The 54,774-nt window shown below is 68.7% G+C and carries 58 protein-coding genes and 2 pseudogenes (1 of these 60 only partly in view); 37 read left to right on the top strand and 23 right to left on the bottom strand.

What is annotated here, in order from left to right:
• Positions 1-1,261 carry the 3' portion of a phosphoenolpyruvate carboxykinase (GTP) gene (locus tag AB0915_RS06780; RefSeq protein WP_366690037.1) on the top strand. Its footprint begins 563 nt before the window's first position, so 1,261 of the gene's 1,824 nt are visible here — the last part of the coding sequence; its start codon lies beyond the left edge, outside the window; it ends in the stop codon at positions 1,259-1,261.
• A gap of 565 nt (positions 1,262-1,826) precedes the next feature.
• Here AB0915_RS06780 and AB0915_RS06775 read toward each other — a convergent pair.
• The 5 genes from AB0915_RS06775 to AB0915_RS06755 form a co-directional block, all read right to left on the bottom strand.
• Positions 1,827-2,447: a hypothetical protein gene (locus tag AB0915_RS06775; protein WP_366690036.1), complete on the bottom strand. Its 621-nt coding sequence runs from the start codon at positions 2,445-2,447 to the stop codon at positions 1,827-1,829.
• Positions 2,434-4,050, bottom strand: a complete 1,617-nt coding sequence (locus AB0915_RS06770) for a substrate-binding and VWA domain-containing protein (RefSeq protein ID WP_366690035.1) — start codon at positions 4,048-4,050, stop codon at positions 2,434-2,436. The genes AB0915_RS06775 and AB0915_RS06770 overlap by 14 nt, the downstream gene beginning before the upstream one ends.
• A complete protein-coding gene (locus AB0915_RS06765; RefSeq protein ID WP_366690034.1) occupies positions 4,047-5,234 on the bottom strand; it encodes a toxic anion resistance protein in 1,188 nt (395 codons plus the stop codon). The genes AB0915_RS06770 and AB0915_RS06765 overlap by 4 nt, the downstream gene beginning before the upstream one ends.
• A gap of 29 nt (positions 5,235-5,263) precedes the next feature.
• Entirely contained in the window at positions 5,264-6,373 is a 1,110-nt protein-coding gene (locus tag AB0915_RS06760; protein ID WP_366690033.1) for a hypothetical protein, read from the bottom strand.
• A 290-nt stretch (positions 6,374-6,663) separates the two neighbouring features.
• Entirely contained in the window at positions 6,664-7,851 is a 1,188-nt protein-coding gene (locus tag AB0915_RS06755; protein WP_366690032.1) for a hypothetical protein, read from the bottom strand.
• Between the two features lie 309 nt (positions 7,852-8,160).
• On the opposite strand from AB0915_RS06755, the gene AB0915_RS06750 reads away from it, so the two are divergent.
• The 3 genes from AB0915_RS06750 (at position 8,161) to AB0915_RS06740 (ending at position 11,644) form a co-directional block, all read left to right on the top strand.
• A complete protein-coding gene (locus AB0915_RS06750) occupies positions 8,161-8,883 on the top strand; it encodes a peptidylprolyl isomerase (protein WP_366690031.1) in 723 nt (240 codons plus the stop codon).
• 308 nt (positions 8,884-9,191) lie between these two features.
• Complete coding sequence (locus AB0915_RS06745; RefSeq protein WP_366690030.1) at positions 9,192-10,484, top strand: DUF2079 domain-containing protein; 1,293 nt, start codon at positions 9,192-9,194, stop codon at positions 10,482-10,484.
• A 44-nt stretch (positions 10,485-10,528) separates the two neighbouring features.
• The gene (locus AB0915_RS06740) at positions 10,529-11,644 is read left to right on the top strand and encodes a glycosyltransferase (RefSeq protein WP_366690029.1); all 1,116 of its coding nucleotides are present in this window, start codon (positions 10,529-10,531) and stop codon (positions 11,642-11,644) included.
• Between the two features lie 135 nt (positions 11,645-11,779).
• Here AB0915_RS06740 and AB0915_RS06735 read toward each other — a convergent pair whose 3' ends face one another.
• From AB0915_RS06735 to AB0915_RS06720, 4 genes are all read right to left on the bottom strand, one after another.
• Positions 11,780-12,166, bottom strand: coding sequence for a hypothetical protein (locus AB0915_RS06735; RefSeq protein WP_366690028.1), 387 nt, complete (start codon positions 12,164-12,166; stop codon positions 11,780-11,782).
• 84 nt (positions 12,167-12,250) lie between these two features.
• Positions 12,251-13,462, bottom strand: coding sequence for a pyridoxal phosphate-dependent aminotransferase (locus AB0915_RS06730; protein WP_366690027.1), 1,212 nt, complete (start codon positions 13,460-13,462; stop codon positions 12,251-12,253).
• A 214-nt stretch (positions 13,463-13,676) separates the two neighbouring features.
• Complete coding sequence (locus AB0915_RS06725) at positions 13,677-14,510, bottom strand: arylamine N-acetyltransferase (RefSeq protein WP_366690026.1); 834 nt, start codon at positions 14,508-14,510, stop codon at positions 13,677-13,679.
• A gap of 372 nt (positions 14,511-14,882) precedes the next feature.
• A complete protein-coding gene (locus tag AB0915_RS06720) occupies positions 14,883-15,770 on the bottom strand; it encodes an NAD(P)-binding domain-containing protein (protein WP_366690025.1) in 888 nt (295 codons plus the stop codon).
• A 96-nt stretch (positions 15,771-15,866) separates the two neighbouring features.
• On the opposite strand from AB0915_RS06720, the gene AB0915_RS06715 reads away from it, so the two are divergent.
• Positions 15,867-16,298, top strand: coding sequence for a helix-turn-helix domain-containing protein (locus AB0915_RS06715; RefSeq protein ID WP_366690024.1), 432 nt, complete (start codon positions 15,867-15,869; stop codon positions 16,296-16,298).
• 222 nt (positions 16,299-16,520) lie between these two features.
• Here AB0915_RS06715 and AB0915_RS06710 read toward each other — a convergent pair whose 3' ends face one another.
• Complete coding sequence (locus AB0915_RS06710; protein ID WP_366690023.1) at positions 16,521-16,886, bottom strand: DUF1801 domain-containing protein; 366 nt, start codon at positions 16,884-16,886, stop codon at positions 16,521-16,523.
• Positions 16,887-17,012: 126 nt separating this feature from the next.
• Here AB0915_RS06710 and AB0915_RS06705 point away from each other — a divergent pair, with 126 nt between their 5' ends.
• The gene (locus AB0915_RS06705) at positions 17,013-17,879 is read left to right on the top strand and encodes a serine protease (protein WP_366690022.1); all 867 of its coding nucleotides are present in this window, start codon (positions 17,013-17,015) and stop codon (positions 17,877-17,879) included.
• 39 nt (positions 17,880-17,918) lie between these two features.
• Here the strand turns inward: AB0915_RS06705 and AB0915_RS06700 are convergent, their stop codons facing one another.
• A complete protein-coding gene (locus AB0915_RS06700) occupies positions 17,919-18,737 on the bottom strand; it encodes a TetR/AcrR family transcriptional regulator C-terminal domain-containing protein (protein ID WP_366690021.1) in 819 nt (272 codons plus the stop codon).
• 86 nt (positions 18,738-18,823) lie between these two features.
• Between AB0915_RS06700 and AB0915_RS06695 the strand changes: the two genes are divergently transcribed.
• Positions 18,824-19,657 (top strand): siderophore-interacting protein, encoded by an 834-nt coding sequence (locus AB0915_RS06695; protein ID WP_366690085.1) that lies wholly within the window; start codon positions 18,824-18,826, stop codon positions 19,655-19,657.
• A 99-nt stretch (positions 19,658-19,756) separates the two neighbouring features.
• Here AB0915_RS06695 and AB0915_RS06690 read toward each other — a convergent pair whose 3' ends face one another.
• Positions 19,757-21,067 carry an alanine racemase gene (locus tag AB0915_RS06690; RefSeq protein ID WP_366690020.1) on the bottom strand — a complete coding sequence of 437 codons (1,311 nt, stop codon included), beginning with the start codon at positions 21,065-21,067 and terminating at the stop codon, positions 19,757-19,759.
• A 137-nt stretch (positions 21,068-21,204) separates the two neighbouring features.
• Here AB0915_RS06690 and AB0915_RS06685 point away from each other — a divergent pair, with 137 nt between their 5' ends.
• The 3 genes from AB0915_RS06685 to AB0915_RS06675 are packed head-to-tail and all read left to right on the top strand — an operon-like array spanning position 21,205 to position 23,486.
• Positions 21,205-22,314 carry a sugar kinase gene (locus AB0915_RS06685; RefSeq protein ID WP_366690019.1) on the top strand — a complete coding sequence of 370 codons (1,110 nt, stop codon included), beginning with the start codon at positions 21,205-21,207 and terminating at the stop codon, positions 22,312-22,314.
• A complete protein-coding gene (locus AB0915_RS06680; protein ID WP_366690018.1) occupies positions 22,311-23,069 on the top strand; it encodes an IclR family transcriptional regulator in 759 nt (252 codons plus the stop codon). The genes AB0915_RS06685 and AB0915_RS06680 overlap by 4 nt, the downstream gene beginning before the upstream one ends.
• 6 nt (positions 23,070-23,075) lie before the next feature.
• Positions 23,076-23,486 (top strand): RidA family protein, encoded by a 411-nt coding sequence (locus AB0915_RS06675; RefSeq protein ID WP_366690017.1) that lies wholly within the window; start codon positions 23,076-23,078, stop codon positions 23,484-23,486.
• A gap of 100 nt (positions 23,487-23,586) precedes the next feature.
• Here the strand turns inward: AB0915_RS06675 and AB0915_RS06670 are convergent, their stop codons facing one another.
• Both AB0915_RS06670 and AB0915_RS06665 read right to left on the bottom strand, forming a co-directional pair.
• Positions 23,587-23,961, bottom strand: coding sequence for a type II toxin-antitoxin system VapC family toxin (locus AB0915_RS06670; RefSeq protein ID WP_366690016.1), 375 nt, complete (start codon positions 23,959-23,961; stop codon positions 23,587-23,589).
• Positions 23,961-24,203 (bottom strand): type II toxin-antitoxin system prevent-host-death family antitoxin, encoded by a 243-nt coding sequence (locus tag AB0915_RS06665; protein ID WP_366690015.1) that lies wholly within the window; start codon positions 24,201-24,203, stop codon positions 23,961-23,963. The genes AB0915_RS06670 and AB0915_RS06665 overlap by 1 nt, the downstream gene beginning before the upstream one ends.
• Before the next feature lie 857 nt (positions 24,204-25,060).
• Between AB0915_RS06665 and AB0915_RS06660 the strand changes: the two genes are divergently transcribed.
• The 14 genes from AB0915_RS06660 (at position 25,061) to AB0915_RS06595 (ending at position 37,150) form a co-directional block, all read left to right on the top strand.
• Positions 25,061-25,927 (top strand): hypothetical protein, encoded by an 867-nt coding sequence (locus AB0915_RS06660; protein ID WP_366690014.1) that lies wholly within the window; start codon positions 25,061-25,063, stop codon positions 25,925-25,927.
• Between the two features lie 222 nt (positions 25,928-26,149).
• On the top strand, positions 26,150-26,857 hold the full coding sequence (gene cpaB / locus AB0915_RS06655) for a Flp pilus assembly protein CpaB (protein ID WP_366690013.1): 708 nt from the start codon (positions 26,150-26,152) through the stop codon (positions 26,855-26,857).
• Between the two features lie 7 nt (positions 26,858-26,864).
• A complete protein-coding gene (locus AB0915_RS06650; RefSeq protein WP_366690012.1) occupies positions 26,865-28,151 on the top strand; it encodes an AAA family ATPase in 1,287 nt (428 codons plus the stop codon).
• Positions 28,152-28,154: 3 nt separating this feature from the next.
• On the top strand, positions 28,155-28,625 hold the full coding sequence (locus AB0915_RS06645; RefSeq protein ID WP_366690011.1) for a TadE family protein: 471 nt from the start codon (positions 28,155-28,157) through the stop codon (positions 28,623-28,625).
• A 3-nt stretch (positions 28,626-28,628) separates the two neighbouring features.
• Positions 28,629-29,015, top strand: coding sequence for a TadE/TadG family type IV pilus assembly protein (locus tag AB0915_RS06640; protein WP_366690010.1), 387 nt, complete (start codon positions 28,629-28,631; stop codon positions 29,013-29,015).
• Between the two features lie 64 nt (positions 29,016-29,079).
• Complete coding sequence (locus AB0915_RS06635; protein WP_366690009.1) at positions 29,080-30,417, top strand: CpaF family protein; 1,338 nt, start codon at positions 29,080-29,082, stop codon at positions 30,415-30,417.
• 11 nt (positions 30,418-30,428) lie between these two features.
• Positions 30,429-31,367, top strand: a complete 939-nt coding sequence (locus AB0915_RS06630; RefSeq protein ID WP_366690008.1) for a type II secretion system F family protein — start codon at positions 30,429-30,431, stop codon at positions 31,365-31,367.
• Between the two features lie 14 nt (positions 31,368-31,381).
• Positions 31,382-32,269, top strand: coding sequence for a DUF5936 domain-containing protein (locus AB0915_RS06625; protein WP_366690084.1), 888 nt, complete (start codon positions 31,382-31,384; stop codon positions 32,267-32,269).
• 50 nt (positions 32,270-32,319) lie between these two features.
• Positions 32,320-33,636 carry a histidine kinase gene (locus AB0915_RS06620; protein ID WP_366690007.1) on the top strand — a complete coding sequence of 439 codons (1,317 nt, stop codon included), beginning with the start codon at positions 32,320-32,322 and terminating at the stop codon, positions 33,634-33,636.
• 51 nt (positions 33,637-33,687) lie between these two features.
• Positions 33,688-34,782, top strand: coding sequence for a response regulator transcription factor (locus AB0915_RS06615; protein WP_366690006.1), 1,095 nt, complete (start codon positions 33,688-33,690; stop codon positions 34,780-34,782).
• 221 nt (positions 34,783-35,003) lie between these two features.
• Positions 35,004-35,234 (top strand): hypothetical protein, encoded by a 231-nt coding sequence (locus tag AB0915_RS06610; protein WP_366690005.1) that lies wholly within the window; start codon positions 35,004-35,006, stop codon positions 35,232-35,234.
• Positions 35,234-35,845, top strand: coding sequence for a pilus assembly protein TadG-related protein (locus AB0915_RS06605; RefSeq protein WP_366690083.1), 612 nt, complete (start codon positions 35,234-35,236; stop codon positions 35,843-35,845). Before AB0915_RS06610 ends, AB0915_RS06605 begins: the two co-directional genes overlap by 1 nt.
• A gap of 31 nt (positions 35,846-35,876) precedes the next feature.
• Positions 35,877-36,491: a hypothetical protein gene (locus tag AB0915_RS06600; protein ID WP_366690004.1), complete on the top strand. Its 615-nt coding sequence runs from the start codon at positions 35,877-35,879 to the stop codon at positions 36,489-36,491.
• An 8-nt stretch (positions 36,492-36,499) separates the two neighbouring features.
• The gene (locus AB0915_RS06595) at positions 36,500-37,150 is read left to right on the top strand and encodes an OmpA family protein (RefSeq protein ID WP_366690003.1); all 651 of its coding nucleotides are present in this window, start codon (positions 36,500-36,502) and stop codon (positions 37,148-37,150) included.
• Positions 37,151-37,497: 347 nt separating this feature from the next.
• Here AB0915_RS06595 and AB0915_RS06590 read toward each other — a convergent pair whose 3' ends face one another.
• Positions 37,498-39,549 carry a PA14 domain-containing protein gene (locus AB0915_RS06590; RefSeq protein ID WP_366690002.1) on the bottom strand — a complete coding sequence of 684 codons (2,052 nt, stop codon included), beginning with the start codon at positions 39,547-39,549 and terminating at the stop codon, positions 37,498-37,500.
• 143 nt (positions 39,550-39,692) lie between these two features.
• A complete protein-coding gene (locus tag AB0915_RS06585) occupies positions 39,693-39,839 on the bottom strand; it encodes a hypothetical protein (protein WP_366690089.1) in 147 nt (48 codons plus the stop codon).
• A 5-nt stretch (positions 39,840-39,844) separates the two neighbouring features.
• Here AB0915_RS06585 and AB0915_RS06580 point away from each other — a divergent pair, with 5 nt between their 5' ends.
• The 3 genes from AB0915_RS06580 to AB0915_RS06570 all read left to right on the top strand — a co-directional run bounded on the left by AB0915_RS06580 (position 39,845) and on the right by AB0915_RS06570 (position 41,287).
• Entirely contained in the window at positions 39,845-40,156 is a 312-nt protein-coding gene (locus AB0915_RS06580) for a type II toxin-antitoxin system RelE/ParE family toxin (protein ID WP_366690082.1), read from the top strand.
• Complete coding sequence (locus AB0915_RS06575) at positions 40,153-40,491, top strand: XRE family transcriptional regulator (RefSeq protein WP_366690001.1); 339 nt, start codon at positions 40,153-40,155, stop codon at positions 40,489-40,491. The genes AB0915_RS06580 and AB0915_RS06575 overlap by 4 nt, the downstream gene beginning before the upstream one ends.
• 136 nt (positions 40,492-40,627) lie before the next feature.
• Positions 40,628-41,287, top strand: coding sequence for an MSMEG_1061 family FMN-dependent PPOX-type flavoprotein (locus AB0915_RS06570; protein ID WP_366690000.1), 660 nt, complete (start codon positions 40,628-40,630; stop codon positions 41,285-41,287).
• A gap of 151 nt (positions 41,288-41,438) precedes the next feature.
• On the opposite strand, the gene AB0915_RS06565 is transcribed toward AB0915_RS06570, so the two are convergent.
• A complete protein-coding gene (locus AB0915_RS06565; protein ID WP_366689999.1) occupies positions 41,439-41,630 on the bottom strand; it encodes a hypothetical protein in 192 nt (63 codons plus the stop codon).
• Positions 41,631-41,641: 11 nt separating this feature from the next.
• Positions 41,642-42,493: a helix-turn-helix transcriptional regulator gene (locus AB0915_RS06560; protein WP_366689998.1), complete on the bottom strand. Its 852-nt coding sequence runs from the start codon at positions 42,491-42,493 to the stop codon at positions 41,642-41,644.
• Between the two features lie 306 nt (positions 42,494-42,799).
• Here AB0915_RS06560 and AB0915_RS06555 point away from each other — a divergent pair, with 306 nt between their 5' ends.
• Entirely contained in the window at positions 42,800-43,297 is a 498-nt protein-coding gene (locus AB0915_RS06555; RefSeq protein ID WP_366689997.1) for an ATP-binding protein, read from the top strand.
• Here AB0915_RS06555 and AB0915_RS06550 read toward each other — a convergent pair.
• Together AB0915_RS06550 and AB0915_RS06545 are read right to left on the bottom strand one after the other, a co-directional pair.
• On the bottom strand, positions 43,269-44,099 hold the full coding sequence (locus AB0915_RS06550) for an alpha-L-glutamate ligase (protein WP_366689996.1): 831 nt from the start codon (positions 44,097-44,099) through the stop codon (positions 43,269-43,271). The two genes, AB0915_RS06555 and AB0915_RS06550, sit on opposite strands and share 29 nt — an antisense overlap.
• Complete coding sequence (locus AB0915_RS06545; protein ID WP_366690081.1) at positions 44,096-45,034, bottom strand: hypothetical protein; 939 nt, start codon at positions 45,032-45,034, stop codon at positions 44,096-44,098. The genes AB0915_RS06550 and AB0915_RS06545 overlap by 4 nt, the downstream gene beginning before the upstream one ends.
• A gap of 273 nt (positions 45,035-45,307) precedes the next feature.
• Between AB0915_RS06545 and AB0915_RS06540 the strand changes: the two genes are divergently transcribed.
• The 3 genes from AB0915_RS06540 to AB0915_RS06530 are packed head-to-tail and all read left to right on the top strand — an operon-like array spanning position 45,308 to position 47,780.
• On the top strand, positions 45,308-45,757 hold the full coding sequence (locus AB0915_RS06540) for a hypothetical protein (RefSeq protein WP_366690080.1): 450 nt from the start codon (positions 45,308-45,310) through the stop codon (positions 45,755-45,757).
• A gap of 59 nt (positions 45,758-45,816) precedes the next feature.
• Entirely contained in the window at positions 45,817-47,274 is a 1,458-nt protein-coding gene (locus AB0915_RS06535) for a hypothetical protein (protein ID WP_366689995.1), read from the top strand.
• A complete protein-coding gene (locus AB0915_RS06530; RefSeq protein ID WP_366689994.1) occupies positions 47,271-47,780 on the top strand; it encodes a hypothetical protein in 510 nt (169 codons plus the stop codon). The genes AB0915_RS06535 and AB0915_RS06530 overlap by 4 nt, the downstream gene beginning before the upstream one ends.
• A 267-nt stretch (positions 47,781-48,047) precedes the next feature.
• Here the strand turns inward: AB0915_RS06530 and AB0915_RS06525 are convergent, their stop codons facing one another.
• The gene (locus tag AB0915_RS06525) at positions 48,048-48,218 is read right to left on the bottom strand and encodes a hypothetical protein (protein ID WP_366689993.1); all 171 of its coding nucleotides are present in this window, start codon (positions 48,216-48,218) and stop codon (positions 48,048-48,050) included.
• 327 nt (positions 48,219-48,545) lie between these two features.
• On the opposite strand from AB0915_RS06525, the gene AB0915_RS06520 reads away from it, so the two are divergent.
• The gene (locus AB0915_RS06520; protein WP_366689992.1) at positions 48,546-49,127 is read left to right on the top strand and encodes a hypothetical protein; all 582 of its coding nucleotides are present in this window, start codon (positions 48,546-48,548) and stop codon (positions 49,125-49,127) included.
• Positions 49,114-49,212: pseudogene (locus AB0915_RS06515) on the top strand (IS5/IS1182 family transposase); the annotation flags it as partial. The gene AB0915_RS06520 and the pseudogene AB0915_RS06515, both read left to right, overlap by 14 nt.
• Here the strand turns inward: AB0915_RS06515 and AB0915_RS06510 are convergent.
• Positions 49,197-49,727, bottom strand: a complete 531-nt coding sequence (locus tag AB0915_RS06510) for a DUF6069 family protein (protein WP_366689991.1) — start codon at positions 49,725-49,727, stop codon at positions 49,197-49,199. The pseudogene AB0915_RS06515 and the gene AB0915_RS06510 sit on opposite strands and share 16 nt — an antisense overlap.
• Positions 49,728-49,918: 191 nt before the next feature.
• Between AB0915_RS06510 and AB0915_RS06505 the strand changes: the two genes are divergently transcribed.
• Positions 49,919-50,281 carry a YciI family protein gene (locus AB0915_RS06505; RefSeq protein ID WP_366689990.1) on the top strand — a complete coding sequence of 121 codons (363 nt, stop codon included), beginning with the start codon at positions 49,919-49,921 and terminating at the stop codon, positions 50,279-50,281.
• A 10-nt stretch (positions 50,282-50,291) separates the two neighbouring features.
• A complete protein-coding gene (locus AB0915_RS06500; protein WP_366689989.1) occupies positions 50,292-51,530 on the top strand; it encodes a sigma-70 family RNA polymerase sigma factor in 1,239 nt (412 codons plus the stop codon).
• A gap of 159 nt (positions 51,531-51,689) precedes the next feature.
• Here AB0915_RS06500 and AB0915_RS06495 read toward each other — a convergent pair whose 3' ends face one another.
• Complete coding sequence (locus tag AB0915_RS06495; RefSeq protein ID WP_366689988.1) at positions 51,690-52,709, bottom strand: LacI family DNA-binding transcriptional regulator; 1,020 nt, start codon at positions 52,707-52,709, stop codon at positions 51,690-51,692.
• A 102-nt stretch (positions 52,710-52,811) separates the two neighbouring features.
• On the opposite strand from AB0915_RS06495, the gene AB0915_RS06490 reads away from it, so the two are divergent.
• Both AB0915_RS06490 and AB0915_RS06485 read left to right on the top strand, forming a co-directional pair.
• Positions 52,812-54,689, top strand: coding sequence for an amidohydrolase (locus AB0915_RS06490; RefSeq protein WP_366689987.1), 1,878 nt, complete (start codon positions 52,812-52,814; stop codon positions 54,687-54,689).
• Positions 54,689-54,774, top strand: a pseudogene (locus tag AB0915_RS06485) (toxic cation resistance protein); the annotation flags it as partial. The gene AB0915_RS06490 and the pseudogene AB0915_RS06485, both read left to right, overlap by 1 nt.

Here is a 54,774-nt window from a genome sequence, read left to right as displayed (position 1 = left end):
CCTGGAGGAGGGCCAGGAGGACGTTCCGTGGCCGTGCAACTCCACCAAGTACATCTCGCACTTCCCCGAGGACCGCGAGATCTGGTCGTACGGCTCGGGCTACGGCGGCAACGCCCTGCTCGGCAAGAAGTGCTACGCGCTCCGCATCGCCTCGGTCATGGCCCGTGACGAGGGCTGGCTCGCCGAGCACATGCTGATCCTCAAGCTCACGCCGCCGCAGGGTGAGGCGAAGTACGTCGCCGCCGCGTTCCCGAGCGCCTGCGGCAAGACCAACCTCGCCATGCTGGAGCCCACGATCTCCGGCTGGACCGTCGAGACCATCGGCGACGACATCGCCTGGATGCGGTTCGGCGAGGACGGCCGTCTCTACGCGATCAACCCCGAGGCCGGATTCTTCGGAGTCGCGCCCGGCACCGGCGAGCACACCAACGCCAACGCCATGAAGACCATGTGGGGCAACTCCGTCTTCACGAACGTCGCGCTCACCGACGACGGCGACGTGTGGTGGGAGGGCATGACCGAGGAGATCCCCGCGCACCTCACGGACTGGAAGGGCAACGACTGGACCCCCGAGTCCGGCACGCCCGCCGCCCACCCCAACGCCCGCTTCACCGTCCCGGCCGGCCAGTGCCCGATCATCGCGCCCGAGTGGGAGGACCCGAAGGGTGTGCCGATCTCGGCCATCCTCTTCGGTGGCCGCCGCGCCTCGGCCGTGCCGCTGGTCACCGAGTCCTTCGACTGGCAGCACGGTGTCTTCCTCGGTGCCAACGTGGCCTCCGAGAAGACCGCCGCCGCCGAGGGCAAGGTCGGCGAGCTGCGCCGCGACCCGTTCGCCATGCTGCCGTTCTGCGGCTACAACATGGGCGACTACATGAACCACTGGGTCAAGGTCGGCGCCGACAAGGACCAGGCGAAGCTCCCGAAGATCTACTACGTGAACTGGTTCCGCAAGAACGACGCGGGCAAGTTCGTGTGGCCGGGCTTCGGCGAGAACAGCCGTGTTCTGAAGTGGATCGTCGAGCGCCTGGACGGCAAGGCCGAGGGTGTCGAGACGCCGATCGGCATCCTGCCCGCCAAGGGTGCCCTGGACACCGAGGGCCTGGACCTCTCCGAGTCCGACCTGGAGTTCCTGCTCACGGTCGACAAGGAGGTCTGGCGCGAGGAGGCGGCGTTGGTCCCCGAGCACCTCAACACCTTCGGTGACCACACGCCGAAGGAGCTGTGGGACGAGTACCGCGCGCTGGTCCAGCGCCTGGGCTGACGCCCCCGGGGCGGCGCCTTCGAGGCGTCGCCCTCCCGGGCGCACTCCTGAAGCGCGCCCCGCGATCCCCGCGGCCGGGCCTTTCGACATCCGCCCTGACCTGTGGGGTCAACAGTCCGCCGCGGAACGGCCCCCGGAATCCCCTTACGGTTCCGGGGGCCGCCCTTTCCCGCCCCTTTTATAGAGAACGTCCGCGCATCGCCGTAAGCGTGCGCACGAGACCTTCACATTGCCTCGATGATCCTTCACATGGCCTTCGGTCGAGCCGTCCGGAGGCCAACTGAGGCTGTGGGGGACTCCGCGCAGCAGGCGGGCGGCATTCCGCCGGGCGGGCCGGGCTCCCGGCCCGCCCGGCGAGGCTCAGAGCCTGTCGGGCGACCTCTGATCGGGCGGCCACGCCCTGGCACGCACGCTTCCGGCGTTGCCGAAATGCCCTGGTAGCTCCTTCCCCAAGCTCTCAACTTCGTTCGAGCAGGGGAGACCCCACCCAAGGCCATCCCGGCGCCTTGGAATCGCACGCACCATGCCGCGTCCGCTCTCCGATCGAAGGCCACCCGACAGGCTCTCAGTCGGACCGGCCCCGGTCCTCCAGGTACCGCGTGTGCGTCTGCTGCCGACGCGCCTCGGCCTCCCGCAACCCCGCGACCAGCGACTCCGCCTCCCGGTGCAGCAGCGACAGCTGCTGCTCGAGATGGCGCTCGGGCGGCTCGGTGCCCGGTGCGATCCGGGTCCACCAGCGTGTCCGCAGATACGTGTCGACGGACTCCGGGATGTCCTGGTGCACGGCGCGCGACAGGGCGTGAATGCCTTCCGGATCGATGGCGAGGGCCTCGGAGACCCAGCCGGGTGCGAGCAGCCCTGCCAGCAGCTCCGTCAGCTCGACGAGCCGCCCGGACGCGGCGGGCGGCAGCTCCACCTCGTCCAGATATGCCCGCAGGGTCACGAAGTCGGCCCGCAACGACTCCAGTTGGGACGACGGGTCGGGGAAGTCCGGGGCGGGAGGCCGCTCCGGCGGGGCGATCAGCGCACCCGCGCCGTACAGCCCGACGATCACCACCGGCCAGTACGCGCCCGCGAGCCCGGTGAAGGTGAGGACGAGCCCGACGATCCCGCAGGCGCTTCCGGTGAGGTTCTTGCGCGACTCGATGTACGCCAGGAACCGGCCCGGCGCTCTACTGGTAGCCACGGATCTCCTCGAAGGCACCGTCCAGGGAGCCCGGCCCCTGATCCTTCGTCGCGTCGAAGAGCCGGCCGCCGGTCAGGGAGGCGATCGCGTCCAGCTCCGCACGGTCCGAGTCGCCGAAGACGACCGGGAAGACGGGGGTGACGCGACGCGCGGCCGGGAGCGAACGGTAGAAGCCGGCGAAGTCGTCGGCCGAGTCGCCCGTCGTGTTCTCGCCATCCGTCATCAGGACGATCGAGGTGAATGCGGACTCGGTGTCCGGACCCAGCCGGTCGTAGGCGGACTCCAGGCTCGAAAAGATCGCCGTCTCGCCGCTCGCGGTCAGGGCGGCGGTGTCCGCCTTGATCGCCGCAAGCCCCGCCTGTGGATCGGCGGGATCGACCGTATGCGTGCGCGCCCGCTTCACCGACGACCCGAACGGCAGCAGCGTGACCTCCTCACGCTCCCGGAAGCCTCCGATCAGCCCGGTCAGCGCCGCCTTCAGCCTCCGCAGCCGCTCGCCCTTCATCGACCCGGACGTGTCCAGGACGTACACGGTGCGCGAGGGCCGCCGGAGCTTGTTCTCGTATTGGTCGAGCAGCCCGTCCGCGACGGATCGCGAGCCGGGGAAGGGCAGTTCACGGCGCGCCTCGGCGGCCAGCGGCGCCGCGGGCCGTACGGAAGCGACGACCGGGCGGCGGAACGTCTCCCGGGTCAGCTGCCGCTGCACGGCGGGGGAGCGGAGGTACGAGGTCAGGGCGCGCACCGAGTCCTTCGCGTCCGGCGAGGCGGCGGAGAGCAGGCTCAGCGGGTAGTCGGCCGTCACCACACCGTCGCGCGGGCGGATCACCGTCAGCCCGGTGTGACTGTCCCGGTTGAGGGAGAGCAGCACGGACTCGTAGTTGATCAGCGCGTCGACCGTGCCCCGCCGGGCGTACGCGGTGGCCAGCCAGCCGGACGAGCCGGAGGTCAGCCGCTGCCCGCCGAAGAACTCCGCCATCGTCCCGCTCGCCTTGCGGACATCGGCGTCGGTCAGTGCGGACTGGGCGCCCGACAGCGCCGAAGCGACCGAAACCAAGCCGGCGAAACCGGAGTTGGAGCGCGCCGGATCCGTCATCCCGTACGTCAGCTCCCCGTCGGCCACCGCCCGGTGCACCTGCGACCAGGTGACGCGCGACGGGTCCCAGCCCAGCCGCTTCACCACCGTCGGCTTGACGCCGAGGGCGACCGGCGACGTCATCAGCGGTGTCTCGGAAGTGATCCGCTTCGCCGCCTCCGGGTGGAGCCGCAGATAGTCGTCGGACGACAGCCACACCGCGTCGTACGCCCCGTCCGCCTTCCCGGAGCCGAGCTGCTGGACGGCGTCGAGCGTCCCGGTCCAGGTGGGCCGCACCGTGATTCCAGTCGCCTGCCGCGCCTGCTCCAACAGCGGCTTCATGTCGGCGAGTTCACTGGACGCCAGCACGCGCAGCGTTCCGGCCCGCGGAGCGCCGCCGTCCTTCTTCCCGGACGCCGCGGAGTCGTCCGCCGCCGAACACGCGGCGATCGGCGCGAGCGCCGCGGCGGCCAGCAGTGCGGCGAGCGTGCGCGACACCCGACGGCGCGGTCTTCTGAGCCGGCCCGTCATCCGAGACCGCCGCCCTCAAGGGCCCCCGCGGATCGGCTGCGCTCCAAGTGGGTGCCGGCCTGCTGGAGTTCGGCCGTCAACGACTCGACCGTCGCCGCCATGGACTCGGTCGCCTGCACCTTGTACGTGTCGATCGCGTCCAGCGTCCGGTAGATCTGCTGGAACGCCGTCCGCAGTGTCTCCGCGCCCACCGCCGGGTCGGCGGCGATCCGCTGGATCTCCCCGCTCTGCGTGGCGAGCATCTCCGCATTGCCGCGGATCAGATCCTCCGTCGTGGAGCGCAGCACCTGCACCTGCTCGGTCACCTTGCGCTGGCTCTCCAGCGCCGATGCCAGCATCACGGCGATCCGCAGCGCGGAGACGGTCGTGGTCGCGGCGCGGTCGACGCCCCTGATCAGCTCCTCGTTGTTGCGGCGTACGACATCCATCGCCAGGTACCCTTGCGCGCAGACCGCGAGCTGGGTCAGCAGATCCTGGTGCTTCTGACGCACGGGGAACAGCACATCGGCCCGCAGGGCGTCCGCCTGCACGGGGTCGGCGGCCTCCGTCGCCCGGATGCGCTGCTCGACGGCGCCGTCCAGGGCCTCGGTGAGGACCACGTACTCCTGGAGCTTGCCCATCGTCTCCCAGAGCCGGGTGCGCTCGGTGTGCAGGGCGGCGTTGTCGCGGCGCAGTTCGTCCTGGCCGCCGCGGAGCGAGCCCACGATCCTGTTGAGGGTGGACTGCGCGGAGGCGTACTTCGCGACATGATCGCGCAGCCTGTTGCCGCCGGGCAGCTTCGCCAGCAGCCGGCGGGCGCCGCGGGCGGGGGAGTCGCGCGGGTCGAGGTCCTCGACGGTGCGGCGCAGCTCGACGAGCGAGGCACCGACCCTCGACTGGGCGTCCCCGTCCCCCGACCCGGCCGAGAGCTCACGGACCGTACGGTCCAGCATCCGGTTGGACTGCTGGGCGGCGCTGCGGATGTCGCCCTGCCCGAGGGCGGCGATCTCCCCGATCCTGGTGGCGAACTCGGGCGAGCGGGCGTCGAGCCCGGCGAGGCTGCCGACGTACTCGGTGGCGCGTCGCGTCATCTCCGTGCGCACGGAGTCGTCGACCGGTACGAGACCCGCGGCCTGCTCGGTGCGGACAGGGGCGACGGGCTCGGGCGGGGTGAGGACGAGCGGCTGCGGCTCGGCTTCGGTCATGGGTGAGGTCTCCCGGAAGGCGTGTGTCATCAGCCGCGGGTCCGGCGGGCCATCGCGCGCATCACCGTCGCGGTGGGCACGGGCGCCTGGCGGATCCCGGTCAGCTGTTGGTCGATGTAGTCGGTGTGACCGGCGGTCGCGGCGGTGAACTCGGCCGCCGCGCCCTGGGGGCGGAAGCCGTGGCGCACGGCCAGCTTGCGCAACCCGGGGTCGGTGGAGAGCAGCTCGCCGAGCTGCCGGCCCGGGGCGGTCAGCGGTACGAGGGTGTGATCGCTGGAGACGGTGGTGTCCGGGTAGAGGACGACCAGGTCCCCGAGCTCCTGCTGCTGTTTCTGCAACAGCAGCGAGGCGACCTGCGACTCGTACACCAGGACCAGCGGATTGCCGACTCCGCTGATGAAGTCCCGGAACGGCGCGTCACTGCTGGTCTGCTGCGCACCCTGTACCTGGATCAGCTTCTTCAGCAGCGGCGCGGTGCGGTCGATCGCGGCGTCGTCGGCGGCCACCCGGCCGCCGTCGGCGACGTACGAGGCGGCGGCGAGGTAGAGCGCGCCGGAGTTGGATGCGACGGGATCGGTGCTCGCGATGAACAGCGTCCCGGTCAACTCGGCATGCTTGCCCGCGCCCTTGAGCTGCTGCCAGGTCCGGTCTGCCTCCGCGGCCTTCAGATATGGGGCCATGCGCAGCTTTCCGCTGGACTTGCCGTCCAGCGTCGCCAGCCCGTTGTCCGCCAGCACCTGCGCGGCGCCGCGGTGCGCGACGACGACGAGCGGCGAGTAGAAGGGCCTGAGCGGGCCGCCCTTGACAGGGAACTTGCGCTGCAGCTCATCGGCCGGAGCCTTCGAGCCGGGGAAGGCGAAGTCGTACCCCTTCAGTGGAAGTTGGTCCATGGCCCAGGACCCGGACGTCTCCGCCTTCACGGTGAACCCCTTGGCAGCGAGGGCCTTCACCACATCGGGATCGGCGAAGAACTCCGCCTTCTCCGACCCGATCACTCCACGCACGGTCTTCGTTGCCGTGCTCGTGTCCTTGCTGTCGCGGCCTGCTACGACGGCTACTGCCACTCCGCCGATCAGCAGCACCGCCAGGACGATTCCCACGATGCGTCTCACGGATGCAGACTGCTCGCGGAAACCCACATTCCGGGCGGAGTTGAGTGGACGGCAGGTGAAGTGCCTATCCCAGTACGCAACGGGAGCGCCCGATTCTCTCCGGCGACCCGAGGGGCCACCGCAGGAACGACGAGAAAACGCGCCTCGCGTCCGACGACCTGTCGGTGGCCGGTTGCGGGGCGTGGGAGTTGGCGGCGACGGGACCGGTGCTCGCGAACCACCCGTCGCAAGACATGGACTGCGCCGCAGGGCGCACGCACGTGCGCCGTGCCCGGACGACCCCGGGCACGGCACACTTCAGAGGGATCCCAACGAGGTCAGGACCGCGACCAGCTCTTCGAGAGCCCCTTGTCGGCCGCCCTGTTGATGGCCATGCTGTTCAGCAGCTGCTCCAACGGGCTCGCGCTGTTGGACTCCTGGCTACCGGTCGGCGGCTCGCCGACCACGAACGGCCCGGAGGGTACATCCGCGAACACGACTTGCTGCCAAGGCTTCTGGTCCCCGACAGCGGTGCTACCACAGTCGATGAGATTCATCATGGTGTTGGTGCACTGCAGCTCAAACACGTCTCCCGCTGTGGTGATCACCTTGAAGTTCACCTCCCCGTCCTGGGACGAAAGGGTGGCGGCGCAGACATTGGCGGGGTTGGGATAGCCGGGGTTTTGCGCCGGGTTGGTGAGGTCCTCGCGGACGTAGGCCCCCGACGTGGGGTTGTGCCGGTGACCCCCGAACGCCCTCCCGTTGATCAGGAAGACGCTGAATTCCTGAGTGTTGTTGGGGAGGAGGGAGTCGATGTCGGTGCCGCACCCGTTGGCTCCGGTGGCTCCTGTGGCGCCGGTGGATCCCGTGGCGCCGGTGGCTCCCGTGGCTCCTGTGGCTCCTGTGGCGCCGGTGGCTCCCGTGGGTCCGGTCGGGCCCGTGGCTCCGGTCCGTCCCGTGGCGCCGGTGGCTCCCGTGGCTCCGGTCCGTCCCGTGGCTCCCGTGGCTCCGGTCCGTCCCGTGGCGCCGGTGGCTCCCGTGGCGCCGGTCCGACCCGTGGCGCCGGTGGCTCCGCTGGGTCCGGTCGGTCCCGTAGGTCCGGTCGGTCCCGTGGCTCCCGTGTCGCCGGTCGGGCCCGTGGCTCCCGTGTCGCCGGTCGGGCCCGTGGCTCCCGTGGCGCCGGTGGCTCCCGTGGCGCCGCGCGGACCCGTCGGCCCGGTGGGTCCGGTGGGCCCGCGCTTACCCTTCTCCTTCTCCTTGCACTTGTCCCTGTCGTGCTTGTTCTTGTGGTGGTCGCAGCACTCGTCCCTGTCGTGCTTGTTCTTCTGCTTCTCGCACTTGTCACCGCCCATAAGCACAGGCCGGTTCATCCCGCCCGGAGAGAAGGCGCTCTGGGCGGCCGCCATCGCAGGGCTGGAGAAGCCCAGCACGACAAGGCTCAGCGTTGCCATCGCACCGCCGGCCAGCCACTTGCGACCTCGGGGCACCGGGCCCAGACGTGAGGGGGTCCTGTTCTCAGGACTCATGAATTTGCTCCTTGTGGAACCGAATGGAGTGGTCTCGAGAGGCACGCAGAGCCTCTGACGCAACATTCGGGTGCGTATGCAAGAAAGTGGGTGAGACACACCAGACGTTCAGGCGATCGGCAGAGTGAGGAAGGGGGCTGAAAGGTGATGGACCCCGAAGAGTTGGGCCACGCAGCCCAGTAGTGGTTTCAAACCCGAGTGTGTGTCGGTGTAGCCGACACACAGGCGGATGGATACGCTCTGCATGCTTCAGCAGCTCCCACTCGCCAAATCGAGGCTCGAATGTCCGTCAGAGATTTTCAAGGAAAGATGAATTTCTACACCAGGGCCAGAAAACGTGTGGTCAGGGTGGCGACGGTCGCACTCGCCGTGACCGCGACGTGTTCAGGGCTGACATGGGCGGCGGTCTCTTTGACGGAAGACAGCGTCGATGCGAAGCCGCCGGTCACGTGCTCATACAAACTCACCAATGGTGCAAAGTCTGTGGGAATTCCCACCTTCGACGCCTCCGCCGCAGCCCGGCCGTACACGGCAGAACTCGTGACCAATCGGGGAACCATCACCTTTGAGGCCTTGACCGACAAGGCGCCCTGCGCCACCAACTCCTTCTCCTTCCTGGCACGGAAGGGGTACTACGACGGCAGCAAGTGCCACCGTGTCACGACCCGAGGGATTTTCGTATTGGACTGCGGTGACCCCAAAGGGGAAGGCGCAGCAGATCCGGGCTATTTCTTCGATGACGAGAATCTGGACGGAGCCGAATATTCGGCCGGCACCGTGGCGATGTCCAAGGCGGCGCCCGGCAGGAATGGCAGTCAGTTCTTCATCAGTTATGCCGATCCTGATGTTCCCATGTCGTCCGAGTGGACTCCCTTCGCGAAAGTCGTGAGCGGATTGGACGTACTGAAGGCGATCGCCAGGAACGGGACGCAGGACGGATCCTCCGACGGAAAGCCGAAGAAGGCCGTCATCATCAAGTCGGTAACGGTGCGGCAGGCATCGGTCAATGCCTCTCGCGTGAAGCGCGGGTGACTCCACCACGCCCCAGGTGTGCCGCTGTTCGGAGTATTCCGCGCGCGCACATGGTGGCTCAGAGCCAAGCCGTGAAGGCTGCTGGCGTCTTGAGGTCCTCAGGGTCAGCTTTCCGGAAGGAATAAGTCATGCATGCCCCACCCACTGACAGTGCCACGCTTCCGGCGCAACAGAAATCAACTGTGGATGAAGGGCCGGTAGCCGGACCGTCTCGCGGGAGCCGCTCCGGCATCCCGTGGTGGATCTGGGCCCTGGCGGGAACGCTGTTCTTCACCTACGCGACGTTGTCCTTGCGTATCCATCAGCGCATGCTCTCCCACAGCTTCGACCTGGGAATCTTCGAGCAGATCGTCCGGTCCTACGCGCATGGGCACCTGCCCGTCTCCGAAGTCAAGGGACCGGACTTTCCCATCCTGGGGGACCACTTCTCTCCCATTCTGGCCCTGGTGGCACCTGTCTACCGGCTGTGGCCTTCGGCGATGGCCCTGCTCGTGGTGCAGGCGGCGCTGATCGCCGCGAGTGTTCTGCCCCTGACTCTCTGGGCGCGCCGAACACTGGGATCCCCTGCCGCCGCGGTCATCGGGGCCTGCTACGGCCTCTCCTGGGGTCTCGCGAGCGGCGTCGGCTCCGACTTCCATGAATGGGCCTTCGCCGTTCCTCTCCTCGCGTACTCACTCACCGCTCTCGCGACGGGCCGGATGCGTGCCGCGGTCTACTGGGCCCTGCCCCTGCTGCTGGTGAAGGAGGACCTCGGGCTCACCGTGGTCGTGATCGGCCTCGTCGTCGCCCGGCGTGGCGACCGCAGGCTCGGGATCATCACCGCCGCGGTCGGTCTGGCCGGGGCGCTGCTGGCGACGATGGTCATCCTGCCGGCCTTCAGTCCGAGCGGGTCCTACGACTACTGGCACTGGCTGGATGGCTCGGAAGGCAGTGGGGGTGGGCTGACGGATCTGCTGTACAAGAGCACGATCGGTCTCATCACCCCCGAGGCCAAGATCTCGACGCTCCTGCTCGTGCTGGCCCCGACCTTGTTCCTGGCCCTGCGGTCCCCGTTGATGTGGATCGCAGTGCCGACCCTGTTGTGGCGGGCTGCCTCAGAGCTCAGCACCCACTGGGGCACCGCCTACCACTATTCGCTCGTGCTGATGCCGATCGTCTTCGCGGCCTTCATCGACGCCTTGGTCCGGCGGAACCCGAGCAGGAGCAGCCTGCGTCGATACCTCGCCGGCTGCGCTGCGATCACACTCCTGATCCTTCCGCAGTATCCGTTCTGGCAGCTGGTCCAGCCGGCCACCTGGCGGGACGATCCCCGCATCGCTGTCGCCCACCGTCTGATGGACCGGATCCCTGACGGCGCCACGGTCCAGGCATCCAACCTTCTCGTGCCCCAGCTCACGAACCGTACGAGCGCCAGCCTCTACGGCTGGCCCGACAGCCGCCCCAATCCTCAGTGGATCATGGTGGACACCTGGGTGCCGTTCAATCAGCGGTGGCCGCTGAACGTCCTTCAGGAAGAGCAGGCCCTGGGCATTGCCCGCGCACAGGGGTATCTCACCGTGGCCAAGGAACAGGGCTTCGTCCTGCTCAGGCGCCCGAGCTGACGTCGTGGCATCGGTCTTCTACCTCACCGAGTTGGAGGTGACCCGTGAAATCAACGGTCTGCCTGAACATGATCGTCAAGAACGAGGCCCCGGTCATCAGACGCTGCCTCGAGTCCGTGCGCCCTTTGATCGACAGGTGGGTCATCCTGGACACCGGCTCGACCGACGGCACCCAGGACGTCATCCGTGACGTCTTCAGTGATCTGCCCGGTGCCCTGCACGAAAGTCCCTGGAAGGGATACGACGGGAGCCGCAGCGAGGCGATCGACCTGGCGCGCGCCGAAGCGGACTATCTGTTGTTCATCGACGCCGATGACGAGATGGAGGTGGAGCCCGGCTTTCGCATGCCGGAGCTGACCCACGACGCCTACCAAGTCGCGCTGCACGACGGACCCATCACCCACTGGCGCCCCGCTCTGGTCTCAACCCGACTGCCCTGGCGCTACGTCGGCGTCCTGCACGAGTACATCGACTGCGGAACGCCGTACACCCTCGGGACGTTCAAAGGCGCCAACATCCTCTCGGTGGGGGGCGGCGCACGCCTGAGGGGAGAAGGGGTGCGGAAGAAGTACCTGCGCGACGCCAAGGTCCTTCAGCAAGGTCTGATCAAGGAACCCGACAACTCCCGCTACGTCTTCTACCTCGCCCAGAGCTGGCGCGATGCCGGAGAGCCGAAGAAGTCACTTGCCGCCTACGACCGCCGGGCGGGCATGGGCGGGTACGCCGAGGAAGTCTTCTGTGCCCACCTCTATGCCGCACGGCTCGCGGAAGAGCTCGGCCGTCCGGCCGCCGAGGTGATCAACCGCTACCTCCGCGCGCACGAAAGCCGTCCCTCGCGCGCCGAAGCCCTCGGTGAACTCGCACGCTACTGCCGCCTGAACGGCCCGCGCTGGCCACTTGCCCACATGTTCGCGCAGCAAGCGGCGCAGATCCCGTACCCGGAAGACATTCTGTTCGTCGAGTTCGAATGGTACGACTGGCGCGTACTCGACGAACTCGCCGTGGCCGCTTACTGGACCGGAAACTACGAGGAGTCGGAGCAATGCGGCCAACGCCTCCTCGAGGGCGGCAAGGTGCCGCCCTATGACCACGACCGCGTGACCGGCAACCTCGAATTCGCCCGGCAGAAGCTGGGCTCGAGGGAACTCGTGAACGCCTGACCGGGGGTCGGCGGGGCCGCGGTGGCCCGGCCGACCAGTCTTCGCGGCGCAGGCCGCTGCCCGCTCGGAACGGCCGGGCGCGGCACATGAATGGCACCCGGTCCGCGCGCCTCCCCGGCCCGCGGACCGGGGCCGTCAGGGGGCGCCGATCAGCTCGGCGTCACGCAGGGCGGCGGTGTGTGCGTCCATGCGCTCGGCGGCGAGAATCGCGGCGGCGGTGTCCGCGCGGGACGCGGCGACGACGAGCGCGCGGCCGGCAAGGGCGAGCGCCCGGTGGTGCAATGCGGCGGGGTCGGCCCGGGTCAGCGCGGCATGCCGCGCCGGTGGCGCCCCGCGCAGCCGGGCCACCTGCTCGGCGATGCGATCGCCCTGCCGCCCGAGCCCCAGCTCGTCGGTGACGGCGAGCAGCGCGGCCAGATGCCCGGCGAGCTGGATGTCCAGCTCCTCCTCGCGGGTGCGGTGGGGGTACTGCGCTGCGTCGGCCATCGAGTGGACCGACTTGGTGCGGATCGGCTCGTACATGGGGATGGCCTCCTGCTCACGGTCAGGAGGCCAATCCTACATTGGATTCAGTCTAAAGTTGAGCGGTGTCGGGATCCCGCTGCCTCACGGCTGCCCGTACCCGTCCAGGAACGCGCCGATCCTGGTCACCGCGTCCGTCAGATCCTTGGCCGACGGCAGCGTCACGATCCGGAAGTGATCGGGTTCCGGCCAGTTGAACCCCGTGCCCTGCACGACCATGATCTTCTCGGCCCGCAGCAGGTCGAGGACCATCTGCCGGTCGTCCTTGATCTTGTAGACCGCGGGGTCGAGCCGCGGGAAGAGGTACAGCGCCCCCTTCGGCTTCACGCAGGTGACGCCCGGGATCTGCGTCAGCAGGTCGTACGCGACGTCCCGCTGCTCCAGGATCCGCCCGCCCGGCAGCACCAGGTCGTCGATCGACTGCCGCCCGCCGAGCGCCGCGGCCACCGCGTGCTGCGACGGCATATTGGCGCACAGCCGCATGTTGGCGAGGATCGTCAGCCCTTCGATGTACGAGGCGGCGTGCCCCTTCGGGCCGCAGACGGCCAGCCACCCGGACCGGTAACCCGCAACCCGGTAGTTCTTGGAGAGCCCGTTGAACGTGAGCACCAGCAGATCGGGCGCGATGGCCGCCGTCGGGGTGTGTGTCGCTCCGTCGTACAGGATCCGGTCGTAGATCTCGTCGGAGCAGACCACCAGGTTGTGGCGGCGGGCGATCTCCGTCAGCCCGCGCAGCATCTCGTCGTCGTAGACCGCGCCGGTCGGATTGTTCGGGTTGATGATCACGATCGCCTTGGTGCGGTCCGTGATCTTCCGCTCGATGTCGGCGAGGTCCGGCATCCAGTCGGCCTGCTCGTCGCACCGGTAGTGCACGGCCGTACCGCCGGCCAGCGACACGGATGCGGTCCACAGCGGATAGTCCGGTGCGGGTACGAGCACCTCGTCGCCGTCGTCGAGCAGCGCCTGCATCGACATCTGGATCAGCTCGGAGACGCCGTTGCCCAGGTAGATGTCCTCGACGTCGAGGGGGATCCCCTTGGTCTGGTAGTGCTGCATCACCCCGCGGCGCGCGGACAGCAGCCCCTTCGCATCGCCGTAACCGTGCGCCCCGGAGAGGTTGCGCAGTATGTCCTCGAGAATCTCGGGCGGGCACTCGAACCCGAACGCCGCGGGGTTGCCCGTGTTCAGCTTGAGGATGCGGTGACCAGCTGTTTCCAGCCGCATCGCCTCCTCGAGCACGGGGCCCCGGATCTCGTAACAGACATTGGCGAGCTTCGTCGACTGGATGACCTGCATGCCAGTGAGGATACGGTGGTGTTTCACAGGGTGCGCGGGGTTTGCCCGCCGGTTGACCCGCCCGGGGAACCCGGTTCGCCCGCCCGGTCTTCCATCGCCATGTACCCGCCGTCCCCGGCCGTGGGAACCCTGGCCGGGGACGGTGACGCGGCTTGGAATGGATGTGTGACGGGCCGGGGCGGGTGAGATGCGCCACGCGAACGGGGCGCCGCCGTCACTCGGGCAGGCGCGTGCCGTCCGGGAGACGGATGCCGAAGTCGTCCGCCAGGACCCGCAGGAGTTCGTCGCCGTCCGCCAGCTCCCGTTCCTTCCGCGTGCCGTCGGGCGCCGTCTCCGTGAGCTTCCGGCCGGACAGTGCCAGGTGGCCGTCCGCAGTGGTGCGCTGGACGTACACCAGGTGCTGGAACGGGGAGCGCGGATTGGTCGCGATGTGCCAGTTGATGACCTCGTAGTCCGGCGCCTCGAACGGCTCCAGCGTGAACGTGTACTGGTCCTCCCACTCCCCGCCCGTGGACAGTGTCTGCAGCTTCCACAGTGGCAGCGGGCCGCCGTGCGGTGCGTGGACGAGCCGGTGACGGCGCGGTGCGTCGTGCAGCTCCGCGTCCGCCACCAGCGCGATCGGCTCCAGCAGCGAGCTGCCCGCTCCGAAGCCGACATCGGCGAGATACGGGGTCGGCTCGCCCGGCACCTCGGCCAGCATCAGCATGTGGGTGCGCGGCCGTACGTCCCCGGGCGCGGCCCCCAGTACCACGCGCGCGCAGAGCAGCGTCACCGTGAATCCGAGCTCGGCCAGCACGGCGGCGAAGAGGGTGTTGTGCTCGTAGCAGTACCCGCCGCGCTCACTGCGTACGAGCTTCGCCTGCAGATCCGCGAGCGCGAGCGAGGGCGCGCTGCCGAGCACGGGGTCCAGATTCTCGAACGGGATGCCCAGCGCATGGGCGCGGTGCACGGAACGCAGTACCTCCACGGTGGGGAGGCGCTCCCCGGTCCAGCCGATACGGGCGAAGTACGCGTCGAGGTCGAGAGTGCGGTCGTGGTCGGTCGTCATGATCCGACCGTACGCAACCGGGGTGGCGGGTGCCTCCGACCAGGGGCTGATCCCCCTGGTACACGGGTCCTGGTACGCGGGTCCGACGCGCCCCGGGCCTCGGAGGTACCTCAACTCCGGCGAGGCGAGCGGTGATACGGGGAACGATCGCCGCGCGATCGCTTTCGGTGAGCCGGACATGGCCGTACGCGTATTGCGCGACGCGGACGACATCACCACGGCACTCCGGCAGGCCTGGAGAACGCTCCCGCAGACGAACGCCCCGGCCCGGAACGGGCCCTGGCCCCCACCGCGGCGGCCGCTGAGGCGGAGGCGGCGGACCCGCGTGACCGGTAGGGCACGGACACGCGGGACCGACACTGTCGGCGGCGCTCAGCGCGCCAGCAGGTCGATGACGCCCGTGGTGCCTTCCTCGCCGCCCCGCTCCGCTTCCATGAGGCGCCGCTCCATCAGCGCAAGGTACGGGGCCAGCAGTTCGGCGCTGACACCCTGTTCCTCGGCCGTGCGCAGCAGCGTCGCGTTGCCCGCGACCTGCATGGCGAGGTTGGAGGTCACGCCCGCGCGGTAGTCGCCGCTCTCCAGTTGAGCGGCAGTCGCGTGCACCGCGGGTGCCATCGCGGTGAGCCAGTCGGCCAGCAGCGGGGCGAGCGCCCGAGGGTCGATGTTCTCCTTGCGGATCAGCGCGAAGGCGTGCGCGACCCCCGCGAACATCCCCGTCATCGCGCTCAGCAGCGCCACGTCGTGCAGGCCGGCGAAGCCGGGATCCTCGCCGACATAGGTGGTGCCGGCCGGCACGGCGAGCGTCTCCCTGTGCGCGTCGAACAGGGCGCGGGACCCGCTGTAGAAGATGTAACCGCCGGAGTCCGCGGCGCCGATCATCGGCGGGACCGCCATGATCCCGCCGTCCAGGAACCGGGCGCCGCGCTCCCGGGCCCATGCGGCGAGGGCGCGCGCCTGGCCCGGGGTGGAGGTGGTGAGGTTGACCAGGTCCTTGCCGGTGAGGTCGGCGCCGGCCAAGGTCTGCCCGACGGAGGCGTCGTCCAGCAGGCAGAGGACGACGAGCCGGTTCGCAGCCACCGCCTCCGCGACCGTCCCGGCCGCGCTCGCCCCCTCGGAGGCGAGCGCGTCGGCGCGGGTGGGGCTGCGGTTCCAGACGGTCAGGGGATGCCCGGCGGCGAGCCAGGTCCGGGCGAGCGCGGTGCCCATGGCGCCGAGCCCGAGGAGGGTGAGCGGCTGCTTCTCAGGGGTGTTGTCAGTCATGGAGATTAGGCTGGTCGCAGGCCTCGGAGCGATCAAGTACCCACTTCGGAGTGGGTGGTTACCGCGGGGTGAGTGACCAGGTGGGAGGGGTGGACCATGGGGACCGTGCGGAGGCCCGGGGCGTTCGTCTGCGGGATCGACGCGGCGATGGATGTCATCGGCGGCAAGTGGAAAGTGCTGATCCTCTGGGCGCTGAACGAGCAGACGTGCCGCTTCGGCGAGCTGCGCAGACTGGTGCCGGGGATCACCGAGAAGGTGCTCACCTCGCATCTGCGGGAGCTGGAGGACGACGGCATTGTGCACCGTGAGGTGCATGCCGAGATACCACCCCGCGTCGAGTACTCGCTGACCCCGCTCGGGTTCGCGCTCAACGAGGCGCTCGGGCCGCTCGGCGCGTGGGGACGGGAGCATGTGCTCGGCCAGGGCGCCCCGGAGGGTGTTCAGGGCGGCCCCGAGGGCACGCCGCATGCGCGCAATCCCCATGTGACGGCGGACCGTGTTCCGGCAGACTGCGCCGGTGACAGCTGATCCCTCATCCGCCTCCGCCTCGGCGGCCCGCTTCGGCGTACCGGCCGAGCCCTGGTTGCCGGCGCAGGCACCCGCGCCGGCCCGCTGAGAGATGGCGCACCGTCAGGACGGCCGGCATCTCTTCGTTTCTGCCGTCGGTGGTCGGGGGCCGGCCCCGCCGGGTCCTGCCGGGGCCGCGCGGCGGCGGAACCCGAACTGGCGCGCGGCTGACCGGTCACCCCGTCAACAGACCGTGCCCGGCCGGGCCGCCGTGGCCCTCAACAGGTCGCGCACCAGGTCGAAGTCGATGTTCTCCGGCTTGCGGAAGCGCAGGCAGCCCTTGCCCATGTCCTGTCCAGCCAGCCGCTTCTCGAATGCCGCGCGGACATCGGTGCGCAGCAGGTAGAAGGAGACGTAGTTCTTCTGGCTCGCGAAGGCGATCTCGGTGACCCCGTCCCGTTCGTAGGCGGGCATTCCGTAGGCCATGACCTCGTCGAAGCCCTTGAGTTCCTGGCGGCACATCAACCGCATTCTGACCAGGGCGTCCCGGCGCTCCTCCGGCAGCTCGGCCAGGTATCCGTCGACGTCCTCCGCCTTGCTCTGCACCATGCCCACAGCCTAACGACCGTCCCGAGGTCGGGAAGGCGGTCTTGCCCCGGACCCGCGCACCCCCAACAATGCCCATGACAAAACCGAAGGACCTTCGGTCACAGAGGTCATAAAGGGGACCCCCACATGAAGAAGCCTCTCCTCGGCGCGCTTTTCGCTGTTCTGCTCCTCGGAGCGGGAACGGCACCCGCTGTCGCGGCCACAAGCCACGACGCGGCCGCGCCGCAGAAGACGACGCAGGTTCAGCAGGTCACGGCCAAGGCGGTCGACTTCGCCGGTACGGTCGCGCTCAGCAACTGCTCCGGCTCCGTGGTCCGCACGGCCGCTTCGCTCCCGAGCGACCCGGCGCTCGTGCTCTCCAACGGGCACTGCCTGGAGACCGGCTTCCCCGGTCCGGGTGAGGTTGTCCTCGGCCGGAAGTCCACCCGCAGCTTCACCCTGCTGAACTCCGCGGGCAGCGGAGTCGGCACCCTGCGCGCCAGCAAGATCGCGTACGGGACGATGACCGACACCGACGTATCGCTGTACCAACTCACCCGTACCTACGCCCAGATCGAGAGCACCTACGGCATCAAGGCGCTGGAGCTCAACGCCGCGCACCCGGTCCAGGGCACCGCGATCACGGTCGTCTCCGGCTACTGGAAGCGCACGTACAGCTGCAACATCGACGGCTTCGTCTACCGCATGAAGGAGGGGTCGTGGACATGGAAGGACTCGGTCCGCTACACCTCCGCCTGCCAGACCATCGGCGGCACGTCCGGCTCCCCGGTGATCGACAACGCGACCGGCAAGGTCGTCGCCGTCAACAACACCGGTAACGAGGACGGGCAGCAGTGCACGGTCAACAATCCGTGCGAGGTCGACGAGAGCGGCAATGTGACGGTCCGTCAGGGAATCAACTACGCCCAGGAGACGTACGGCATCGTGCCGTGCATCGGCGCCGGCAGCCAGATCGACCTCAACCGGACCGGGTGCACCCTGCCCAAGCCGTAGCCGGAAGTCGTCCGCGCGCGCCGTGAGACCCCGCAGGTCTCACGGCGCGCTCGCGCGTCGCACCGCCGTCTCGATTCCGTCCAGCAGCACGCCGAGCCCGGCGGTGAACGTCTCGCGCGCCTGACGCTCCAGGTAGGGCACCGGGTCGTCGGCCGGTGGCGGCTCGGGTGCGCTCTCGCTCTCCAGGCGGCCGACGTCCGGGAAGCGGTCCGCGAAGTCCGGGGCCACCTCGCCGAGCAGCGCCGAGCGGGCGAACCACCACTCCTCGTCGGACTGGCCGGTCACCGCAGCGGCCAGCCGGGACTCGGCGACCGTCTGCGCCGAGCCGCGGACGAAGTGGAACAGCGTGCCGATCAGCCGCCGCAGGAGATGCGCGTCGAGCCCGGTCCCGTACAGGAGACGTACGAGGGTGTTGAGAGCGGCGTACTCGTGCGGGCCCAGCACCGGCCGGGCCTGGGAGACCTGGAGCACCCACGGGTGGCGGAGGTGGAAGGCAAGGGTGTCCTCCGCCCAGCGCGTGAGGGAAGCGCGCCAGTCGACCGTGTCCGGGTAGTCGGACGGGAGTTCGGCATGCACCGCGTCATACATCAGGTCCAGGAGCTCGTTCTTGCCGGGGACGTACGTGTAGAGGGCCATGGCCGTCCGGCCCAGTCGCTCGCCCACCGCGCGCATCGAGAGCGCCGCCATGCCGTCCTCGTCGGCGACGGCGACAGCGGCGCTCACGATCGCGTCCACGGTCAGTCCGGGCTTGGGTCCCGACCGGGCCGGTCCCGTTCCGCCCGGTGCCGGAGCGCTCTCCGTGCGCCACAGCAGGGCCATCGAACGGCGGGCGTCGCCCTGTCCCGCATAGACCACCACTTGCGACTCCTTACGCCATAAAGTAACTTCGCCCAGGCGACTCTTTACGGCATAAGTTATCAGGGAGAAAGTGGGTGGCCGATCCGATGAGTCAGTCGCTTGCGGTGTCGTACGTCCAGGTTGTGGGCGTGGAACGGATCACGCCGCGGATGGCGCGCGTCACCTTTACCGGAGATGCGCTGGCCGGCCTGATCGAGGACCGGCCGGATCAGCAGATGAAGCTCTGCTTCCCGAAGGGGCAGGGCGCGCCCGTCCTGCCGGAGCAGGACCCCGACGACACGTACGGGATGCGGTGGTACGAGGCGTACCTCGCGATCCCGGAGGCCGACCGGCCGTGGATGCGGAGCTTCACCGTCCGGGCGTACGACCGTGAGCGCAATGAGATGACCGTCGACTTCGTGCTTCACGGCGACACCGGTCCCGCCTCCCGCTGGGGGCGGACCGCGCGGCCCGGGGACGTACTCGGCATGGTCGGCCCGTCCTCGGCGTACGCCCGGCCGCTTCCTGCCTCCGACTGGCTGCTGCTGGCCGGGGACGCGACGGCGCTCCCCGCGATCGGCACGCTGCTCGAAGCGCTGCCGGCCGGGATGCGCGCGGTGGCGTATGTGGCGGTCGTCGACGCGGGGGAGGAGCAGCGGCTCTCGTCCGCCGCCGAGGTGACCGTGCGCTGGGTGCACGCGGGGGACGAGCTGACGGACGTGGTCCGCGCGGCGGAGCTGCCGGGCGAGGCGGGGGCGGGGGCCGCATGGCTCGCGGGGGAGTCGGGGACCGTACGGACGCTCCGCCGCCACCTGGTCGAGGAGCGCGGGATGCCCAGGCAGGCGGTGGAGTTCAGTGGCTACTGGCGGCGCAGGCTGACCCAGGACGACGCCCCGACCGAGGAGGACCTGGCCTGGGCGAAGGAGCGGGCGGAGGGATGAGGAGGGTTCACCGTGAGCCTCGTACCGACCGGGCCGCCGGGCCCGCTCCTCAATCGCCGGAGGGGCTGGAGCGGAAATCGAGGGCAACGCCCGCAGGGATCAGAAGAACGTGCGGATGTAGTCCGTGACCGTGCCGTCCGCCTCGACAAGCGGAATCAACTGCCACTTGTCGAACGACGTGCACGGGTGCGACAGCCCCATGCCGACCCAGTCCCCGACCTCCAGCTCCGCGCCGGCCTCGGTGCGCAGCCACGCGTGCTGGTCGGACAGCTTGGTGACGGTGATGCCGGTGGCGGCCCGCACCGAGCCGTCCCGCCCGGACCGCACGACCTGCGCCTGCGGAAGATCGAGGTCGTACGCCGCGTCCCGCTTCCCCGCGTTCACGAACGCCTGCTCGTCGGACGGCCGCGAGACGACCTGGGCCCAGAGCCGGAACGCGGGCTGCAGGGCGCCCTCCTCCGGGACCCGGTTGAACGGGGTGAGGTGCAGGTAGTGCCCGTCGTCGTGCGAGACGTACGCCCCCGAACGCAGCAACTTGCAGACGGGACGAGTGAGTTCGGGGATCTCCGCGAAGACGTCCGCGACCGTGTCGAACCAGGCGCTGCCGCCCGCGCTGATCACGATCCGGTCGTCGGCAGCCAGTGCGGCGAACCGGTCCGCCTTGTCGAAGTCGGCGGCCACCCGGACGAGCCGGTCCAGCCAGTCCCGTACCCGCTCCGTGGACGCGTCCGGCACCTCGCCCTCGTAACCGGCGACCCCGACCAGACGCAGCGTCCCCACCGCGGCCACCGCGTCGGCGACCGCCGCGCAGTCGGCCTCGGTACGGGCACCCGTGCGGGCCCCCTCGCCGGCGCCGAGTTCCACGACCACGTCCACCGGACGGACCGCACCCGCGGCGCGCAGTGCTTCGTCCATCAGCTCGACGCCGCGCACCGAGTCGACGTAGCAGATGAAGTGGAATTCGGGGGCGGAGTCCAGCTCGCCGGCGAGCCAGCGCAGTGCGACCGCGTCCACGAGCTCGTTGGCGAGGAAGATCCGCTCGATCCCGTACGCGCGGTACACCCGGACCTGGTGCGGAACGGCGGCGGTGATGCCCCACGCGCCGTGCTCCAGCTGCCGGGCGAAGAGCTGCGGCGCCATGGACGTCTTGCCGTGCGGCGCGAACGCGAGCCCGTGACGTTCGGCGTACGTCTCCAGCAGCGCGAGGTTGTGCGCGACGGACTCGGCGGAGAGGGCGAGGACGGGCGTCGTGAAGCCACCGGTGAAGAGGTTGCGGCGCTCGGCGGCGAGGGCGCCGACCGTGAGCCCGTCGGCGTCGGGCGGGAGCGACTTGAAACGGTGGTCGACCCGCTCGGCGGCGAGTTCACCAAGCGTGTGGGGAGCTGTTGCGACGTCCTCGTCGGCGGCCATGGACCCTCCTCGAAATCTGTTCGTTGCACCATATGCAACACCCGTTGCGCATATCGCTTGACGCTGTCTAACATCCGAGCCGACGCCGGGTCAATGGTGAGGGCCGGTGCGGAGCGCTGACCAGCGAGGAGCCCAGATTGTCCGGACCCGCAGCCGCGGGACGTGGAGCCGCCACCGCCGATGTCGTCTGCCTCGGTGAGTCCATGGTGACGTTCCTGCCCTCGCAGCCCGGCCGCCTCGCCGACGTCCCGTCCTTCGGGCGCGCGATCGGGGGCGCCGAGTCCAACGTCGCCTGCGCACTCGCGGCGGCGGGACACCGCGCGAAGTGGGTCGGCCGGGTCGGTGCGGACGGGTTCGGCGACCATCTCGTCGACGCGATCGCGGCCTACGGGGTCGACACATCGGCAGTCCGGCGCGACCCCGACCGTCCCACCGGCATCTACTTCCGTACGGCGACGGACCGGGCGACGAGCACCCATGAAGCCGCTTACTACCGGGCCGGGTCGGCGGCCTCCGCGATGTCGCCGGCGAACGTTCCGTACGAGGACCTGTTCGACGCGCGCATCCTGCACCTGACCGGTATCACGGCGGCCCTCTCCGCGGACTGCCTGTCCCTGCTCCGCTCCCTCACCGAGCCCCGCCCGGACCGACCGTTGATCTCCTTCGACGTGAACCACCGCCCGCACCTGTGGCGCGCCGGCGACGAGGGACCGGGCGTGCTGCTCGACCTCGCGCGCCGCGCCGATCTCGTCTTCGTCGGCGAGGACGAGGCGGCGGAGGCCTGGGGGTTGCGGGGCGCCGACGCCATCCGTGAGGCGCTGCCGGAACCGGCGGTGCTCGTGGTCAAGCGGGGGCAGGAGGGGGCGACGGTCTTCTCGGGGCGCACCCCCGAACCCCGCGCCTCGATCGCCGGACGGGCTGATTCTTCCGTCACCACTGTCCCCGCCCTCCGCGTGGACGTCGTCGCCGCCGTCGGCGCGGGCGACGCCTTCGCCGCCGGTTTCCTCTCCGCCACCCTCCGCGAGCTCCCCGTCCGCGACCGCGTCCGCCACGGCCACCTCATGGCCGCCGCCGCCCTCACCGTCCCCGGCGACCTCACCGACCCGCCGGCCCGTGCCCACGCCGACGAACTCGTCGCTCTCGACGACGCCGCCTGGGGAAAACTTCGTCTCGGTCCCGGCTGGACGGCAGCCGGCCGCGCCGGCATCGACCGGAGCCCGGCCCCGCAGGAGGTACACCCGACATGAGCCAGACCGTCGACCGCGCACTGGGCATCCTCCCGCTCCTCGCCGAGGGCCCCGCCGACCTCGGCCAGGTCGCCGACCGCCTCGGCGTCCACAAGTCCACCGCGCTCCGCCTGCTCCGTACGCTGCACGAACACGGTCTCGTCTACCGTCAGCAGGACCAGCGCTACCGCCTCGGAGCCCGTCTCTTCGCCCTCGCGCAGGAGGCCGTCGAGAACCTCGACGTACGCGAGATCGCCCACCCCCACCTCGTCGAGCTCAACGCGCAGTGCGGGCACACCGTCCATCTTGCGGTGTACGAGGAGGGAGAAGTCCTCTACATCGACAAGGTCGAGAGCCGCTACCCGGTCCGGATGTACTCGCGGATCGGCAAGCCCGTCGCGATCACCGTCGCCGCCGTCGCCAAGCTGCTGCTCGCGGATCTGTCCGAGCCCGAACGGCGGGCGATCGCCGAGGAGCTCGACTACCCCATGTACACGTCCCGTTCGGTCCCGGACGCCGGCGCCTTCCTCAAGGAGCTCGCCGTCGTCAGCGAACAGGGCTGGGCCACCGACCTCGGCGGCCACGAGGAGTCCATCAACTGCGTCGGAGCCCCGATCCGCGGCGCGGACGGCCGTGTCGTCGCCGCCATGTCGGTCTCCGCACCCAATGTGGTGGTCACGGCCGAGGAACTCCTCACCCTGCTCCCGCTGGTGCGCCGCACCGCCGACGCCATCAGCCGGGAGTACTCCGGCACTCCCCAACCCAAGAAGGCCTGAACCGCGATGACCGAGAAGACCGCCCTCACCCCCAGCACCCACACCACGCCGCCCGCCAAGTTCTCGCACGGCGTGAAGAAGGGGAACATCCTCCAGGTCGCCGGCCAGGTCGGCTTCCTGCCCGCCGTCGAGGGCCAGACCCCCACCCCGGCCGGCCCGACGCTGCGCGAGCAGACCCTCCAGACGTTCGCCAACGTCAAGGCGATCCTGGAGGAGGGCGGCGCGAGCTGGGACGACGTGATGATGATGCGCGTCTACCTCACGGACGTGGACCACTTCGCGGAGATGAACGAGATCTACAACAGCTACTTCGGCGAGCAGAACCTCAAGGAGGCCCCTGCCGCGCGTACGACGGTGTACGTCGGTCTCCCCAAGGGCCTGCTGATCGAGATCGACGCGCTCGCCGTCCTGAGCTGAGCGATCCCCGGCTGATCCGCTTGCCTCACCGCACCACCACGCCACACGGCACGGCGCCCCGCATCGAGGGGGCGCCGTGCCGCGCCCACCAGTGCAGTGGTCAGACGATCATGACCGGGACGTCGTAGTGGGGGATCCACTTGTCGCGGGTGACGATCGTCATTCCCTCGGTCTGGGCCTGTGCGACCAGTATCCGGTCGAAAGGATCGCGGTGATGGGCGGGCAGCCTGCCGGCCCGTACGCCGTGTCCCGCGGTGATCGGCAGCGAAGTGAACTGGCTGTCCCGGACCCGTTCCGCCAGGTCCTTCGGCCCTTCCAGCTTGCCGAGTGACTGCTTGATCGCGATCTCCCAGGCAGAGGCCGCGCTGATGTACACGGAAGGTTCCGTGTCGAGCAGGTCCTTGATCTCCCCGGAGAGTTCCGAGGAATCGTCGAGCCACCAGAGGATCACATGTGTATCGAGCAGTAGGCGCATCAGTGCATCCCGAAGGCGTCGGCGATCTCGTCGGGCAGCTCGTCGAAGTCGGCGGCGAGGTGGATCTGGCCCTTCAAGGATCCGCGTCCCGTCCGCCTGACCTTGGGGTGCAGCGGAACGACCTTGGCCACCGGCTCACCGGCCTTGCTGATCACGACTTCCTCGCCGGTGGCGACCTGTTCGAGGATGCGAGAGAAGTGGGTCTTGGCCTCGTGCACGTTGTACTGGCGGGCTGCTTCCATGGCTGCCTCACACGTGGGATCGAGAGGTGGACTAAGTGCTGGACTAAGCACAGGATCACCATAGCGCACATGCGGCAGCGCCACCGGGGGAGCGGTGGCGCTGCTGGTCAAGGACTGGTGCTCAAGGATGCCGGGTCAGGGGTGACGACAGGCCGTGGGCGCGCGGGGTCAACGCGTTCGACCAGGCATTGCCCGACTTGGCGTCCCAGTCGGGGTGCCGGTGAGTGTCGGGGGTAGGGCAAAGGGGTGTCGCGGAGGCGGGACGAGGAGGGGCGACCACCGCTGGGCGATAATCTGGTCCAGACCAATGGGGTTGTCAAGACCTCTGACAGCAGCGGCTGTGGTCGGCGGGCTCGGCGGCCGTGGTGGGCGGGACGGAATCGCGAGGTCCATTGGTCCGGACTGCTGTCGGCCGAAGTCACCCGGAGGCAGCCTCCGTTGACACTTTCCGGTGATCTTTTCGCGCGGTTCGAGCTCTCTCGCGGGTGGGCGGGCCGAGAGCGCCGGACAGTGACCGAGCCCCACCTCCGGAGCCTGCCGTCGATCCACGGAGATCCATTCTGACGTGCGTGAATGAATTCTGAGCATGGGGAATCGGAACGGAGTCCGGTAACCCTCCGCAGTGGTACGGAAATTAACGAGTCTCGGTTTCGTCCGATTTCGCACCGGTGTGATGCGCGCGAGTCGCCCCCGCGCCGCGTACACCTTGTCGTACTGGCCTCCGAAAAGTGTTCACTGGCTGGTAGGACGTGGATAAAGTGCTGACGCAGAAGCACGGAGCAGGAGCGATTGCGGCCGTTGTCGTCACGACAACGGCCGGAGCCGAACGGGGAACCAGCGTGCCGACCGCAATAACAGTGACCAGTGCTGATCTCGTGCTGCCGCCGACCGACCAGCAGACACCGACAGCCGCTTTACTCCGGGCTCCGGAAGACCAGACCATGGACCAGGCGATCGGCGACATGCATGTGCTGCTGGAGCAGCACGGGTATGTCGTCGCCATCTATGCGGCCAATCTGCCGATCGCCCACGAGCGCAGGATGCACTCCGTCAGATCTGTCCTGGAAAGTGACCGGATCGCCCTGCTGAAGGTGGATCTGCCACCGTTGGGCATCGCCGTACTGGTGCGTCAGCTGCGTCAGTTGTCGATCTGCGACTTCAGTCCGGGAGTGGTGGCATCCGCCGCCCGGCTGCTGCCCCACTACATCCACGCCGGCGCCCTGCTGAACTCCGTCACCAAACTGGACCGGGTTCCGGTCAGCCTGAAGACGCACGCCAGGTCCTGGGTCCCGGGCTCCCAGTTCGCCGTCCTTGCGGGCCCGAACCCGCAGCTCATCAAGGTCGGTCCGACCGTCAAACCTCTGGACGGCCCCGAATTCGCCACGGATCTGCTGGTCGCCAAGGGGCAGTCGCAGTCCGAATGGGTGCAACAGACCTTGGCCCCTGCATGGAAGGTCCAGGCCATTCACGAGGCCGCCCTGCCTTCCGATTCTTCCGGCTGGTGGGGAACCGGAAAGCTGGTGGAATTTGCCGCTTACCTTCCGGACATCTCCGTGCTGTACCAACTCGTCGCATCGGTAAGGCGGGAGATCTGCCGCTGGTGCGGAATGGAGCTCATCGGGGACCGTTGCGGATTCTGTACGTCGCCGCTTCACGCTCCCGAGAACCGAATGCCTTCCAGCGGTGTCCTCAGCCAGGGGGCACCTGCACCACCGGGTTCCTAGCGCCCCCGGATTCCTCCACAGCCGCATATATGCACGTACCGCTCCCCGACCACCGCTCCTGCGCCCCACTCCCTGTCATATGCCGTCCCCCTCAAGCTGAACACAAGGCCCATAGACAGGTCTACGCGCAGATACAGACGCAGATTCGGACATAAACCGAGTCACCGCACATCCCTCTGTCCGCTGCCCCACGCATCCGATACGAACGAGGTTGTCCGGCCCATGAACTCCCGCCAGCGCCGCGGCGTGATACTCCTGCTCCTGTCGGTCCTGTGCGCCTTCGGCGCCTTCGCCGGGGTGCTCTCGGTGATCAGCGACGTCAATTCGAAGGTCGGGCCCGAGGTCTCCGCCTACCAGGTGAAGTCCAACGTCGCCCCCTACACGCCGCTGTCCGCCGGGCAGTTCAAAAAGATCACGATGCCGAAGCGCTGGCTCTCGACCAACGCCGTGACCGACCTCGCCGAGATCAACGGCAAGATAGCCGTCACCCAGCTGCGCGAGGGCTCGCTGCTCCAGTCGGACATGATGCAGAAGCGTCCCGAACTGCAGCCCGGTGAGCAGGAGATCGCCATCATGATCGACGCCGCTACCGGTGTCGCGGGCAAGATCACCCCCGGTGCGACGGTCAACGTCTATGCCACCTTCGCCGGGGAACGGGACGGCGCAAAGTCCACGTCGAAGGTCATCGTCTCCAACGCCAAGGTCCTGGAAGTCGGCAAGCTGACCGCCCTGGAGCCGAACCGCGACGGCAAGTCGAACATGGGCACCGAGGCCGTCCCGATCACCTTCGCGCTCAACACGCTCGACACCCAGCGCATCGCCTATGCCGAGTCCTTCGCGGAGCACGTACGCCTCGCGCTCGTCGCCTCCGGCAGCGACAGCACCATCCGCCCGGGCGACCGCACCTACACGCTCGACAAGGACAAGTGAGGATCGAATGACCACGAGGATCCTCCCGGCAGTCGGCGACCCCGACGCGGCCAGGTCCGTCACCACCCTGCTCAGCCAGCTCCCCGACGCTGAGCCAGGGGCTCCCGTCGGCGACTCGACGCAGCTGATCGACACCCTCGCCCGGCTCGCGGGCGAGTCGATCGACGAACTGCCCGAGGTCGTGCTGGTCCATGAGCGGATCGGCCCGGTGCCGGCTCTGGAACTGATCCGGGAGGTCTCGCTGCGCTTCCCCGCCATCGGGGTCGTGCTGATCACCGCCGACGCCAGCCCCGGCCTGTTCGCCGCGGCAATGGAGTCCGGCGCCCGCGGCCTGGTCACCCTGCCGCTGAGTTACGAGGAACTGGTCAACCGGGTCCAGTCCGCCGCCCAGTGGTCGGTCGGAGTACGCCGCCACCTGGGCACCGGAGGCGATGTCTTCACCGGCCCCGGCGGCACGGTCGTCACGGTCAGCGGCGCCAAGGGCGGCGTGGGCGCCACCGTCACCGCGGTTCAGCTCGCCCTGGCCTCCCAGGCGTCGGGCCGTACGGTCGCTCTCGTCGACATGGACCTCCAGGCCGGTGACATCGCCTCGTACCTCGATGTGCAGTTCCGGCGCTCCGTCGTCGACCTGGCGGCGATCACCGATATTTCTCCCCGCGTCCTGTCCGACGCCGTGTTCAGCCACAGCTCCGGCCTCGCCCTGCTGCTGGCGCCCGGCGAGGGCGAACGCGGCGAGGAGGTCAGCGACCGGTCGGCCCGCCAGATCGTCAGCGCCCTGCGGTCGCGGTACGAGGTCGTGGTCATCGACTGCGGCAGCCAGCTCCAGGGCGCGAGCGCGGCGGCCATCGAAATGGCGGACACGGCGCTGCTGGTCACCACCCCGGACGTGATCGCGGTGCGCGGCGCGAAGCGCACGGTACGGATGTGGGACCGACTGCAGATCCGCAAGGCGGAGGAGACGCTCACCCTCGTCAACCGGTTCATTCGCAACACAGAGATCCAGCCCCCGCTGATCGAGAAGATCACCGGGACCCGGATGGCGAACACGGCCGTCCCCGCGAACTTCAAGGAGCTCCAGGGCGCCGTCGACGCGGGGCGGATGCATGAACTCGATGCCAAGAGCACGGTGAAGCAGGCGCTGTGGGGCCTGGCCGGAGAGCTGGGGATCGTGAAGGTCCCCGAAAACGCGGACAAGCGCGGCAAGTTCAAGAACGACCGAGGCTCGATCGGACGCCCGCGCAGACGGCGCGACGGTGACACCGGGGGCCGGGCGACGACCGAGGAGGCACGTTGAGCCATGGCGACCACCGAGATGAACGGCCCGGAGATACGGGAAACACAGGGAGTACGGGGACGGCGTTACCGCACAGCCGACCGTGAGCACGACGGCTGCCGGGTGACGGGGCGGGATCGTGACCGCGGTCAGACCGCCATCGAGTTCCTGGGCGTCACACCGCTGATCATCCTGCTGATGATTGCACTGTGGCAGTGCGCGCTGATCGGCTACACGTTCTCTCTGGCGGGGAACGCGGCGGACGAGGCCGCCCACAAGGGCGCCATCTCCGGCGGTCTGCGCGCACAGGCATGCAGGCAGGTCGCCACCGAGCACCTTCCGAAGGCATGGCGGGAGAAGTCCAGGACGACGTGCCGCTCCTCGTCCGACATGTACAAGGCCGAGGTCAGGCTCAAGGTGCCGGTCCTGGTGCCCGGCGTTCTGAACTGGCCCTTCCACGTCACCGGCAACGCCGCCGCACCGCTGGAGGGCTGAGCGATGAACACACGCACGCACACACCCACACGCACCACCCGAAGGCGCGACCGGGGTCAGGTCGCCATCGAGTACATGGGCTTCATCCCGCTGCTGCTCCTGGTCGGTCTCCTCGCGATCCAGATGGGCCTTGCCGCGTACGCCGCCAACCAGGCGGGCACCGGCGCCCGTGCGGGAGCCCGCCTGTCCAGCATGTCCGCCAGCGGGTCCGACTGCGCGGGGGCGGGCAGGGACGCGATGAGCGACTGGACCGCGAACAGGGCCCGCTTCAGGGCGAAGCCTTCCTTCGACGAGGTCACCTGCACCGTCCGCGTCAAGGTGCCCCGCATCATTCCCGGCGTCGACATCTGGGGCTGGGCCGAACGGAGCTCCACGATGCCCCGCACCTGACCCCACAGCGCCCCGCACGTACGGCTGAGGCCCCACCGGTAAGCCAGAACGAGGAGTTACGGACATGAGTCTGCGGGCACGCGTCACCGCCCCCGAGAAGCACAGCGGGGCGCGGGAGGACGGCCACATGGTCGCCACCTACCGCGCCAAGCTGCTCGAAGAGATCGACCTGGCGGAGATGTCCTCGCTCGCCGCGGCCGACCGGCGGGCCCGGCTGGAGCGCGTCCTCAGCCACATCATCAGCCGTGAGGGACCGGTCCTCTCGACCGTCGAACGCACCCAGCTGATCCGCCGGGTCGTCGACGAGGCCCTCGGCCTCGGCATTCTGGAACCGCTCCTCGAAGACGCGTCCATCACGGAAATCATGGTGAACGGCCCTGACCAGATCTTCGTCGAGCGCAGCGGCAAGGTCGAGCAGCTCCCGATGCGCTTCGGTTCGCACGAGCAGTTGATGCAGACCATCGAGCGCATCGTGTCGACCGTCAACCGCCGGGTGGACGAGTCGAATCCGATGGTCGACGCCCGCCTTCCCAGTGGTGAGCGTGTCAATGTGATCATCCCGCCGCTCTCGCTGTCCGGTGCGACGCTCACCATCCGACGGTTCCCGCGGGCCTTCACGCTCCAGGAGATGATCAACATCGGCTCGCTCGACGAGCAGATGCTGATCCTGCTCTCCGGGCTCGTCCAGGCCAAGCTCAACGTCATCGTCTCCGGCGCCACCGGCACGGGCAAGACGACCCTGCTCAACGCGCTCTCCGGGCTCATCCCGGACAGCGAGCGCATCGTCACCATCGAGGACTCCGCCGAGCTCCAGCTCCAGCAGAGCCATGTGATCCGGCTCGAGTCCCGCCCGGCGAACGTCGAGGGGAAGGGCCAGATCACCATCCGTGACCTGGTCCGCAACTCCCTGCGTATGCGACCCGACCGGATCGTCGTCGGTGAGGTCCGTGGCGGCGAATCGCTCGACATGCTCCAGGCGATGTCGACCGGTCACGACGGCTCGCTCGCCACCGTCCACGCCAACAACGCCGAGGACGCGCTCATGCGTCTGCAGACCCTGGCGTCGATGTCCGAGATCAAGATCCCGTTCGAGGCACTGCACGACCAGATCAACAGCGCCGTCGATGTCATCGTCCAGCTCACCCGGCACGCCGACGGCTCCCGCAAGGTCACCGAGATCGCCGTCCTCGACTCGCACGGCCGCGATCCCTACCGCATCGTGACCGTCGCGCGGTTCAACGCCCAGCCGATGGCCGCCGACGGGCGGATCTACGGGGAGTTCCAGTACCTCCCGATCCCGCGCAAGATCGCCGACCGTCTCTACATGGCCAGCCAGCCTATCCCGCAGGCCTTCGGAGTCGCCGCGTCCGCCGAACAGCTCGCCACCCGAGAGGCCAACTAGGTACCTGTGCCATGACAAATCTTCCTCTTCTCACGATCGGCGTCACGCTGCTCTGTGGCGTGACGGGCGTCATGGGCCTGCACGCCTACTCCGGCGGGAAGGCCGACCAGGAAGCGCTGGTCGACCGGCTGTCGCACACCGGGCAGATCCCGGAGGCCGGGCGTCACCGCCGCTTCCGGGGCATCGACCGCAGGCTGCGCAAGACCGGTCTGGGCCGCAAGCTCGAACTGAAGCTGGCGGCCACCGGACTCGAGATCACGCCCGGCGAGTTCTTCGTCTACGCGCTCGCTGCCATGGCCGGACTGTGGATGATCGCCTCGTCGATCCTCGCCAGCTTCTTCGGCCCGGTCGCCGCCCTCATCGGCCTCTGGGGCACCAACGCTTTCTTGAACTGGCAGCGGACCAAACGCACGGAACGCTTCATCAACCAGCTCCCCGAACTCGCCCGCATTCTCGCCAACGCCACTCAGGCCGGACTCGCACTCCGTACGTCCATCAGCATGGCGGCGGACGAGATGGAGGACCCGGCGGGCGAGGAACTGGCCCGGGTCGCCCGCCGCCTCGCCGTCGGCGAATCCCTCGACGACGCGCTGAGCGAACTGACCGACCGGCTGCCGTCGCGCGAACTCGTCGTCCTCGTGACGACCCTTGTGCTGTCCAACCGGGCCGGCGGTACGGTCGTCAGCTCGCTGCGCAACCTCACCGAGACGCTGGAGGAGCGCAAGGAGACCCGGCGCGAGGTCAAGACCCAGCTGTCCCAGGTGACGGTCACCGCCTACGCGGTCCCCGTCTTCGGCCTGGGCGCCATGCTTCTGATGAACGCGGTGATGCCCGGCGCGCTCGACCGCATGACCGGTGCCTTCATCGGTCAGGTCGCGGTGGTCATCTCCATCGCCCTGTACGCGATCGGATTCATCGTGATCCGCCGCCTGTCCCGGATCGACGTCTGATGAGCGGGGCGAACATGGACCTGCTCCTCGCAGGCGTCATAGGCCTCGCGGTGTTCGGAGCCATTGCCGGTATCCGCATGTACCGGGCCGACGCCAAACTCCCCGGTGACCTCGCGATCGCCCTGGAGGTAGGCGCCACCCGTACCAACGCGGTGGGTTCCGGCATCGACCGGATGGGCATGCGCTGGGCCCCCATGGTGCTGCGGATGATGGGCCCCAAGGCGGTCAACAAGAAGCGCCGCCAGATCGACATGGCGGGCAACCCTGGCGGTCTGACCATCGACCGCTACGCCGCCCGCCGCTTCGTCTACGGCGCCCTCGGCGCGTTCGGCGCGCTCACGATGCTGATGCGCGGCCAGCTCTTCCTCGCCATTCTGCTGGTCGCCTTCGGCCTGTTCTGGGTCGAGGTCGGCATCTGGGCGGCGGTCCGCGTCCGCAGGGACCACATCGACCGGACGCTGCCCGACTTCCTCGACGTCCTGGCCGTCGTCGTCTCCGCAGGCCTCGGCTTCCGCCAGGCGCTCGGCCGCGTCGCGGAGAAGTACGAGGGCCCCTGGGCCGACGAGCTCCGCATCACCCTGCGTCAGATGGACATGGGTGTCAGCCGCCGCGAGGCGTTCGACCAGCTGCGCAAGCGCAACGACTCGGAACAGGTCGCCATGTTCGTGACCACGCTTCAGCAGGGCGAGGAGCTCGGCGCGCCGATCGTCGAGACGCTGATCCAGATCGCCAACGACATGCGGCGTACGGACGCCCAGAACGCTCGCAGGAAGGCGGCCAGGGCCGTCCCCAAGGCGACCTTCGCGGTCACCACGTTCCTTCTCCCCGGGACGCTCGTGCTGCTGACGGTCGGCTTCGTCTACGGAGCCAACGTCGACTTCAGCTTCATCTCGGGCGGATGACATGGACGGCGGAGTCGATGACCACGATCCACGGAGGAGGTGACAGGCACATGTCGTTCCCACTCGGCAGCGCGCAGACGGGACTGGCGTCGGACGTACGCCAGGCGATCGCCGACCCCGGGCCGCGCCCGGCGTTCGCGATCCAGCTCAACGCGCTCCAGGCGATGTGCCGGCAGGTCTTCGGGTTCCGGCTCGCGATGATCGCCATGGCCACACCGTTTGCGATCAGCCATACCGCAGAAGGTCCGGCCACCTGGTTGATCGGCTCGGCGATCCTTGTCACCTTCATGGGCTCGTACGTCCTGTTCCGCGACTGGGAACGTTTCGGCCCCGTCCTGCTCCGCCACCCGTGGCTGCTCGGCATCGACGCGTTCTTCGGCGCCCTGCTGCTGATCACGGCCACGCCCGAATCCACGCTCGCGTACGTCACCGTCTGCACCCCGCTCCTGGCCGGACTCGTCTACGGCTGGCGGGGCGCGGCGGTCTTCGCGGCGCTCCAGACGGTGATCGTCTTCGGCGTGTACGCCACCGACCCGAAGCTGGAGTCCGCCGACGCGACGGCATTACTCCTCCCCGGCTTCTGCGTGATCGCGGGCGCCGTCGGGGTCACCCTGCGCAATCTGCTCCTCCGCTTCGGCACGGCCAGCCAGGCGCTCACCGAGACCAAGGCCCGGCTCGCGGTGAACGAGGCGGTGGAGAGCGAGCGCACCCGGCTCGCCCGGGAGATGCACGACTCGGTGGCCAAGACCCTGCACGGTCTGGCGCTGGCCGCCGACGGTCTGGCCGGCTCCTCCGACCGGATGGATCCGCTCACCGTCAAGCACCAGGCCGAACTGGTCGCCCGGTCCGCCCGCCGGGCGGCGGCGGAATCGCGGGAACTCCTCTCCGACCTGCGCCGCGAGTCCGGACTCGACGGGGGAGTGGACGTCGTCAGCGAGCTCCGCGCCCGCGCCGATGACTTCACCCGCCGCCACGGACTCACGGCCACCTTCCGAATGCTCAACGAGGCCCCGGTCCCGCCCGTGCCGCAGGTGGTCGCCCGCCAACTGCTCACGGTCGCCTCCGAAGCGATGGAGAACGCCCATCGCCATGCCCACCCCACCTATCTCGTCGTGCTCGCAGGCGTGAAGGGCGATGTCCTACGCGTCAGCGTGTACGACGACGGGCGCGGCCTGCCCCCAGGCACGACGCTCGACGACCTCAGACGCGCCGGTCACTTCGGCCTCGTCGGCATGGTCGAACGCGCCGCGTCCATCGGCGCCCGTATCCGCATCGGCAAGGGCAAGGCGGCCAAGGGCACCGAAGTACGCCTGGAACTCCCGGTGGCCGCTCTCGTCGCCGGTTCGGAAACACAGCAAGTGAACTGACCCGCTCCACCCCACCCCCACCCCCCATAGATCCTGAGAGGAGGTCGCAGAATGCCGGACGATGTCTCCCGTGCTTCGGGCCAGAACTGGGCGGCACAGAACCACACCTCCCAGCACACGTCCTCGCACCTCACCCCGCTCAACTCGGAGCTCAGCTCCTCCGGGTTCCCCATCCCCCAGCAGCCCGCGGCATCCGAGGTCACACCTCCCTTCCCCGCAGCCCCGCCCCTGGCACTCCCCAGCCCCCTGCGGGTCGTCGTCGCCGACGACAACCCCGTGGTCCGGGCCGGCCTGGGCGTCCTGCTCTCCGGCCGCGAGGACATCGAAGTCGTGGCGGAGGCCGCGGACGGCCGCCAGGCCTACGACATGGCCGTGCAGCACCGTCCGGACGTTGTCCTGCTCGACGTCCGCATGCCAGGCGTCGACGGCATCTCGGCCCTGCCCCACCTCGTACGGGTGGCCCCGGTCATGATGCTGACCTACAGCCGCGAGAGCGAGATCGTCCACGAGGCGCTGCGGCTGGGCGCCGGTGGCTATCTGGTGCACGGCGAGTTCACGGCGGACCAACTGGTGCAGGCGGTACGGGACACCAAGAACGGCCGCGCCCACTTCACCGCGACCGCGGCGAACGCGCTCCTGGCCCATATGCGGCAGGGAGCAGGGCCACAGGGGCAACCTCTACCGGAGGGGCTGGGAACGGCGCTGAACGCAGGCGTTCCCCAGCCGAGGCCCGGACACGACGGGCACCCCGCGGGCGTGATGCAGCAGAACGGTGCGCATGCACATGGCTCTGGTCCCGAAATGGTTCCACCTGCGCCGCAACAGGGCCGATCCGTTCAGGGTCTTTCGCATCTGCAACCGATTGTGGCACAGTCGTCACTGACCGGGAAGCCGGGATCGGCACCCAACAAGCAGCAGTACGGGCTGAGTTCGCGGGAGGTGGAGGTCATGGAGCTGATCGCATCCGGCATGAGCAATCAGCAGATCGCCGCCACCTGCTTCATCAGCGAGAAGACGGTCAAGAACCACATCAACCGCATCTTCACCAAGCTCCACAGCGGCAGCCGCAGCGAGGCGATCGCCCGCTGGCTCGGCACGGCCCCGGCAGGTGGGCCCGGCGCGCGGGGGACTGGTGGCCGTGGCTGAGACGGAGATCCGGGCATCGGACAGCGGTACGGAAAGCGGGGCCCAACTCCCCCTTTGGGCCCGGGAATGGGCCCTGGGACCCTCTGGCGGGCAGGGTGTGCGCCCGTATGTTTCTCATGCCGCCAGCGGGACCGGCCAGGAGGAAGCCGGTACCGCGGGTGGCACCAGAGAAACGTGCGAGTCGGCCGGCTACCGGTCGGCCGAACCTGGAGGGGAACACCATGTCGAACATCACCCTGAAGACCGCCGTCCGCGTCAACGGCTGGGCCAACACCGCCGTCAGCAAGATCCAGAAGCGTTACGAGGCCAAGGACCGCGGCCAGACGGCCTTCGAGTACCTGGGCATCATCCTGGTGGTCGTGGCGATCATCGGTGCGATCGTGGCTACGGGTATCGGTGGCGCGATCAGCCAGAGGATCCGGACCCTGGTGGACAGCATCACCGCTCAGTGATGATTGGTCGTTCGCGCAACGATGTAGGGCAGGCCTTCCCCATCTACGTAGTAATGGTGGCGGGTCTGCTCTTCCTCGCGTTCGCATTCTTTGCCGTCGGCAAGGCTGCTGCCTTGCGCAATGGGGCCCAGGGCGCGGCGGACGCCGCCGCGCTGGCTGCTGCCCAAAAGACTCGTGAGGATTTTGAGGCTCCATTCCTCGCCTCGCTTCCCGAGGACACGCTGGAACTGTTTCTACAGGGCCACGCGGTTACCGGGTGCCCTGCGGCTCAGGCACTTGCCGCAGCGAATCAGGCTGACGTCTTCGGCACCGGCTGCCAGTGGATACCTGGCGGCTATCGAGACCGGATTAAGGTTGAGGTCAAGGGCCGCAAACCGGTCAACTCGTCGGTGATTCCCGGTTCGGAGAAGACGTTCGCCAAGGCCAAGGCCACTGCCGTTGTCGAGTTCCGTTGTCCCGGTTGGAAGTCCGTGGACCTCAACCACGACAGCGTCCGGGACGTGTTCTTCTTCCATTGCGACGGCAAGCTGCTCGAAATCAGGCCGAGCAGCCCCCCGCCCTGGTCCGAGGTGAGCAAGATTCTCTACGACGTGCACCTGGTCGACAACTGATAGCGAACGACGAGTAAAGGAATCAGAACCCATGAGCATTCGGCGCTTCGCCAAGTCCCGAAGGGCAGTGGCCGCCGTCTCGCTGACGGCGGTCTTGACTCTGGCCGTCACAGGTTGCGGCACTGACGGTGGTGGCAAGAAGGCGGACGATGCTGGTTCGTCGCCGTCCTCTGAGCCTTCCAAGTCTTCGGACGGGGACAAGGAGGCGAAGCAGGAAGACACTGCTGCCGGGGACAACGTGGACCCGAATGTGAAGCTCGCCGAGGTCAAGGGAGACGGGCTGACGCTTGTCATCAATCAAGTGAAGCGGGACTCCGGAGGGTTCATCACCGTTCAGGGGCAGATCAACAACGAGAGTGATCAGACGCGCAATACCAGTTCATGGGCAGGTTTGGAGAGCGCGATCTCCTCCAAGAATCCGAACTCTGTCGCTGGCGCCACGCTGGTGGATAAAGCCGGGAAGAAGCGCTACTACGTACTGCGTGACACGGAGAATCGGTGCCTTTGCACCACAAGCATCCCTCCTTTGCTGGCAGGCAAGACGATTCCAGTTTTCATGCAGTTCCCGGCGCCACCGAGTACGACAACCGAGGTTGACTTCACCCTGCCGACCTTCGCCACCACCTCGCTGAAGATCTCCGGGTGAGGGCCGACATGACCCACACCCGTACCTGCCGCAGGCCACCACGTCTCGCGGGACACGTCATTGCGGCCACTTTGCTGATGGCAAGCATCACTGTCCTGGGGGCGGCACAGGCTGTCGCCGACGACGGCCCCAGCGTGCCGCCCGGCACCGAGGCGTCATCGGTGCCGCCCGTCCAGGTGGACGGCAACGACCCCGACCTCAAGATGGCCGAGGGGGCCACACTCGCCCCCGCCAAGGTCCTCGACATCGTCCAGGTGGTCGAGGACCAGGGCGGCGAGGAGCGCCGCGAGGACAGCAACGCCAGCATCAAGTTCGCGCTCCAGGCCGAGGTCCTCTTCGGCAAGGACAGCGCGAAGCTGAGCGCCGCGGCCAAGTCCCGTATCGCGGCGGTCGCAGCCGAGATCAAGAAACAGAACGCCACCAAGGTGCGCGTCTTCGGCTTCACCGACAACCTCGGGTCCTCGGCGCACGGCGACGTGCTGTCCAAGCAGCGTGCTGATGCGGTGCACGGCGTGCTGGTCCAGTCGCTCGGATCGACGATCACCTTCGAGATCCGTGGTTACGGCGAGCAGTACCCGATCGCCGACAACAGCACGGAAGAGGGCCGGAAGAAGAACCGGCGCGTGGAGGTCTCCTTCCCGCGCGGCAGCGCTTCCTGACCCATCCCCGCAGGCAAAGGGCCCTGTAGGGTCTCAGATTTCGCTTCACAACCTCGAAGCTGACTGCATGTCAGTTGAACTTGTGTAGCAGCTCTGAGGCGCAATGTTCAGCGCGCTCGCTCTTTCGGGTTAACCAAGCTGGTAGTTGCCCACCTCCTGACTGGGGGTGGGCAACTTGGTGCACGGGGGTGTCGCCGGGGTTGGCGGTAGGTCATAGACGATCCAGCTGTCACGGTCAGTGTTCGCCGCCGCGATGATGGGGTGACCGAAGACCTCTCGTGGAACACCGTCTCGGCCGGCCCTCTGGGTTGCCAGAGATCTGAACGAGCTACCCGCGAAGAACGCAGCTAGACACGGTCCCGGAAGACGCAGTTCCACACGTGCGTGCCCACGACGCTGCCGTCGGCGCGCACCGCCTCCAGCGTGTAGAAGTGCGTGGTCCCCCGCGCGGCCGTGGTGTCCGTGTAGGCGCGAGTGTCCGCCGGCAGCAGTCCGGTGTGCAGCGGCTCGTACGCCTTCGTGGCCGCGTTCCACCGGCTGACCCGGTAGCCCGCGACGGTGTCGCACTCAGCCGTCTTTTCGCACCGCCAATTGATGGACGGCCCAGCTATGTTGGGTCCGCCGATCAGGGTGACGTAGCCCATGCTGCCGAGGTGCCAGTCCCCGGTGACCGTCACGGACGGCCGGACGTCCAGCTCGGTGGCCTCGACGACGGTGACCTTCGGGTCGCTCGGGGGCAGCGCGTTGTCCCAGCGGTCCCTGGCGACGACCGCGTACACATACGTTTCGCCGTCCGGCAGGTCGCCGCAGAGGACGGCGAGCGGGTCGCTCGTGCCCTCCGCGCAGGAGGTGGAGCTGAGCCACTTGACCGTGCCGTCGGCCTGCCGGGCGCCGTTCCAGACCACGTAGCGTTCGACGTCGTCCTCGGTCGAGGGCGCCCAGCTCAGCAGCACGCCGTCGGCGCGCGGGGTGGCCTTCACGCCGGTGACGGGGCCGGGCGCGACGCGGTCGCCGGTGCGGACGACGAGCGGGGCGGACAGCGCCGACTCGTTGCCGGCCGGGTCCACCGCCACGACCGCGTACGTCACGTACGTGCCCGCGGGCATGCCCAGGTCGTAGCACTCCCCGCCGGTGCTGGTCTCGTCGCTCTCCTCGGCGCAGGTCACGCGGGTGAGTGCGGCCGGGTCGAGGGTCTTGCCGGGCGAGCGGTAGACGCGGTAGGTCCCGCCGTTGTCGAAGTCCTCGTAGAACCCGTCGGGCTGCTTCCAGTACACCTCGGTGTAGCCGACGCGGACGACGGAGCCGAGGGAGGTCGGGGACTTCGGCGGCGTCCGGTCGACGCCGTCGCCGGTGACGGCGACGTACGCCGACGGGTTGCCGAGCGCGTCGAGGGCGCGGACCCGGTAGTACCGGACGGTGTTCACGGGTGCGTCGGTGCGGTACGACGTCGTGGTCGTCGTGCCCAGCAGCGTGAACGGGCCGGTGGCCGCGGAGGCGGCGTACACCTCGTACTTCGCGGCGTCGGCGACCCCCTGCCAGGTCAGGGTGGCCCACCACGCGTCGCCGGCGACCGTGAGACCGGTCGGCGCCGCCGGGCCCGTGCGGTCCACGGTCGCAGCGGTGACGTCGAGGCTGCCGGCGGACTCGCGGCCCGCCTTGTCGACGGCGCGGACCTCGTACAGGAAGGTCTGGCCCGTAGCGGGCGTCGCGTCCACGAAGGACGGGGAGGTGAGCAGCGACGAGCCGCTGGCCTTCGCCCACTGGGTGGTGCTCAGCCGGCGGTACACGCGGTAACCGGCGAGGTCCATCTCCTTGTTCGCGGCCCAGCGCAGGGTGGTCTTCGTGGTGTCCCGGTTGTACGCGGCGGTGAGGCCCGTCGGGGCGAGCGGCTTGACCGTGTCGACGGCGGCCTCGGTGCGCGGGGCGTACGTGAACGCGGCCTGGGCGAAGCCGGTCCAGGCAACGTAGTCCACGCGGATCGTGTGCTTGCCGGCCGGGACGGTGAGGTCGACGGTCTTGCGGGCGGTGGTGGAGACGTTCTTCCACAGGTCGATCTTCCGCACGCCGTCGACGTAGACGCGTATGCCGTCCTGCGTGGCGGCGGAGAGCCGGAAGGGGCCGCCGGAGCCGAAGTCCCGGGTGAGGGACCAGCGGACGGAGAAGTTGTCCTTGGGCAGCGTGACGCCGGGCGGGTCGCCGTACCCGTAGTTCTCGTTGATGGCGGAGTCGCAGGCGGTCAGCTTCGGCGTGCCGCTGAAGGTGGAGTTGCCGAAGTACTGCGCCCTCCAGACGGGAGAGGTGCAGGTGACGGCCGCGGATGCCGGGGCGGCGGTGATCAGGCCGCCGGTCGCGGCGAGGGCGGCTATCGCGGCCAGCGCGGTCAGCCGGGTACTAGTCATCACAGAGAGTGGGGCCCTTTCCGGACCAATGGGAAACATGTGAAACAGGTGACGCCTGTGTGACCCATGAGGAGAGGGCAGGGTTGCCCCGCCCCCGCACTTTTTCACGGACGTTCGCCACGCGTCGGCCGTACCGGTGGACGTCAGCCGTAGCGGCGCGGTGTCCAGGTGATCGTCCGGCCGCCGCCCCGCTCGACGGCCCGCGTCTGCGAAGAGCCGATCAGCAGCAGGGTGCGCATGTTCCCCTCCGGCAACCGCTCGGCCATCGGCTGGATCGGCTTGTGTCGCATCGGCCATCCGAGGCCCCTGCCATCATCTGGAAGATGCGATCGACGTGCTGGCTGCGACCGGGCCGACACTCGGGCGGCCGCTGGTCGATCGGATCAAGGGTGCCGAACAGCACCATATGAAGGAGCTGCGGCCCGGGTCGTCCGGGAGCGGGGAGATCCGCATCCTCTTTGCCTTCGACCCGATACGTCGCGCGGTGCTCCTCGTGGCTGGTGACAAGGCAGGCGACTGGCAGGGCTGGTACGACGCCAATATCCCGCTGGCCGAAAAGCGCTATCAAAGCCATCTCGCCGAACTCGACTTCAGGGAGTACGAATGAGCAGCGTCAGCTGGGAGGAGACCAAGCGCAAGGCGCGGGAGCGTCGTATCGCGGCGGGCCTGCCCGTGCGTACGGCCGAGGAGAAGCAGGCGGCCATGGACCGGCTGGCCGCCGAGGTGCGGGCGTATCAGCTGGCCGAGGTGCGGCGCGACCAGGCGCTCACGCAGCGTGAGGTTGCCGCGGTGATGGGAGTTTCGGCGCCGCGCGTTTCCTCGATCGAGCACGGTGAGGTCGACCGTACCGAGGTTGCGACCCTCCGGTCCTACGTGGAAGCGCTCGGCGGCAGGCTCCGGGTCGTCGCCGACTTCGGCGACACCGAGTACACCGTGGCGTGAACGAAGAGGCTCTTGGCCGACTGCAGAGTGTGGTCCGCCTTGTCGGCCGTCCAGCTCCGTCTCCGCGGCCGCAAGGCCTGACTCCCGCACTCACCGGCCAAGATCAATCGCAGGTCGGCCCATTAGGGTCAGGGGCATGACAGCATCCCTTGCCGGCAGTGCCTTCGACTCGCTCCGCCTCGACGCCGTGCCCGACCAGGAGGCGCTGCGCCGGGTCTACCAACACCCCAGCGACGCGGCCGTGCGCAAGCAGATGACCGAACTCACCGATCAGACGCGACGGTTGATCAAATGCTCATCGCTGGTCCTGGTCGCCAGCGCGGACGCCGAGGGCAACTGCGACGTTTCCCCGCGCGGCGGCCCTGCCGGGTTCGTCGCCGTCCTGGACGCACGCACGGTGGCGATACCGGACGCTACCGGCAACAAGCGTCTGGACACCTTGCAGAACGTCGTCGCTACCGGACGGGCCGGGCTGCTGTTCGTCATCCCGGGGCGCACCACGACGCTCAGGGTGAACGGCCGGGCCTGCGTCTCCACCCGACCGGAGCTGCTGTCCCAGCTGACCGCCGTGGGCAAGCCGCCGGCCAGTGCGCTGGTGCTGGGGATTGAGGAGGTCTACCCGCACTGCCCCAAGTCGCTCCTGCGCAGCGCGGCCTGGAAGCCGGAGCAGTGGCTGCCGGCGGACGCCCAGCCAGCCTCGGCCGAGGTGACGCTGGCCCAGCTGCGAATGCCGGAGCTGACGATCGCTGACATCGAGCAGGCGGAGGCGGATTCGCTGAAGTACCGGTACGAGTAACGGGCGAACCCGCGATTGCGGAACCACCAGCCAGCCGAACCCCCCAGGTCGGCACGTTTAAAGATCAACCGTGGGGCAAAACCGCGCTCACTGGAAGCGGGAAACTGCAGCCCGGCACTGCGACCACCTCGCGGTGCCGGGCCCTGACGCGTTACAGCAGGTGGTCCGCCTTGCCGGCCTTGATGTCGCGGATCATCTGCTGAAGCGCCTCGCGGCTGTCGGTGAGGTACTGGGCCTCCGCGCCGGCGACAGCGATGTAGCCGTTGCCCTGATCGTCCGTCCCGAGCCGGTAGCAACTGGCTCCCTCGCCGCAGAACGGTTCTTCCCATGTGATGCCGTGCACGAAGACTCCCCTCAGAGGTGGCGTGCGATGTCATGGATGAAATCCCGTGACTGCTCGGCAGGCAGCGCGATCCGTTCCATCCAGTCAAAATGTGAACGGTACTTGCTCAGTTGTGCGTACCCAAAGAGGAATTCGGGCCCATGGGTGCTGTCCACCTGCACCGTATCCAGCTGTGGCACAGGGCCTTCGGCGTAGTTCACGGTCTGTCCGGCACCAGGAAAGGCACCCGCCTCGAACGGGGTGACGCGCAGGGTGATGTTGCGGCGTTCCGACATGGCGAGGAGATGTTCGAGCTGGGCGCGAGCTACCTTCCGCCCGCCGAACTGCATGCGTAGTGCAGCCTCATGGATGACACCGACGTACTCCGGCGCCGATACGCCCTCCAAGACCTGCTGGCGCTCCATTCGGTGGGCCAGGCGCAACGCGACCTCGTGATCCTGAAGCGCAGGAACAACGACGCGGAAGACAGCGAGGGCGTGGTCGCTGGTCTGGAGGATCCCCGGGATGTGGACCGAGTGTGCTGTCCGCATGCGCAGCGCGTGGGCTTCCAACTCGGCGATGTCCAGGAGCCCATTGGGGAGCGTGGACCGGTACTGATCCCACCAGCCGCGCTGTGCAGGACGTGCTATGTCGGCCAGAGCGTTCACGTATGCCTCGTCCGGGCAGCCGCATGCTTCGGCGAGCGTGCGCAGCCGGTCCTCACTGATGGCCCGAAGCCCCTGTTCGATGTTGGAGAGCCTGGAGCGGTCGACACCGAGCAGTCTGGCCGCTGTCGCGGCGGAGACGTCGGCGGTGATGCGCATCTTCCGGAGCTCGCTCCCCAGACGTCGCTGGCGTTCGGTCGGTGACGTTCGCGATGCCATGTCAGTCCTTCCGTGAACTTCGGTGCGAAGTCTGCCGTGCAAACGGCTCCTTGAGCCACGTCAGGGGTCAAATTTACGAGAATGGGTGGCCAATATGACCCTGAATTCTCTACAGTCAGTAACGCACTGCTCACGCTGCGATGAGCTGGAAGTGCATCGCGCGGTCCCGCCCGCAACCTCCTGCCCTGGGAGGGGCAGCCCGTGCCAGGGAGACAAGCCACTGCTCATCCCGCAGCGCTGGAGCCATCTGTGCGCATCGACGCGAAAGAGACCGCCAACTCGTCACCCATACAAGGGGAGTCAGTCATGCAATCTCCGCGCGCCGCGCTCTGCCCGGTAGCGATCGAGGAACCTTCGCCCGACCCGTACCCGCTCTCGCCCCCGTATCCGAAGCGCCGCTCCGAGCGGGGGCTCGCGCTCAGCCTCACTCTTCCCGGTGATCCGCGGAGCGCGGCGATCGGGCGCAACGCGGTCACCGCCTCGCTGCGGGCCTACGGGCTCACTGCCTACATCTGGCCGGCCGCGCTCGTGCTGGGCGAACTGGTCGGTGTCACCTCGACCATGACCCCGGGCCGGGAGCTCTACGTCTCCGTACGGCACCGGGACAACGCGCTCCGGGTCGTCGTCTGGGACCAGCACCCGCGCCACTGCGACCCGGACGCTGTCACGCTCTGCGAGGCGCAACGCAGACGGGCGCTGTGGCTGCTGGCGGCGGCCGTGGACGACTGGGGCGGGGAGTGGGACGTCAGCGACGCGCTGCCACCGCACGCAGGCATCAAATCCTGGGTGGTGCTGCCGCGCTGACAGGCCCGTTCTGACAGACCCGTTCCGACAGGGCCAGTGCCGCCAGGGCCTCCGGGGCGCCGGACTGACCCCGGACTCCGGGGAAGGCGTTGATGTCCACGATCAGCGGGGCGCCGTCGCCCGTGTCGATGATGTCCACGCCGTAGACGTCCAGTGCGAAGACCTCGCCGACCCGGCGTACCAGGGCGGGCCAGCCGGGCGGCAGGTCATCGAGGGCGAGCGGCAGTGTGGGGCCCCGTCCCTCGGGCGAGAGTTCGGAACGGCGCAGGGCGGCGAAGAGCTGGTCTCCGATCGCCCACAGTTTGTGGTCCCAGCCGCTGTTCGGAGCGAACTCCTGGGCCACGACCGGCTCCTGTGGGTACGTGGCGGCGAGCTCCCGCAGTTGTGTGTCGCTGTCGAGGCGGGCCACCAGGTCGTGCCTACGGCTGTGTCGGCTCTTGACCACCACTGGGCCGGGGAACGCTGGGCCGGACGCCAGTTGCGCGAGTGTGGTGAAGGTGCGGGTGGCCGCGAACGGGAGGCCGGCCCGCCGGGCATGTTCCGCCATCGCTGTGCGGTCCTGGCACAGCGCGGTCGCCGCAGCCGAGTTCAGCACGCGGGCGCCGCGCTGCTCCAGGGCGCGCGCGAGAACCAGGGCACGCGGCGTACGCGACTTCAGCAGGTAGACGCCGGCGAGCGGCTCGGGGACTTCTGTCACCGTTCTCGGGTCCAGCGTCTCCACCTGATGCTCGGGGGTGAGCAGGGCGGCGGTGTCGACCAGCAGCGGATGACCGGGATCGGGCGTGATCAGGACGATTCTCATACGCTCTTGCCCGCCGCCACGGGAACCTGCACCGGGTGGGGGCGCAGTGGCAACGGCGTCCCGCCGGCCGCGTCGCGCTGCTCCGACGGACGGGCGGAGACCGGCTCGGCCGCGCCGGACGCCTGGCCTGTGCGGGCCAGCTCGAGCACGGCCCGTGCCACCCGCGCCGCCGCGTCAGGGACCTGACGGAAGCTGGGGAAGTCGTTCACATCGACGACCACGGGGCCATCCGGCCCCAGCACTACGTCCACGCCATACAGATCGAGGCCGTAGACCACCCCGACCTGGGCAGCTATCACGGCCACCTCGGCCGACAGCGGCACGCGTCGTTCCCGCACCGAGTGGTCCGGGTTGAGCGGGGAACGGCGTTCGGTCGCGTACAGTTCGCCGCCGACGCTGTACACCTTGACGTCGATGCCCGAGTTGGTCACATACGGCTGGGCGATGAGCATTCCCTCTCCCGCCAGTTCGGGGATCACCGTGGCGAGCCGGTCCGGCGACGACACCAGGTGCACGGCCCGCCCCGAGCTGCCATCGGCGGGCTTGACCACCAGCGGGTACTCCGACGCCGGAATCTCGGCCAGCAGCTCAGGCCGCGCCGCCGCGTAGGTCGGCGGCAGAGGAAGCCCACGGCTGCGACCAATAGCCGCTGCCAGCGCCTTGTCCCGTACACCACGTATCGACCGGGCGTCGTTGACCGTCGTCATCCCGGCCGAGGCCGCGGCTTCGAGCAAGGTGAGCCCTGGGCCGCCGGAGACCGTCTTGAGAACCCACGCGTCATGGGTGCTCGCCTGCACGGCCTCAGTCATGCGCAGCAGGGAGCCGCCCGGCCGCAGCACGTCCACCTCGTGTCCCCAGGAGGTCAGCTGACGAATCACCTCAACGGGCATGCCGTCGTGGCGGTATTGCTCCTCCACCAGAAAGCAGAGCTTCATCGATCTTCCCCGCAACGCCCGGACGCCCGCCATTACCGTTCGGCGTCCTGTGACGTCACAGGATGTCATGAACCGTTCTGCGGCCAGGGAGACCGGGCTATTGATCACCAGGGCTTCCACCCGGAGGAGGCCGCTGACGGCACCCGGTTCGGCAAGGCCGCCGTCGGCTTGGGCCTCGTGAATGAGGCGGTATTGAGCCAACGGAACCCCATCCGCCGCAGAGAACCTTTACTGCCGCAGACGTGTCTCTCATAAGGTTGCCAGGTGGCAATCATGCTCGGGGGAGGAATCGTGAACGAAGGTGATGCGCCGTCGGGGACCGTACCGACACAGATGCGCCTGAACCATGTGGCCCCGCTCGATGGCGGCGGCGGTGGAAGCGCGGCGGGCGGCAAGGATCTCGTGTCGACTCCGGCGCAGAAGAAGAAGGCGGCCGAGGCGATCGAGAAGCGTCTGGAGCCGGACACGAACAAGGCCGGGAATCAGGCTCGGGAGAGCTCCGCTGCCGCTGCCAAAGAGTTCGGGCCACACGACGGCGAAGGATGGCTCACGGGATCGTCTTTGAAGGCGGCGCGCAAGACGTGGGGCGAGTCGCTGACGACGCTGATGAACCGTCTCGGGGCGGAGAAGGCGGCGCTGCAAGCCACGAACACGCTGTTGCAGGGCACCGACGCAGGTGTGGGGCTGGGTGTCCGGAAGTCCTCCGCGCTGGATTCGTTCTGACTGCCCCACCCGCAGAGCCACACCTTCCGAACTGCAAGTTCGCCGACAGGAGTTCAGCTTTGGCGACGTACTACGAGATCATGCTCACTGACATGTCGAAGCTCACCACGGCAGCTGGTGACTGGGACGCCATGGCCAAGGACTTCGACAAGCTCGCAAGGATCTATAAGGAGGAAGTGCACGGGATCTCGCTGGGCGATACCTGGGTGGGCCTGAGCGCGGACGCAGCATCCGCGCGCTTCGACGTGACGCTCAAGGAGTTCCAGGGCGCACAGAGCGAGGCGAAGGCCGTGGCGAAGCTGATCCGGGACGCGCACGCGGAGTTCACCCGGCTGCGCAAGAAGATCGAGGATGTCCGGGACGACGCCGTGAAGGCTGGCATGCGAGTGTCGGAACGCGGTGTCGTCGCCTTCGACACGTCCAAGCTCGACCACGTCGCGTACGTCGCCTACGTCCACGACCCCGGTTACCAGGAGAGCGCCCGTACGGCAGCGGCCGGCTGGAGCGAGCGGATCGACGTAGCGGTGAAGGCGGTGAACGACGCCGACGAAGGGTTCAAGCTCGCCCTCGCCTCCCTGACCCAGGACTCGAACCTCCTGGACGGTACGGTGGGCGGCTTCAACCGGGAGCCAAAGGCGAACCCTTACCCGTCCTTGGAAGAAGCGGCGAAGGCCCAGCACATCCCCAAGGGCAAGCGCGAAGTCGCCGAATGGTGGCACGATCTCGATCCGGTCACCCGCGCCATCCTCCTTCAGGAAAATGGGGACGAGCTACAGAAGGCCGGCATCATGAGCCCTCTGTACAAGTGGCACGCGGCGGACGATGGCTCCGGAGCGTTCAACACCGAGGACCCCACGGCCGAGGACCTCTGGTTCCTTGCCCGCGCGCAAGCCATCGCGGCCGGCGGCGACGTCACTGGAGAGAACGCGGCGTCACGCAACATGGAGCACTATCTGGGCAAGACCGGTGAGCCGCTGGATCTGGACGTGGACCGGATCTTGCAGGACGACTCCCAATTCCGCGACGACGTCACGGTCCACATCGCCCAGAATCAGGACGTGTGGCGTCAGCAGGGGCTCGACGCCTTCGAGAAGGCCGGCGGTGACAAGACAGTCGTCGTGCCGGTGGAGAGCAAGGCGGTCGGTCGGACCTTCGGCAGTGACGAGTGGTTCCACGCGGTCGGCTCGCACCAACAGAACGTGTCGGGGATGGTCACCGTCAGCCCCGGGGAGGACGGCAAGCCGAGGGTCTCGCTCGACTACCAGGCCAACGTGTGGGACCGGTACAACTGGGACGCCGGCAAGTCGACCACCTTCCCTGGAGGCGTAGAGATCCCGGACTCCGAGATGGGCCGTCTGCACAAGACGGGCCTCGCCCAGGAATTCGACATGCGGGGCAGCAGCTCCACCTATACGTACGACCTGAACAGTGACACGTCCGCGACGGTGAGCCCGCCGGACCAGGGCCGCGAAGGTTCCCGCGGGGATGTGTCCCGCGGTGACGAGGAGAACCGTTGAATATCCGACGTGGCGCCCACTTCTTCACGGCGCTGGCAACCGTCCTTCTCCTTGCCTCGTGCTCCGGCTCGGACATGAACAATCGCCGCGCAAGCGAGGGACGTGACTGGCACTGGGACAAGAAGGCGGGCGCGACCGAGGCGTCCGCGTTCATGAACGTGGCGGTGCCCGAGGGCGCCACGCAGGCCAAGGGCGCCGTCCAGGTCAATCCTCAGGAGGACATCTATCTCCTCTCCTTTGTCACCAGCGAGAAGAACGCCGAAGACATCGCGGAAGACCTGCACTCCGAAGTCCCTTTGAAGGCACAGAAGAAGGACTTCGCCCCGGAGGGAGAACGCTTCGGACACCTCGGGTTGCCCGAGCCGCAGACGCTCAAGGGCGTTCGCTCGACAGGGGTGTGCCCTCCGTGCGTGAAGGACGACCGTCGCAAGAAAGTGCAGTGGATCGACATCTACGTCCAAGCATTCAAGGATGATCAGGCTCGGGTCTATCTACAGGCATTCTGACGCCGTGCAGCCAGGCGCCGGTGCCCCGTGACCCCTTCGGCAAGGTCACGGACGATCAGCACCAGCGGACGGCCGGTCCGACCGGGCCGCCATGTTGCCGCGGCCGCCGACTGCACCGCCTCGCTGGTGGCAGACCTCGGTGCGGATCGGACGGGACCACTACATCCGCCTGGATACCTGCGACTACTCGCACCCGGCAGCGATCGGTCGGATCGTGCGCGTCGAGGCGGACACCGCCCCTTAGCCTCGATCTTGCATGAGGGCCCGTCAGCTTGCTGGCGGGCCCCTTCTGCACTCATTGCCGGTGAGATCGCCATGGATGAGCTGAGCTGCGTTCTGCTTCACCGGCCGCCTCAGCTCCAGCAGCGTCGGATACGCCGTGAAGAGGTCTTCGATCACGTCGACGTCCTGTTCGCCCCACGCGACCCGGTCGGCCACAGCCCAGGGTGGGCCTGCCGGTCAGGAAAGTCGGGCCGGGGCAGGTTTCGCAGGGTGGCGCGGACGGCACGTCCGGCGCTGAGCACACCGGCCCGGTGTCCCCGCGGACCGGGCCCGCCAGTCAGGAACTCGCTGGCAGTCCAGCCATCTACAACGCTCCGCCCGCGAGGGGGGCTGGGCGACTTCCTGCGAAGTCGTCCGGAGCGGGAATTTCCGACCTCAAATTACGCTCAGCCTATATGTGTAACTCTGTGTTCCCGCTTGCGTGTGTGACTTACTGAGCCCACCGCCGTCCCAGCAAGGGGACAGCACGGGGAAGGGTGTCTCATGGGCATGATCAGACGGACCGTTACCAGCTACACGCCCATGAAGGTGAGGCTGGTACCTGCGGGAGAGCTGATCGCTCCGGCTCCCGCGCGTCTTTCCTTCAGCCTCGCCGTGGTTGCCATGGCTGCCGCCTTGGTGCTGACCGGATGCAGCGGCGAGGAGAAGCCCGCATCGGCCGAACCGTCCGCCTCTCCATCCGGGCATGTCAGTCCGCCGCAGACCAGCGACCGGGCTGAACTCATCGAGGGCGAGACAGTTTCCCAGGTCCCCAAGCCGGTTAATGGCGGACAGGTGCTGCTGTCCGTCGCGTCCAGGAAAGGAAATGCCGAGCTTCCTCTGACCAAGGAGATCGGCATCGGGAGCCTGGCCATCCAGGTCAACTGCCAGGGCAAGGGAACACTCCACATAACCGTCAAACCGGTGGGACTCTCCTTCCCGCTGGAGTGCGTCAACGAGGAAGTCAGCAGCACCTACAACGAGATCCAACTGAAGAGAGCACGCAGTGAGGGAAGTGTGCAGGTAACGGCCCCCTCGACTGTTCTGTGGGCTCTCACTGCCGAACACGGCCGAGATCGCCCGTAAGGGCGTGCCCGCCCCGATCCAGACCGGCAGGCGCTGGCCGGTCGAGCGCACGCATTCGTGGATGAACGGCTACGGCAAGCTTCGGCATTCTCCCTGGGCAGAGGCCTCTTCTGCCTTCCCGGCCACCCGTCGGACGGCCCGCTTCATGAAAGTGCGAGGCTGGAGGCGGCGTGCGACGGTCGGGATGACGACCGATGCGGCGAGCAGGTGTGCGACGGCGAGTGTCAGTCTGGTCGACGTCGGGGTGTCCGCTGCGGTGAGCGGGGAGACGAGGGACAGCGCGACGAGCGGCAGCGTCGTTCTGACGTACGTCCGCGCGGGATGCTTCGCGAAGCGCGCGATCAGGACCGTCGCGAAGGTGAACCAGAAGATGGCGACCATCGTCCCCATCGCGAACATGCCGACGGTGATCGGTGTGGCGGTGTGCGAGCCGGGGCCGGCGCCCTTCATCGGGACTCCGGCGACGCGGGCGGCGAGGCCGTAGACCTCGACGACGACGGAGGCGGCGAGGCCCGCGAGGTAGGAGACCTGCCACACGGGGCGTGCGGCCAGGGCGGTGTGGACGCGGGCGAGGCGGCCGGTGCTGATCGTGGCGGTCATGATGAGATCCTTCTCGGTGTCGGCAGGTGCCTACACCTGAGGGACGGAGCCGATGGGTCGGACACGACATCCCGGCTGCCGGAATCTCGTGGAGAATTTGTTCCGAGCGGGGATGTCGAGAACGTCGGGACGGCTCCGTCTGGTAGGTGAGAGTGCGCCAACGGGGTGCGCCGACCGAAGGGAATCCCGCCATGAAGTACCTCCTGATGATCTACGGCAACCAGGAGAAGTGGGCTTCGATCCCCCCGGAGTCGTTCCCGGCGGAGATCGCCAAGCAGGACGCCTACAACAAGAAGTACACGGCGACCGGCGAACTGCTCGGCGCGTACGGTCTGGCCGACGCGGCCGCGGCGAAGCTGGTGACGCGGAAGAACGGCGTCGCGGATGTCACCGACGGCCCGTACCTGGAGACCAAGGAGTACATGGCCTCCTTCTACCTCGTGGACGTCGCGAGCGAGGAGCGGGCCTACGAGCTCGCCGCAGAGATGCCGTGGGCCGACCAGAACCCGACCGAGGTCTGGCCGATCCTGCACGCGACCGCGGACGACGTCTGAGGCACGCCCCGTGACCGATGACAGGCGTGTCGACGACCTGCTGCGCGAGTTGGCGCCGCAGGTCGTCGGCACGCTGACGCGCCGCTACGGTCAGTTCGACGCGTGCGAGGACGCCACACAGGAAGCCCTCCTCAAGGCCGCACTGCGCTGGCCCGAGGACGGGATTCCCGACCATCCACGTGGCTGGCTGAGCACGGTCGCGTCGCGCGTTCTGATCGACGAGTTCCGCAGCGACAGGTCCCGTCGTCGGCGCGAGGACGCGATGTTGTCGGCGACGCCGCAGTCCGAGCTCCTCAGTCGTCCGGCTGACGCTGATTCCGATGCGGACCGCGACGATTCGCTGACCCTCCTGTTTCTGTGCTGTCACCCGGCGCTGTCCGTCCCGAGTCAGATCGCCCTGACGCTGCGGGCCGTCGGCGGCCTGACGACATCACAGATCGCCGCGGCCTTCCTCGTCCCGGAAGCCACGATGGCGCAGCGCATCAGCCGCGCGAAGCAGACCATCAAAGCCACCGGGATAGCGTTCGCGATGCCGCAGAGCGTCGACGACCGGCTGCGCGCGGTCCTCCGCATCCTCTATCTGATCTTCAACGAGGGCTATACCGCGACCTCCGGTGACGACCTCACCGCACCCCAGCTTTCCGACGAGGCAATCCGCCTGACGCGCCTCCTGGGACGTCTCCTGCCGGATGACGGCGAAGCGTCCGGACTCCTGGCCCTGATGCTCCTCACGGACGCCCGACGTCCCGCCAGGACTCTCCCGGACGGCAGGCTGGTCCCGCTCGCCGAGCAGGATCGCGGGCTCTGGACCCGCTCGAAGATCGAGGAAGGCATCGCGCTGATCTCCGCGACGCTGCCACGGGGCGACGTCGGGCCGTATCAACTGCAGGCCGCGATCGCGGCCGCGCACGACGAGGCCGTCGACATGGACGCCACCGACTGGCCGCAGATCCTTGGGTTGTACGAGCTCCTGGAGAAGGTCGCCCCGAACCCGATGGTGACGCTGAATCGTGCTGTTGCGGCCGCGATGGTGCACGGTCCGTCCGTCGGCCTGGACCTGGTCGCGACGCTGGAATCCGACAACAGGATGGCGCAGAACCACCGTCTGCTGGCCACGCGAGCGCATCTCAGGGAGCTGGCCGGGGAACTGACGTCGGCGGCGTCCGACTATCGCGAAGCCGCACGTCGGGCGACGAGCCTGCCCGAACGCCGTTACCTCAGCGCCCGGGCCGCGGATCTGACTCGGTAGTCGCGACCGTTCCGTCTCGGCTGCGGCCGCCCCGGCCGTCTCATCCGCCCAGTGCCTGCCCGAAGCTCCGGTCCTGGGGCCACGCCCGAGTTCATCGGAGCCGAAGCTCTTGGAGCCGGTGCTGGTGAACCCGGTGGCGGCGCCGAGGATCCGCCGTCATCAACCTCCCGGCCGAGTACAGCCAGGCCGGGCCCGGCCGCGTGAGGAGCGACGGGGGTGAAGAACCGCCGGGACCGTCAGGGCGCCAGGGGGTGGTGGCAGGGCGGTGGGAGACAGGCGGGAGACCAGGGCCGTCACCGCGGTCTCAGCGATCGTTGCGGGGCGCAGGGACACGGTGCTCACCGACGGATCGTTCTCAGCGTAGGCCTGGTCCTCGCTGGCGCATACGAGGAGGAGGTCGTCGGGGATCCGCAGGCCGAGGCGGGCCGCTGCGGTCAGGACCTGGCGGCCGCCGGTGTCGTAGACGGTGTAGACCGCGTCGCAGGCGCGAGCGGCGAAGACGGCGTCGAAGCCGTGGCCCGGGGTGTCGTACGGGTCGAAGGTGAGGACCAGCGGAGTCCGGCCGTGTGCGTGGCACCACTGCTCGTACGCGCGAGTCACGGCCCGGGTGTAGTGCTCGTCGCCGTACCCGGCGTGCAGGGCGATCCGCCGGGCGCCCGAGGCGGCCAGGTGGCCCAGGACCTCGCGGGTGGTGGCGGTGTGGTCGTTGTCGACCCAGACGTCTCCGGGCTTCGGATCGACGGGTCGGCCGTCGAAGACGAGCGGGATGCCCCGGGCGCGCAGCGCACGGAGAACCGGGTCGTCCGTGGGGCTGTCGAGGAGCAGCATGCCGTCCACGGTGAGGGTGTGCCAGGGCGTCTCGGCCCCGCAGGTGGCGGGGAGGATCGTCAGGGCGTAGCCGTGGGCGTGCGCGGTGGCAGTGGCCACGGTGAGGAGCCGGGCGAAATACGGGACGTCGAGGAAGTTCCAGGCCGATCCGGCGTAGGTCGTGACGGCCACGCCCAGGGTTTTCCCGGTTCGCGGGGTCCGCTGGGAGCCGTAGCCGAGCGTGGTGGCCACCTCGCGGACCCGGCGGCGCGTGGAGTCGGCGAGCCGGCCGGTTCCGTTGAGAGCGTGCGAGACGGTGGCGGTGGAGACCTCCGCGGCGCGTGCCACATCGGCGAGAGTGGGCCCTGACATGGCGTTATTCTACGGATTCCGTCGTCCCGGGCGGGTTCTGGTTATGGCGTTAATCAAAGAGGGTCCGGCCACAGCGAATACAGCCCAACCCTTGGAGTGGCCATGACTTCTTCTCTCGCCCGGCGGACGGTACTCGCCGCGGGTGCGGCCGGACTGGTGGGTGCCGCGGCCGGCCCCGCGGCCGCCGCGCACCGCAGTGCCGCGGCCCTGGTCATTCACAACGCACGGGTGTTCACCGGGCTCCCCGGCGCCCGCCCCGTCGAGGCCGTGGCGGTTGGGCGCGACGGCCGGATTCTCGCCACCGGCCGGGGCCGCGAACTGCGCCGCCTCGCCGGACGGGACACCGAGATCGTCGACGCGCGCGGGGCGACCGTGATGAGCGGCATCCACGACGGCCATGTGCACCCGCTTGGCGCGGGCGAACGTTCACTGCGCCCCTCCCTGGAGGGCGCCGAGACGACCGCCGGACAACTCCTCGCGATCCTCACGGGTTTCCTCCAGGACACACCCGGACAGGAGCCTGACGGCTGGCTGGTGGTCTCGGACTGGAACCCGGTCGGGCTGCTGCCGCAGGGCACCCTGCCCCACCACTCCCTGCTCGACGCCCTCCCCACCCGCCGCCCGATCGCCCTCCTCGGGGCCGACGGCCACAACGCCTGGGTCAACGCCCGCGCCCTTCAGATTGCCGGCATCACCGCGGCGACCCCCGATCCGGTGGACGGAAAGATCGTGAAGGGGCCGGACGGGAAGCCCAGCGGGGTGCTCAAGGACGGCGCCCAGGACCTGGTGACCCGCCACATCCCGGAGCCGAGCGAGGCCGACATGGTCGCCGCCTGCTCCCGGGTCCTTGCCCAGGCGGCGGCCTCCGGGGTGACCACGATGATGGACGCGGCGGTCGGGCGGAGTCAGTTGACGACGTACCAGGCCCTCGCAAAAGCGGGGAAGCTGCCGCAGCGGATCGTCCCCGCGATCAGGATCGACACGGACCTGGCGAAGGACCCGAAGGCGGCACTTGCGTATGCGCGCGGGCTGCAGCGCGCTTTCCGTAACGTACCTGGGCTGCGGTTCGGGATGATCAAGGTGTTCCTCGACGGGGTGATCGAGTACCCGGCGCAGACGGCGGCGCTCCTGGCACCCTATCTGGACGGCTCCGGACACCCGACGGACAACCGCGGTGAGCTGTATGTCTCCGGACAGGATTACGGGCGGCTGACCGCGGTCTTCAACCGGGCCGGCTGGCAGATGCATGCCCATGGGCTCGGTGACCGCGCGGTGCGCACGGCGCTCGACGGGTACGCCTACGCCCGGCGCACTACCGGGCTGCGTGACGTCCGGAACACCATCGCTCACCTCCAGCTGGTGGACCCGGCGGATCTGGGGCGGTTCGCCGCACTGGACGTGGTGGCCTGTATGCAGCTCCAGTGGGCGCTACAGGACACATGGACGATGGAGGCGCTCCTGCCGTACATCGGACCCGAGCGGCACCGGTGGATGTACCCTGCCCGCTCCCTGGAGCGGCACGGGGCCCGGCTCTCGGGCGGTTCGGACTGGCCGGTGGACCCGCTCCAGGTGTGGAACCAGATCCGTACGGCGATCGACCGCACGGGCGCGGAGGGCGACGGGCCGCTCTACCGGGAGCTGGAGGGGCTGAGCCGTACGTCGGCACTGCGCATGCACACGAACGGGACGGCATGGCAGCTGCGCATGGACCGGCTGACGGGAACGGTCCGGCGCGGTCTGGCGGCGGATCTGATCGTTCTCGACCGTGATGTGACGAAATGCCCTGTGGCCGACATCAGCGACACCCGTGTCGAGCTGACCCTGGTGGGTGGCCGGGTCGTTCACGACGCACACTCGTCGGCGGGCCGGGCCGCGGCCGCGCGACTCGACCGGGCCGCCACGGCGCCCCGCCCGTCGGCGTACGCGGCGGTGCACGGCGGACGACACCAGGCCTGCGGCCACGGCGACAACCGGCCATAGTCGACGGCACCGGCACGGTCGACCTCACCGCTCACGAGGGCCGGATCGACGAGCTCCACGCGGGGCTCGGCCGTCTGGGCCGTAC

The organism is Streptomyces sp. NPDC048411 (assembly GCF_040704695.1).
In the GTDB taxonomy this organism is placed as follows: domain Bacteria; phylum Actinomycetota; class Actinomycetes; order Streptomycetales; family Streptomycetaceae; genus Streptomyces.
This window is presented reverse-complemented; position numbering and strand designations above follow the sequence as displayed.

Excerpts from the sequence above, each read along its gene's own strand:
- AB0915_RS06635 (WP_366690009.1), top strand. The coding sequence starts at position 29,080 with ATGAGTCTGCGGGCACGCGTCACCGCCCCCGAGAAGCACAGCGGGGCG.
- AB0915_RS06495 (WP_366689988.1), bottom strand. The coding sequence starts at position 52,709 with ATGTCAGGGCCCACTCTCGCCGATGTGGCACGCGCCGCGGAGGTCTCC.
- AB0915_RS06695 (WP_366690085.1), top strand. The coding sequence starts at position 18,824 with ATGAGTCAGTCGCTTGCGGTGTCGTACGTCCAGGTTGTGGGCGTGGAA.
- AB0915_RS06605 (WP_366690083.1), top strand. The coding sequence starts at position 35,234 with ATGATTGGTCGTTCGCGCAACGATGTAGGGCAGGCCTTCCCCATCTAC.
- AB0915_RS06490 (WP_366689987.1), top strand. The coding sequence starts at position 52,812 with ATGACTTCTTCTCTCGCCCGGCGGACGGTACTCGCCGCGGGTGCGGCC.
- AB0915_RS06585 (WP_366690089.1), bottom strand. The coding sequence starts at position 39,839 with ATGCGACACAAGCCGATCCAGCCGATGGCCGAGCGGTTGCCGGAGGGG.
- AB0915_RS06510 (WP_366689991.1), bottom strand. The coding sequence starts at position 49,727 with ATGACCGCCACGATCAGCACCGGCCGCCTCGCCCGCGTCCACACCGCC.
- AB0915_RS06665 (WP_366690015.1), bottom strand. The coding sequence starts at position 24,203 with ATGGAAGCAGCCCGCCAGTACAACGTGCACGAGGCCAAGACCCACTTC.
- AB0915_RS06750 (WP_366690031.1), top strand. The coding sequence starts at position 8,161 with ATGAATTTCTACACCAGGGCCAGAAAACGTGTGGTCAGGGTGGCGACG.
- AB0915_RS06690 (WP_366690020.1), bottom strand. The coding sequence starts at position 21,067 with ATGGCCGCCGACGAGGACGTCGCAACAGCTCCCCACACGCTTGGTGAA.
- AB0915_RS06710 (WP_366690023.1), bottom strand. The coding sequence starts at position 16,886 with ATGGTGCAGAGCAAGGCGGAGGACGTCGACGGATACCTGGCCGAGCTG.
- AB0915_RS06720 (WP_366690025.1), bottom strand. The coding sequence starts at position 15,770 with ATGACTGACAACACCCCTGAGAAGCAGCCGCTCACCCTCCTCGGGCTC.
- AB0915_RS06640 (WP_366690010.1), top strand. The coding sequence starts at position 28,629 with ATGAACACACGCACGCACACACCCACACGCACCACCCGAAGGCGCGAC.
- AB0915_RS06570 (WP_366690000.1), top strand. The coding sequence starts at position 40,628 with ATGACAGCATCCCTTGCCGGCAGTGCCTTCGACTCGCTCCGCCTCGAC.
- AB0915_RS06765 (WP_366690034.1), bottom strand. The coding sequence starts at position 5,234 with ATGACCGAAGCCGAGCCGCAGCCGCTCGTCCTCACCCCGCCCGAGCCC.
- AB0915_RS06550 (WP_366689996.1), bottom strand. The coding sequence starts at position 44,099 with ATGAGAATCGTCCTGATCACGCCCGATCCCGGTCATCCGCTGCTGGTC.
- AB0915_RS06675 (WP_366690017.1), top strand. The coding sequence starts at position 23,076 with ATGACCGAGAAGACCGCCCTCACCCCCAGCACCCACACCACGCCGCCC.
- AB0915_RS06680 (WP_366690018.1), top strand. The coding sequence starts at position 22,311 with ATGAGCCAGACCGTCGACCGCGCACTGGGCATCCTCCCGCTCCTCGCC.
- AB0915_RS06620 (WP_366690007.1), top strand. The coding sequence starts at position 32,320 with ATGTCGTTCCCACTCGGCAGCGCGCAGACGGGACTGGCGTCGGACGTA.
- AB0915_RS06615 (WP_366690006.1), top strand. The coding sequence starts at position 33,688 with ATGCCGGACGATGTCTCCCGTGCTTCGGGCCAGAACTGGGCGGCACAG.
- AB0915_RS06745 (WP_366690030.1), top strand. The coding sequence starts at position 9,192 with ATGCTCTCCCACAGCTTCGACCTGGGAATCTTCGAGCAGATCGTCCGG.
- AB0915_RS06755 (WP_366690032.1), bottom strand. The coding sequence starts at position 7,851 with ATGAGTCCTGAGAACAGGACCCCCTCACGTCTGGGCCCGGTGCCCCGA.
- AB0915_RS06650 (WP_366690012.1), top strand. The coding sequence starts at position 26,865 with ATGACCACGAGGATCCTCCCGGCAGTCGGCGACCCCGACGCGGCCAGG.
- AB0915_RS06610 (WP_366690005.1), top strand. The coding sequence starts at position 35,004 with ATGTCGAACATCACCCTGAAGACCGCCGTCCGCGTCAACGGCTGGGCC.
- AB0915_RS06625 (WP_366690084.1), top strand. The coding sequence starts at position 31,382 with ATGGACCTGCTCCTCGCAGGCGTCATAGGCCTCGCGGTGTTCGGAGCC.
- AB0915_RS06505 (WP_366689990.1), top strand. The coding sequence starts at position 49,919 with ATGAAGTACCTCCTGATGATCTACGGCAACCAGGAGAAGTGGGCTTCG.
- AB0915_RS06770 (WP_366690035.1), bottom strand. The coding sequence starts at position 4,050 with ATGACGGGCCGGCTCAGAAGACCGCGCCGTCGGGTGTCGCGCACGCTC.
- AB0915_RS06645 (WP_366690011.1), top strand. The coding sequence starts at position 28,155 with ATGGCGACCACCGAGATGAACGGCCCGGAGATACGGGAAACACAGGGA.
- AB0915_RS06630 (WP_366690008.1), top strand. The coding sequence starts at position 30,429 with ATGACAAATCTTCCTCTTCTCACGATCGGCGTCACGCTGCTCTGTGGC.
- AB0915_RS06520 (WP_366689992.1), top strand. The coding sequence starts at position 48,546 with ATGGGCATGATCAGACGGACCGTTACCAGCTACACGCCCATGAAGGTG.
- AB0915_RS06730 (WP_366690027.1), bottom strand. The coding sequence starts at position 13,462 with ATGCAGGTCATCCAGTCGACGAAGCTCGCCAATGTCTGTTACGAGATC.
- AB0915_RS06600 (WP_366690004.1), top strand. The coding sequence starts at position 35,877 with ATGAGCATTCGGCGCTTCGCCAAGTCCCGAAGGGCAGTGGCCGCCGTC.
- AB0915_RS06575 (WP_366690001.1), top strand. The coding sequence starts at position 40,153 with ATGAGCAGCGTCAGCTGGGAGGAGACCAAGCGCAAGGCGCGGGAGCGT.
- AB0915_RS06590 (WP_366690002.1), bottom strand. The coding sequence starts at position 39,549 with ATGACTAGTACCCGGCTGACCGCGCTGGCCGCGATAGCCGCCCTCGCC.
- AB0915_RS06540 (WP_366690080.1), top strand. The coding sequence starts at position 45,308 with ATGCTCGGGGGAGGAATCGTGAACGAAGGTGATGCGCCGTCGGGGACC.
- AB0915_RS06715 (WP_366690024.1), top strand. The coding sequence starts at position 15,867 with ATGGGGACCGTGCGGAGGCCCGGGGCGTTCGTCTGCGGGATCGACGCG.
- cpaB (WP_366690013.1), top strand. The coding sequence starts at position 26,150 with ATGAACTCCCGCCAGCGCCGCGGCGTGATACTCCTGCTCCTGTCGGTC.
- AB0915_RS06560 (WP_366689998.1), bottom strand. The coding sequence starts at position 42,493 with ATGGCATCGCGAACGTCACCGACCGAACGCCAGCGACGTCTGGGGAGC.
- AB0915_RS06595 (WP_366690003.1), top strand. The coding sequence starts at position 36,500 with ATGACCCACACCCGTACCTGCCGCAGGCCACCACGTCTCGCGGGACAC.
- AB0915_RS06735 (WP_366690028.1), bottom strand. The coding sequence starts at position 12,166 with ATGTACGAGCCGATCCGCACCAAGTCGGTCCACTCGATGGCCGACGCA.
- AB0915_RS06545 (WP_366690081.1), bottom strand. The coding sequence starts at position 45,034 with ATGAAGCTCTGCTTTCTGGTGGAGGAGCAATACCGCCACGACGGCATG.
- AB0915_RS06705 (WP_366690022.1), top strand. The coding sequence starts at position 17,013 with ATGAAGAAGCCTCTCCTCGGCGCGCTTTTCGCTGTTCTGCTCCTCGGA.
- AB0915_RS06670 (WP_366690016.1), bottom strand. The coding sequence starts at position 23,961 with ATGCGCCTACTGCTCGATACACATGTGATCCTCTGGTGGCTCGACGAT.
- AB0915_RS06725 (WP_366690026.1), bottom strand. The coding sequence starts at position 14,510 with ATGACGACCGACCACGACCGCACTCTCGACCTCGACGCGTACTTCGCC.
- AB0915_RS06555 (WP_366689997.1), top strand. The coding sequence starts at position 42,800 with ATGCAATCTCCGCGCGCCGCGCTCTGCCCGGTAGCGATCGAGGAACCT.